General features: G+C 42.9%; 48 protein-coding genes and 4 pseudogenes (1 of these 52 running past the window's edge). 19 read left to right on the forward strand and 33 right to left on the reverse strand.

The annotated features are described in order from the left end of the window. The 5 genes from LEP1GSC194_RS23465 to queG all read right to left on the reverse strand — a co-directional run. On the reverse strand, window positions 1-100 hold a 100-nt coding region (locus LEP1GSC194_RS23465), incomplete at its 3' end, for an IS3 family transposase (RefSeq protein ID WP_332306701.1). A 544-nt stretch (window positions 101-644) separates the two neighbouring features. Further along, window positions 645-1,304: a hypothetical protein gene (locus LEP1GSC194_RS20875; RefSeq protein WP_020774309.1), complete on the reverse strand. Its 660-nt coding sequence runs from the start codon at window positions 1,302-1,304 to the stop codon at window positions 645-647. Between the two features lies 1 nt (window position 1,305). Next, entirely contained in the window at window positions 1,306-1,770 is a 465-nt protein-coding gene (locus tag LEP1GSC194_RS14360) for a hypothetical protein (RefSeq protein ID WP_020774362.1), read from the reverse strand. Window positions 1,771-1,886: 116 nt separating this feature from the next. Next, window positions 1,887-5,462, reverse strand: a complete 3,576-nt coding sequence (locus tag LEP1GSC194_RS14365) for an AAA family ATPase (RefSeq protein ID WP_036043150.1) — start codon at window positions 5,460-5,462, stop codon at window positions 1,887-1,889. A gap of 992 nt (window positions 5,463-6,454) precedes the next feature. Further along, window positions 6,455-7,387: a tRNA epoxyqueuosine(34) reductase QueG gene (gene queG / locus LEP1GSC194_RS14375; RefSeq protein ID WP_020774328.1), complete on the reverse strand. Its 933-nt coding sequence runs from the start codon at window positions 7,385-7,387 to the stop codon at window positions 6,455-6,457. 20 nt (window positions 7,388-7,407) lie between these two features. Between queG and LEP1GSC194_RS14380 the strand changes: the two genes are divergently transcribed. After that, the gene (locus LEP1GSC194_RS14380; protein WP_017807939.1) at window positions 7,408-7,884 is read left to right on the forward strand and encodes an LIC_11502 family protein; all 477 of its coding nucleotides are present in this window, start codon (window positions 7,408-7,410) and stop codon (window positions 7,882-7,884) included. Window positions 7,885-8,068: 184 nt separating this feature from the next. On the opposite strand, the gene LEP1GSC194_RS14385 is transcribed toward LEP1GSC194_RS14380, so the two are convergent. From LEP1GSC194_RS14385 to LEP1GSC194_RS14400, 4 genes are all read right to left on the reverse strand, one after another. Next, window positions 8,069-8,986 carry a DUF350 domain-containing protein gene (locus LEP1GSC194_RS14385; RefSeq protein WP_020774349.1) on the reverse strand — a complete coding sequence of 306 codons (918 nt, stop codon included), beginning with the start codon at window positions 8,984-8,986 and terminating at the stop codon, window positions 8,069-8,071. Window positions 8,987-8,995: 9 nt separating this feature from the next. After that, window positions 8,996-9,754, reverse strand: coding sequence for a type I methionyl aminopeptidase (gene map / locus LEP1GSC194_RS14390; protein ID WP_020774318.1), 759 nt, complete (start codon window positions 9,752-9,754; stop codon window positions 8,996-8,998). A 6-nt stretch (window positions 9,755-9,760) separates the two neighbouring features. Continuing rightward, the gene (locus LEP1GSC194_RS14395; protein ID WP_003008197.1) at window positions 9,761-9,955 is read right to left on the reverse strand and encodes a hypothetical protein; all 195 of its coding nucleotides are present in this window, start codon (window positions 9,953-9,955) and stop codon (window positions 9,761-9,763) included. A 286-nt stretch (window positions 9,956-10,241) separates the two neighbouring features. Beyond that, entirely contained in the window at window positions 10,242-13,670 is a 3,429-nt protein-coding gene (locus LEP1GSC194_RS14400; protein ID WP_020774331.1) for a SpiroCoCo family coiled-coil protein, read from the reverse strand. A gap of 150 nt (window positions 13,671-13,820) precedes the next feature. Between LEP1GSC194_RS14400 and LEP1GSC194_RS14405 the strand changes: the two are divergent. From LEP1GSC194_RS14405 to lmtA, 7 genes and pseudogenes are all read left to right on the forward strand, one after another. Continuing rightward, window positions 13,821-14,599: pseudogene (locus LEP1GSC194_RS14405) on the forward strand (class I SAM-dependent DNA methyltransferase). Window positions 14,600-14,657: 58 nt separating this feature from the next. After that, the gene (locus tag LEP1GSC194_RS14410) at window positions 14,658-14,954 is read left to right on the forward strand and encodes an STAS domain-containing protein (protein WP_020774393.1); all 297 of its coding nucleotides are present in this window, start codon (window positions 14,658-14,660) and stop codon (window positions 14,952-14,954) included. Window positions 14,955-15,013: 59 nt separating this feature from the next. After that, window positions 15,014-15,931 (forward strand): ABC transporter ATP-binding protein, encoded by a 918-nt coding sequence (locus tag LEP1GSC194_RS14415; protein WP_020774263.1) that lies wholly within the window; start codon window positions 15,014-15,016, stop codon window positions 15,929-15,931. Further along, window positions 15,928-16,683 (forward strand): ABC transporter permease, encoded by a 756-nt coding sequence (locus LEP1GSC194_RS14420; protein WP_020774308.1) that lies wholly within the window; start codon window positions 15,928-15,930, stop codon window positions 16,681-16,683. Before LEP1GSC194_RS14415 ends, LEP1GSC194_RS14420 begins: the two co-directional genes overlap by 4 nt. Then, window positions 16,680-18,377, forward strand: coding sequence for a GldG family protein (locus LEP1GSC194_RS14425; protein ID WP_036043151.1), 1,698 nt, complete (start codon window positions 16,680-16,682; stop codon window positions 18,375-18,377). The genes LEP1GSC194_RS14420 and LEP1GSC194_RS14425 overlap by 4 nt, the downstream gene beginning before the upstream one ends. Continuing rightward, window positions 18,374-19,387 (forward strand): DUF4340 domain-containing protein, encoded by a 1,014-nt coding sequence (locus LEP1GSC194_RS14430; RefSeq protein ID WP_020774301.1) that lies wholly within the window; start codon window positions 18,374-18,376, stop codon window positions 19,385-19,387. Before LEP1GSC194_RS14425 ends, LEP1GSC194_RS14430 begins: the two co-directional genes overlap by 4 nt. A 383-nt stretch (window positions 19,388-19,770) precedes the next feature. Further along, entirely contained in the window at window positions 19,771-20,523 is a 753-nt protein-coding gene (lmtA, locus tag LEP1GSC194_RS14435; RefSeq protein ID WP_020774340.1) for a lipid A Kdo2 1-phosphate O-methyltransferase, read from the forward strand. Between the two features lie 151 nt (window positions 20,524-20,674). On the opposite strand, the gene LEP1GSC194_RS14440 is transcribed toward lmtA, so the two are convergent. Next, complete coding sequence (locus tag LEP1GSC194_RS14440; RefSeq protein WP_020774280.1) at window positions 20,675-21,433, reverse strand: LIC_11490 family protein; 759 nt, start codon at window positions 21,431-21,433, stop codon at window positions 20,675-20,677. A 95-nt stretch (window positions 21,434-21,528) separates the two neighbouring features. Between LEP1GSC194_RS14440 and LEP1GSC194_RS14445 the strand changes: the two genes are divergently transcribed. The 3 genes from LEP1GSC194_RS14445 to LEP1GSC194_RS14455 all read left to right on the forward strand — a co-directional run bounded on the left by LEP1GSC194_RS14445 (window position 21,529) and on the right by LEP1GSC194_RS14455 (window position 23,966). Continuing rightward, complete coding sequence (locus LEP1GSC194_RS14445) at window positions 21,529-22,764, forward strand: hypothetical protein (protein ID WP_020774316.1); 1,236 nt, start codon at window positions 21,529-21,531, stop codon at window positions 22,762-22,764. Further along, complete coding sequence (locus LEP1GSC194_RS14450; RefSeq protein ID WP_020774267.1) at window positions 22,764-23,228, forward strand: chemotaxis protein CheX; 465 nt, start codon at window positions 22,764-22,766, stop codon at window positions 23,226-23,228. The genes LEP1GSC194_RS14445 and LEP1GSC194_RS14450 overlap by 1 nt, the downstream gene beginning before the upstream one ends. A gap of 180 nt (window positions 23,229-23,408) precedes the next feature. Continuing rightward, a complete protein-coding gene (locus LEP1GSC194_RS14455; RefSeq protein WP_020774289.1) occupies window positions 23,409-23,966 on the forward strand; it encodes a hypothetical protein in 558 nt (185 codons plus the stop codon). A 9-nt stretch (window positions 23,967-23,975) separates the two neighbouring features. Here the strand turns inward: LEP1GSC194_RS14455 and LEP1GSC194_RS14460 are convergent, their stop codons facing one another. Beyond that, a complete protein-coding gene (locus LEP1GSC194_RS14460; RefSeq protein WP_020774299.1) occupies window positions 23,976-25,013 on the reverse strand; it encodes a tetratricopeptide repeat protein in 1,038 nt (345 codons plus the stop codon). Next, the gene (locus LEP1GSC194_RS14465) at window positions 25,010-25,618 is read right to left on the reverse strand and encodes an LIC_11485 family protein (protein ID WP_020774277.1); all 609 of its coding nucleotides are present in this window, start codon (window positions 25,616-25,618) and stop codon (window positions 25,010-25,012) included. Before LEP1GSC194_RS14465 ends, LEP1GSC194_RS14460 begins: the two co-directional genes overlap by 4 nt. Window positions 25,619-26,020: 402 nt before the next feature. Between LEP1GSC194_RS14465 and LEP1GSC194_RS14470 the strand changes: the two genes are divergently transcribed. Continuing rightward, a complete protein-coding gene (locus tag LEP1GSC194_RS14470; RefSeq protein WP_020774338.1) occupies window positions 26,021-27,715 on the forward strand; it encodes a DUF342 domain-containing protein in 1,695 nt (564 codons plus the stop codon). Window positions 27,716-27,902: 187 nt separating this feature from the next. Here the strand turns inward: LEP1GSC194_RS14470 and LEP1GSC194_RS14475 are convergent, their stop codons facing one another. From LEP1GSC194_RS14475 to xerD, 4 genes are all read right to left on the reverse strand, one after another. Next, the gene (locus LEP1GSC194_RS14475) at window positions 27,903-28,229 is read right to left on the reverse strand and encodes a TfoX/Sxy family protein (RefSeq protein ID WP_017807621.1); all 327 of its coding nucleotides are present in this window, start codon (window positions 28,227-28,229) and stop codon (window positions 27,903-27,905) included. 81 nt (window positions 28,230-28,310) lie between these two features. Beyond that, on the reverse strand, window positions 28,311-28,721 hold the full coding sequence (locus tag LEP1GSC194_RS14480; protein WP_017807622.1) for an LA_2478/LA_2722/LA_4182 family protein: 411 nt from the start codon (window positions 28,719-28,721) through the stop codon (window positions 28,311-28,313). Beyond that, window positions 28,718-29,146, reverse strand: a complete 429-nt coding sequence (locus tag LEP1GSC194_RS14485) for an ATP-binding protein (protein WP_020774341.1) — start codon at window positions 29,144-29,146, stop codon at window positions 28,718-28,720. The genes LEP1GSC194_RS14480 and LEP1GSC194_RS14485 overlap by 4 nt, the downstream gene beginning before the upstream one ends. Window positions 29,147-29,312: 166 nt before the next feature. Further along, a complete protein-coding gene (gene xerD / locus LEP1GSC194_RS14490) occupies window positions 29,313-30,209 on the reverse strand; it encodes a site-specific tyrosine recombinase XerD (protein WP_020774261.1) in 897 nt (298 codons plus the stop codon). Window positions 30,210-30,306: 97 nt separating this feature from the next. Here xerD and LEP1GSC194_RS14495 point away from each other — a divergent pair. Together LEP1GSC194_RS14495 and LEP1GSC194_RS14500 are read left to right on the forward strand one after the other, a co-directional pair. Next, a pseudogene (locus LEP1GSC194_RS14495) lies at window positions 30,307-30,919 on the forward strand (tetratricopeptide repeat protein); the annotation flags it as partial. 11 nt (window positions 30,920-30,930) lie between these two features. After that, window positions 30,931-31,953, forward strand: coding sequence for an LA_2486 family SGNH/GDSL-type esterase (locus LEP1GSC194_RS14500; RefSeq protein ID WP_020774287.1), 1,023 nt, complete (start codon window positions 30,931-30,933; stop codon window positions 31,951-31,953). A 95-nt stretch (window positions 31,954-32,048) separates the two neighbouring features. Here the strand turns inward: LEP1GSC194_RS14500 and LEP1GSC194_RS14505 are convergent, their stop codons facing one another. Continuing rightward, complete coding sequence (locus tag LEP1GSC194_RS14505; protein WP_020774326.1) at window positions 32,049-33,485, reverse strand: MBOAT family O-acyltransferase; 1,437 nt, start codon at window positions 33,483-33,485, stop codon at window positions 32,049-32,051. Then, window positions 33,475-34,815: an LA_2490 family SGNH/GDSL-type esterase gene (locus LEP1GSC194_RS14510; RefSeq protein WP_020774396.1), complete on the reverse strand. Its 1,341-nt coding sequence runs from the start codon at window positions 34,813-34,815 to the stop codon at window positions 33,475-33,477. The genes LEP1GSC194_RS14505 and LEP1GSC194_RS14510 overlap by 11 nt, the downstream gene beginning before the upstream one ends. A gap of 279 nt (window positions 34,816-35,094) precedes the next feature. Here LEP1GSC194_RS14510 and trxB point away from each other — a divergent pair, with 279 nt between their 5' ends. Beyond that, on the forward strand, window positions 35,095-36,042 hold the full coding sequence (gene trxB, locus LEP1GSC194_RS14515; protein ID WP_021064801.1) for a thioredoxin-disulfide reductase: 948 nt from the start codon (window positions 35,095-35,097) through the stop codon (window positions 36,040-36,042). Between the two features lie 333 nt (window positions 36,043-36,375). On the opposite strand, the gene LEP1GSC194_RS23160 is transcribed toward trxB, so the two are convergent. From LEP1GSC194_RS23160 to LEP1GSC194_RS14530, 4 genes and pseudogenes are all read right to left on the reverse strand, one after another. Next, window positions 36,376-36,879, reverse strand: coding sequence for an Rpn family recombination-promoting nuclease/putative transposase (locus LEP1GSC194_RS23160; protein ID WP_231384536.1), 504 nt, complete (start codon window positions 36,877-36,879; stop codon window positions 36,376-36,378). Between the two features lie 32 nt (window positions 36,880-36,911). Then, window positions 36,912-37,085 (reverse strand): annotated as a pseudogene (locus tag LEP1GSC194_RS23650) (Rpn family recombination-promoting nuclease/putative transposase); the annotation flags it as partial. A gap of 180 nt (window positions 37,086-37,265) precedes the next feature. Next, on the reverse strand, window positions 37,266-38,003 hold the full coding sequence (locus tag LEP1GSC194_RS14525; protein ID WP_020774283.1) for a hypothetical protein: 738 nt from the start codon (window positions 38,001-38,003) through the stop codon (window positions 37,266-37,268). A 46-nt stretch (window positions 38,004-38,049) separates the two neighbouring features. Beyond that, window positions 38,050-38,958, reverse strand: a complete 909-nt coding sequence (locus LEP1GSC194_RS14530; protein ID WP_036043152.1) for a carbohydrate-binding protein — start codon at window positions 38,956-38,958, stop codon at window positions 38,050-38,052. A 153-nt stretch (window positions 38,959-39,111) separates the two neighbouring features. Between LEP1GSC194_RS14530 and LEP1GSC194_RS14535 the strand changes: the two genes are divergently transcribed. Next, the gene (locus LEP1GSC194_RS14535) at window positions 39,112-42,747 is read left to right on the forward strand and encodes a tetratricopeptide repeat protein (protein ID WP_020774306.1); all 3,636 of its coding nucleotides are present in this window, start codon (window positions 39,112-39,114) and stop codon (window positions 42,745-42,747) included. Between the two features lie 386 nt (window positions 42,748-43,133). On the opposite strand, the gene LEP1GSC194_RS14540 is transcribed toward LEP1GSC194_RS14535, so the two are convergent. After that, entirely contained in the window at window positions 43,134-43,670 is a 537-nt protein-coding gene (locus LEP1GSC194_RS14540) for a hypothetical protein (RefSeq protein ID WP_017808908.1), read from the reverse strand. A 193-nt stretch (window positions 43,671-43,863) separates the two neighbouring features. Here LEP1GSC194_RS14540 and serA point away from each other — a divergent pair, with 193 nt between their 5' ends. The 3 genes from serA to LEP1GSC194_RS14555 all read left to right on the forward strand — a co-directional run bounded on the left by serA (window position 43,864) and on the right by LEP1GSC194_RS14555 (window position 46,437). Further along, window positions 43,864-45,087, forward strand: a complete 1,224-nt coding sequence (gene serA, locus LEP1GSC194_RS14545) for a phosphoglycerate dehydrogenase (RefSeq protein WP_020774383.1) — start codon at window positions 43,864-43,866, stop codon at window positions 45,085-45,087. A 134-nt stretch (window positions 45,088-45,221) separates the two neighbouring features. Further along, window positions 45,222-45,527, forward strand: a complete 306-nt coding sequence (locus LEP1GSC194_RS14550) for a hypothetical protein (protein ID WP_020774295.1) — start codon at window positions 45,222-45,224, stop codon at window positions 45,525-45,527. Between the two features lie 481 nt (window positions 45,528-46,008). Continuing rightward, window positions 46,009-46,437, forward strand: coding sequence for a PaaI family thioesterase (locus LEP1GSC194_RS14555; protein WP_020774354.1), 429 nt, complete (start codon window positions 46,009-46,011; stop codon window positions 46,435-46,437). A gap of 345 nt (window positions 46,438-46,782) precedes the next feature. Here LEP1GSC194_RS14555 and LEP1GSC194_RS14560 read toward each other — a convergent pair whose 3' ends face one another. From LEP1GSC194_RS14560 to LEP1GSC194_RS14600, 10 genes and pseudogenes are all read right to left on the reverse strand, one after another. Beyond that, window positions 46,783-46,998, reverse strand: coding sequence for a hypothetical protein (locus tag LEP1GSC194_RS14560; RefSeq protein ID WP_020774370.1), 216 nt, complete (start codon window positions 46,996-46,998; stop codon window positions 46,783-46,785). 184 nt (window positions 46,999-47,182) lie between these two features. Then, window positions 47,183-47,527, reverse strand: a complete 345-nt coding sequence (locus tag LEP1GSC194_RS14565; RefSeq protein WP_020774336.1) for an LIC_10461 domain-containing protein — start codon at window positions 47,525-47,527, stop codon at window positions 47,183-47,185. Window positions 47,528-47,534: 7 nt separating this feature from the next. Next, window positions 47,535-47,930, reverse strand: a complete 396-nt coding sequence (locus tag LEP1GSC194_RS14570) for a Bor/Iss family lipoprotein (protein ID WP_020774274.1) — start codon at window positions 47,928-47,930, stop codon at window positions 47,535-47,537. Further along, window positions 47,911-48,435 carry an LIC_10463 family lipoprotein gene (locus LEP1GSC194_RS14575; protein ID WP_020774355.1) on the reverse strand — a complete coding sequence of 175 codons (525 nt, stop codon included), beginning with the start codon at window positions 48,433-48,435 and terminating at the stop codon, window positions 47,911-47,913. The genes LEP1GSC194_RS14570 and LEP1GSC194_RS14575 overlap by 20 nt, the downstream gene beginning before the upstream one ends. A gap of 19 nt (window positions 48,436-48,454) precedes the next feature. Further along, a complete protein-coding gene (locus tag LEP1GSC194_RS14580; protein WP_020774259.1) occupies window positions 48,455-53,383 on the reverse strand; it encodes a beta strand repeat-containing protein in 4,929 nt (1,642 codons plus the stop codon). Window positions 53,384-53,936: 553 nt separating this feature from the next. Beyond that, window positions 53,937-54,128 (reverse strand): annotated as a pseudogene (locus LEP1GSC194_RS23655) (LIC11996 family lipoprotein); the annotation flags it as partial. A 9-nt stretch (window positions 54,129-54,137) separates the two neighbouring features. After that, on the reverse strand, window positions 54,138-55,001 hold the full coding sequence (locus LEP1GSC194_RS14585; protein WP_020774390.1) for an LA_0442/LA_0875 N-terminal domain-containing protein: 864 nt from the start codon (window positions 54,999-55,001) through the stop codon (window positions 54,138-54,140). 204 nt (window positions 55,002-55,205) lie between these two features. Then, window positions 55,206-56,087: an alpha/beta fold hydrolase gene (locus tag LEP1GSC194_RS14590; RefSeq protein ID WP_020774391.1), complete on the reverse strand. Its 882-nt coding sequence runs from the start codon at window positions 56,085-56,087 to the stop codon at window positions 55,206-55,208. A gap of 1 nt (window position 56,088) precedes the next feature. Further along, window positions 56,089-56,553 carry a DUF309 domain-containing protein gene (locus LEP1GSC194_RS14595; RefSeq protein WP_020774320.1) on the reverse strand — a complete coding sequence of 155 codons (465 nt, stop codon included), beginning with the start codon at window positions 56,551-56,553 and terminating at the stop codon, window positions 56,089-56,091. After that, a protein-coding gene (locus LEP1GSC194_RS14600) for an aldo/keto reductase (protein ID WP_020774388.1) crosses the window boundary here: on the reverse strand, window positions 56,543-57,671 show its 3' portion. The gene runs 407 nt beyond the window's last position; only the last 1,129 of its 1,536 coding nucleotides appear in the window; its start codon lies off the right edge, out of view — the gene reads right to left on this strand; the stop codon is at window positions 56,543-56,545. Before LEP1GSC194_RS14600 ends, LEP1GSC194_RS14595 begins: the two co-directional genes overlap by 11 nt.

The raw sequence follows: 57,671 nt of genomic DNA on the forward strand, positions 1-57,671 counted from the left end.
TTCTGTAAACTCGATTCTTAGATATAACAAGACCTTCCGAACGTAAGTCTTGATGAATTCGCAGATACCCGGATCGATTCTCATGTTCCTCAAATAGAATCCGAACCTTTCGTCCAACTTTTGATTGGACTTTACCCTCTCGCTATCTTCTCGTTTCAAACATTCATAGTAACCGCTCTTTGATACATTCAGAATCTTGCATGTCTTCTTTACAGGGGAATGATTCTTTTTTATATATGTATATTTCATTTCCTTGGTTTCAAGAAGATGGCCACGGACTTTTTTAAGATCTCCCTCTCCTCCTTTACTTCCATCAGTTCTTTCCTTAAACGTTCATTCTCTGCTCGAAGTTCATCTTGGAACGGGCCGTCATCCGTTAGATACTTTTTCTTTCAATTAATCAGAGTATTTACAGATACTCCTAAATCTTTTGAGATCTGGGTCATTGATTTCCTGGATTTTATCAGGAGTTCAACCGTGTTCTTCTTGAATTCTTCGTCATATCGTGTTTTACGAGCCATGCTTTTATCCTTTTTCGTTTGCACGACCGCGTCCACTAATTCGGGGGAAGTCCAGCATTAGAAGGAAACGTTTTCGGATCTCCTTCTAAATGTCGACTCTGAGATAAAGAATTGATTCTCTTTTTACGGCTTTACGGTGATTGTATATGTATTAAATCCACCCACCGGCGCTACGTTGAAATAAGCCAATTTGTCTCCAGGAAAAAATACGGCATACGTGATTCCTCCACCTCCGTCTTTGATGCCTCGAATTTGAACGACCGAAGGAACCGGAATCGAAAAGACGGCAGGACTATTTAAGATCACAATGGGAGCACCGAGAGGCTTTCCATTTACGATAATTTCAACCTCGTCCCCGTCCTCCGCTGCGAAATCCCAAACGAGCATTCTGGAATCTCCTCCATCGGAAGACTTTGAAAGTTCCAGAGTGAAATCCATTGGAACCAAGGCGGAGTCTGCGTCGTTTCCTGCTATCTTAGATCCTGTAGCTATATTTTCCATTATCTGGTTTGCGGGGATTTTTAGGTTTGTCTCCGGTAAAAATGAGGAGAAGAAAATCGCCGAGGTCAAAGCAACTCCCGTTAAAACGAGAATTGTGTTTCTAAATCTTTTTAAAAACGGATCGTCCGAACTTTGAGTCTTCTTTTTGACTTCTACCGGATTGGTATTCAGATTTTTTTCCTGATTGGCGCTGGATTGTTGATTGCTTTCTTTTTCCGATGATTGAAGAGAAAGATCAATTTGTTTTTGTTCGTTCGCTTTTTTGTCTAAAGATTCCTTCATATTAATCTTCCTTTTGTGATGAATGAATTGGATATTTACTATACCAAAAAGATAAGCCGACGCGGACAGAGATGAGAAATATTGTGGTCAGAACGATTGCCGTCTTTTTACCGATCACGTTGAAATGTGCCCATCCGTTCATGATGGACAATCCGATTTCAGTCGCAGAAAACATAATAAACGCTATGCACATCAATGGAGCCAATACGGGGGCTCTTTCATACGGATAGCGAAGATATTTGACCCTCATTCCGAAATAAATGAGAGATCCGAAAAATACAAGAGCGATAAAGGATACTCCATAAGCCGGTACTTCCGTTTCTATAATTTTTCGGATATTTATAAGTTCTCCAATCGTTCCGAAGATAAAAATCAATAGTAACAATGCCATTCCGAGATTGAAGATGATAGAATAAAAAATATAAATTATACGTTGTAGTTTTTGAATGAAGTTGGTCGGTTCCATGCGCTTTGATTCCTTATCAGATGACAATTAGATCGAATTTGTAGAGGTGATTTGATCAAATAGAAACATACGCTTATTTTCTTGTTTGATCGTTTCGTTTGATTTTCTCATTTCTATTAGATTCCCTCCAGATCTTCGGGTTGAACCGTAGTAAGAATTTCCTTTGTCAGAACTTGTCCGCTCTGCTGCAAAGAGATCAAACGATTTGAGAAAGTTCGTTCCGTTTTTTCGACCGCATTTCGAACCCCTCTTGCATTTCCGAAATCTTTTTCGGAGATTTTCGATTTCAGAACTGCGATCAATTTTTGCTCGGCTCCCGTCGACAGAACATAACCCTTACTTTTTAACATGGATTTCCCGATCGCGATCAGTTCTTCGAGAGAATAATCCGGAAACGTAATGAGATTCGGAAAACGGGATCTGAGTCCTTCGTTTGTATTCAGAAAATTCTCCATATCCGCGCTGTAACCTGCAAGAATGATGATTAGATTTTCGCGATGATCTTCCATCGCTTTAACGATGGTGTCGATCGCCTCTCTACCAAAATCGTTTTGACCGCCTCTTGCCAAAGCATAAGCTTCGTCAATGAACAACACTCCGCCTAGGGCTTGTCGTATTTTCTCGCTTGTTTTGATTGCGGTTTGACCAACGTATCCCGCTACAAGACCTGCACGATCCGTTTCGACAACCGTGGATCCGGGAATCACACCGATTTCATTCAATCGTTTCGCCAAAATTCTCGCGATGGTAGTCTTTCCAGTTCCGGGATTTCCAAGAAACACCATGTGGAGACTTTGTCTTCCGCCGGATGTGATTCCCATATTGCCGCGTAATTTCGCGATTTCGACTTGAGCGGAAATTTCTCGAACGAATGTTTTGACATTGTCCAGGCCGATGATTGCGTTCAATTGGGAAAGCGCGTCTTTACCGTCGGATGGTTTTTCAATTTCAAAATCGATCAACGTGAGGGTGTTTAATTCTTTCTTGTCCTGTTCGGATAAGGATTTTGAATTTTTGTTTTCCTTTGCCCAGGAATTCATGATTCTTTCGGATTGTCTTCGTCTGGCAGAATCTACCAAATTGTCGACGAGTCTTCCGTTGCCCGATTCGTTTTTACCGGCCACTTGCCGTTCGGCGAAAAATTTCGGCAATCTTTGAATGACCTCGCCCTCAATTGCAAAACCTTTCTTTTTTGCATTGATCTCCGTAATCAAAACCATCTCTTCCGGCGAATAATCGGAAAATTCGATATTGATCGGAATTCGAGAACGTAACCCCGGATTCACCTTGATTAGGTTTTCCATTTCTTGGGTGTAACCGGCAAGGATAACGACTAAGTTATCCTTATGATTCTCCATCTCTCGAATCAAAGTATCTACCGCTTCTTTTCCGAAACCTCCGTTTGAATCCTCCGCAAGTTGATAAGCCTCGTCGATAAAAAGAACTCCTCCAATCGCGTCCTGAACCACTTTGGCAGTTTGACCCGCGGTTTGTCCCACGTATTCGGCGACTAAATCCTTACGAGTTACTTCGACTAAATGCCCTTTTTTTAATACTCCGATTTCCTTTAACATCTGCGCCAAAAGTCGCGCGACTGTCGTTTTTCCAGTTCCGGGATTTCCCGAAAAAACCATATTGAGTCTCTGACCGGAATCCCCGCCAAGTCCTGCGTCTTTTCGTATCTTCTCCAATCGCACTTGATTTTCCAAGGACCGAACAAAGGTTTTAATTTTTTCCAATCCGACGATGCCGGCAAATGCCGCCTCAAGATTGAATGTTTCTTTTTTACCGATTCCAAAGTCTTCCGGAAGTAGAGTTTTATAATCTTCAGCGGTGGCGGAAGAAATTTTCGAGAGTCGATCGCCTTGGCGTTTTCTAGCTTCATCAAATAAATTTCGAACCAATCTTCCGTTTCCGGAATCGTTTCGCCCCGGTATCTGCTTCATTTCAAAAAGTTCGAGAAGTCCTCGATCCGATTCGGATGGAATTGCAAAATCTTTTCCGCATTGAAGTTTGAGAATGGAAAGCATTTCCGCGGGAGTATAGTCCGGAAATTCGATCACATTCGGGATTCTTGATCTCATTCCAGGATTCGCATCCATGAATTGACTCATCTCGTTTGTATATCCCGCGACTACGACGGCAAGATCGGTCCGATTGTCTTCCATTGCCTTGAGCAATGTGTCTAACGCTTCTTTGCCGAAAGAATCGTGTTTATCCTGAATCAAAGCGTAAGCTTCGTCGATAAAAAGGATTCCTCCCATGGCTTCTTTTACCTTCGCCATCGTCTGTGGAGCAGTATGACCCACATAACCCGCTACAAGATCTTGACGAGCGCATTCAACCGTATGCCCTTCTTTTAAAAGTCCCATCGCTTTGTAGAGTCGTCCAATCAATCTTGCTACGGTTGTTTTTCCGGTTCCGGGATTTCCTGTAAAAGAAAGATGAAGAGTAAGAGGTCCTACACTTTGACCGTGCGCTTCCCGTTCGCGTCTTTGCGAAGTCAGGCTGACCAAACGATTGATCTCTTTTTTGACCGATTCCAAGCCGACCAACTTGTTCAATTCGGCAAGAACATCCTCAACGGTTTCGACCTGAGTGGAATAGGTCGGTTTTAAAAGCCATTCCTGTGCGTCGTTTCGAGCAAACGGTTGTCCGTCTTTGATGAACAACGAAATTGCGCTTCCCCTTGCCAATGTATCTGTCGCGACGAGGGATTGAATTTTTTCCTGAAAGGATTGTTTTACCCATTCTTCAATGGATTCCCCTCCTCGATTTCCTTTTTCCAAGTAAGAGACCATTTCGTTTACAAAAGTAGGTTCATAATTAGTCTGAATCTGTATTGCAACCCGCAGGTCCATTCGTGCTTCTTCCAATTTGGTTTGAAATATCTTTTGCAAAGAGGTTTCGCTCAACGGAGAAGAAATCGCAAAAGAACGCAGGTGTTTTCGAAATGCCGCCGGAATAAAATCGATCATGGATTGCGGAATCGATTCGTAGGGCCCTTTTTCTTTCGGGCCTTTGTCTAAATACAGTACCACGTAATAGTTTTCGGCTTGGATTTTGACGCCTTGATCCGTGCGGAAAAAACCGTTCTCCAGTAATTCTACAAGATGTTCTTGAATTTGAGAATGCGCCCGTTCCCAGTTTGAAAAACAGACGATTCCCTTTTCCTTTGAAAAAGCATTCGAAATATCTAAAATAAAATGCGTATGAATATTTCTTTCCGAATATTTTGCCAGATCGAGTTCGATAGGACTTTCGCTGGAAATCAGTTTCGCTTTCCATAAAAAATAAGCGACCTGTGCCAAAGCCTTCTTTTTTCCCGTACCCGGAGGACCGGCGACAAGAATCGTATTCCATGTTTTTCCCTGTCTTTCGCTCGGATTGAGATATGGAAGTTTAAAAGCGCCTGTGAGTGCCTGTGCGAATTTTTCCTGTTCTAAAATAGTGGCAGTGATTCCATAATATACGGTCGAGAATTTTTCATCTAGAGGACTTTGGTTCTGATGATTTCGAGAGGACAACGAAGAATTAGAATTAGAGGAGGAAGCGGATTGAGGAGTCCCACTTCCATACAAAGTTTGTGGGGAAACGGTTTCTTTTCTTTTTACGATAAAACCGTGCTCTTTAACAAAATCGTACATCTGGATTTCCGGAAATAAGATTCGCAAAATCTTGGATAGAGTCATTCAAACCGCTCCTGGACTGACTTCGATAAAATTTAGAATGATCTGAAAAATCGGAACGGTTGAACAGGAAATTCCATTCGAATCGAAATCGTTCCGCATATTTAGTGATCCAAATTTTCCTAAAATTAGGACACCGTTGACCGCATAAGGAGGAGAGCAAGATTTTTATTGTAGAGGGAATAAAATGAGAAATGACGTGCTTCTTTAGAAAGATCGGGATGGGAATCAAATTCAATGTCGAATCCAAAAAAAATAAAACAGAAAAGCGTAAGTGAAAATGAATATTCGAAAGTTGAAAAGATTTGTCATATTCCGGGAAGATCAAGAAACGGAAGCCGCTGATGAAATTAAGATCTCTGGGATTTTTTACGAAATTCTCTTCGTTTTAAATCATACTTTTATAATTCGAAAGGATTCTTTGTGGAAAATGTTTTTTAAAGAAAAATTTCAGTGTTCTATTTTGATTTATTTTCCACCGGAAACAGAATTTTCAAAACTCGAACCGAAGTTCGTTTCGATTCGAGTTTGCACGATTGGATCCGAATTTGGGTTTGTTTTCGTTTCAGGATAGAATAAGAATGTCGTTTTTACTCGAACGACTTCTTTTTAAATTGAGTTCTGCAAACGGAAAGCGATGATGGCCCTTCTTCGTTTTAAAAATCTAAAATTTTTCCCCTTCTTCCAAATCAAAGAGATTTCAAGTTTTGAATGAGAAGATTGATTTTTTTCTATTCAAAATGAATAAAGTCTCTTTATTTCAAAGATAAATATTACATTTTTTAGATTTTATTTTTTACCTTCTTTAATGTGAGTTCGGTATAACAAATGCGAAAGCGATTGAAGCGGAATCAACAAATTGAAATGACGAAAAATTTCGTTTTTAGAGCAATCTATCAATTTGTTGATTGGAGCATTATGTTTCGACCCGTAGGGAGAAACATTGAGTTCAAGCGCGGTCCGGCCTTCTCAAGGCCGGATTCGTCCAAACTTTCTTAAGAGCTCACCTTCTTTACGTTTCTTTGATACATTCTAAAACTCATCCTGGATATGGCGGAGTCGGAAAAGGTTTCTTTGAATTCCTGTTCGTTCAGAGTTAAAAGCGAATCCGGATTCTCCTTAAAATAAGATCGAACTTTAAATTCTTCCAACTCGGTTCTAATTCCTTTCTTAAACGCTTTTACCCGGTTCCAAGGACACACGTCCTGACAAATATCACAACCTGCAATCCAACCTTTCGTATCGGAAATCGTATCGGAAGAATCCTCCAGCGTATGATGAGATATACATTTTCCCGCGTCGATTTGATAAGGTTTTAAAGCGCCGGTAGGACACGCGTCGATACAAGCCGTGCAGGTGCCGCAACGATCCTTGATTTCTATATGCGCGATATGAATCGGCAAGTCCGTGAGAATCACAGTGATAAAAAAGAAAGACCCAAAATCCGGATGAATGAGATTCGTGTTCTTCGCCTTCCATCCTAGACCCGCAAGACGAGCGAGAACCTTTTCGGGCAGGGGAAGAGAATCCACCCCTTGACGAAATCGGTGATTCGGATATTTTCGCTTTAATTCTTGAATGAGAGGTTTTGCAAGCCGACGCAAAACACGATGGTAGTCTTCACCGATCGCATATCTGGAAAACCGAAACGGCATTCCTTTGCTGACCTCGTCGTATTCCGGATCGTTGTAGATAACACCAAGTGCAATGACGGAAAGCGGATCAAATCCTAGATTCTTAAAATCCAAACGGAGATCCATGTTTTTAGGATACCATTCCATCTTTCCGTGTTTTCCTTCCTTCACCCAGGAAAGAATATTCTCTCTGTCTTCGTTCGGAATTTTGGCTTCGCAAATTCCGTAAAGATCAAAACCGCAGTTTTCAATCAACGTTTTGAATTCGGAAATTATTTCTTTACTTTCGATCATAAACTTGATATAAGTCGGTTATGCAAAAAGAATTATCCGAAAAGACCGAGCTTCCTACAAAAGAGATCGAATTATTTCCCAATCATTCCGATTCCATCGTCTATTCGGATATTGTCACGGCCGTTCGTCTCGCTCTACCGGCTAAAGATAAGGATCTTTCCCAAATTGGAAAGAATCTTACAGTTTCAAAATTTTCCGAACGAGAAAATAAAAGCCTTAAAACAAACCGTAAACTTTCCAAACAAATCGTATTCGCATCGGTCGTAGGCGCTTTGAAAGGTTTTGGGGAAAGAGATTTGAAACCGTTTCATATCAATCACAGACATATTTTTACCGAACTCGGTTCCGAGGTTCTAAAAACCCTGGAAGTTCCGGATTCAATCGATTTTATCTCGAATGAAGATAAAATCCAAATCCTGAAAAACGCATTCGATTACGGAATCCGGAAAGTGTATCACTTGGAATGGAAACTTTATACTTCCAGAGAACTTTATTGAGATTCTCTATCCTACATAATAGAAAGCCTTAAAGCTTATCCCAAAACCTCGAGGGAAATTTGCAGGAGCATACGTACTAGGGGTCAGTGGATAGGAAATCAGGGATCAGGGTTAAAATTTTTCGGATTTTGGGACAAACTCTTAAATTTTTGCATAAATCCACGTTAGATGCAAAAGTGAATTTTTATACCGCGTAAAATAAGATTCCCGCAAAGCTGACGAGTACGACCGCTTCCAAAATTCCCACACCTACGTTTTGATCTCGGCTGATCTCTTCCTTCAAAGTACTGCCCGGCAAAATGACCGCGTCCGTAAGAAGTCTTACTGCAGGAATTACGATCAATCCGAGTAAAAAATCCAAAAACACATGAAAGAGCGCGTGCTCCATGGAGACGGGATCTTTATGAAGAGCTCTCGCAATGATGATTCCAAGAGCGACTAACGCACCGCTATAGGAGATTCCGGCGGCCAGATTCTCCTTTTCCTTCAATTCCACATCCAAGGAATAAGGTACGATCTTTCGATACGCAAATGTGAATAAAATGAGAGCGACCTGACCGATGGTAAAAAATAAAATTCCGAGAAAGGTTCCGTCTAAAAGTTTTTGAACGGGTTCCAAAAGACCTAAATCCTTCCAAATCGAAAACGCAAGCGCCGAACCGTCTCCGCTGAGAGAAGCCGCAATGATCACCGAAGAAGCGATGCTGCTTCCGAATACCACGGCGCCTACGGCGACATTTTTTCCCGAATACACGAGTTCGTTAAAGTCCAAACTCCGAAAGATCACCTTATCGTTGATATAGTAGGAAAGATTTAAGAGGAGAATTCCGAGAATCCCATAATATAAAACTTGAAAACAATCGGATACAAAATCCGTTCCCGGAGAGGATAGAATCACGAGCAGGATCAAAGTAAGTCCGAAATAATAACCGGCCAAACCGGAAGAAACCGCAGTGTTGTTGTTGACTATGATTTCCCGATCGAGATCGCCGGGTTCGATCCAATCCTTGATTTTTTTACCGATATAAAAGAGAACAAAACTGATTAAAAAAAATACAGCGTCTCTACCCAAAGTGCTCAGATAACCGAGTATCGTTTCCATCGCACCCAATTAATCGGATACGGTTAAAATTTCATAGCCTTTTTCGGTAACGAGAATCGTATGCTCGAACTGTGCCGACCACTTCCCGTCCTTCGTCGTCACGGTCCAGTGATCTTCTCTCGAAAAATTCACCTGCCACGTCCCCAAATTTACCATCGGTTCGATCGTAAAGATCATTCCCGGTTCCAGTTTGGCGAGTTTTCGGTTCTGGCGAAAATGAGGAATCTGCGGATCTTCGTGAAAGCCCCTTCCGATTCCGTGCCCCATCAGATCTCTTACGATTCCGTATCCTTTCGGCGTTAGAAAATCATCGATTGCGTTTGCGATATCGTGCACACGATTGCCGGGTTTTACTTGTTCGATTCCGACGTACATCGCTCTCTCGGTATCTTTGACGAGAATCTCCACTTCGGAGATCGTCTTTCCGCCTACGATAAAAGTACGGGAAGAATCTCCGTGATAACCGTCCAAAAGAGGAGTCACATCGATATTGACGATATCTCCCTCTTTCAAAACCTCCGTCGCTTTCGGAATGCCGTGACAGACAACGTGGTTTACGGAAGTACAGATCGATTTGGGAAACCCTTTATAACCGAGCGGAGCGGATTTGGCTCCGTGCTTTTTCGTAAACTCCTCGCAGAGGTCGTTCAACTGAAGAGTGGAAACACCCGGCTGAACGTAAGCGGAAATATAATCCAAAAGCTTAGCGGCCAGCTTCCCAGCCGCTCTCATTTTTTCGATTTCGCTCTTGTTTTTGATGAAGATCAAATCGAATTAGAAATCAGTCGGGCGAACGGTACTTCTTTTGTTGGATTCAGTACGTTTCACCGCGTCATCGATCAGTTGATGAATTTTCTCATTCAGCCCGTCGATCGCGTCTCCGGAAGTCATAAATCCTTTAGACTTAATGTAAGCCTTTACTTTGCTTGTTACGATCAGGGTTTCCTTTTCGACATTCTTTCCAGCCATTGAGTTCTTCCTCTCTGTCTTAGTTTTCTTCTTTTGTGCCATCTTCAATATTGCTCCGGTTCACGGCCGTCCAGTTTGTTTTTGTCCGTTTTCGGTTTCAGTTTGCATTCTTTTTAGAAACCCGGAAAAAGAACAATCTTTTAGAACTTTCCCCTTTGCGACCTTACCTTAGTTTTAAAAAAAATGATACCCATAACTTTAAAAGATCCGGTCTTATACAAAACTCGAGTACGATTTAAAATAAAATGAGACATAGAGCTCAAGTTAAGAATCGTCAAGAAATATTTCATTTCTTTTTAAGAGACTCGCTTTGTAGAATCGTATTCACAAGACCCGTCTCTAAATTTAATTTTTCCGCAATCGTTTCCGCGGGCCATTGAAAGTTATGATACAAATTTAAAACGGTAGCCTTCTTTCTTTGGATCAGGTGATCCTTAGAGGAATCCTTCGATTTACCGGATTGAGGATTTCCTTCCGTAACCGCGCCTACCGCGTCCAAAAAGCCGGAGAGTTTTTCAAACTTATCGTCGGCTTCGCTTAAAAGTCCTTCCAGATCTTCCTTAACGACGATGGCTCCCGTCTTCAAGTCTTCCATACGATGTTGTAAGGTGGAAATTTGTTTATGTCTTTCCGATAGATCCACCATCAGATCTTCGATCTTTTCAAACTTGGCTTCCACGGAGCGAATTTCTTCCTTTTTACGGAACAAGGACTCGATTCGATCGTCGGTCTTCCGAACGGTTTCGGCGATTTCCTTTTCCCTCGCTTCCAAAATTTCAACGTCGTTTTGAAGAGAATAAAGTTTGTTGGTAAGACCTTTCGCCGCTTCTTTATGAGCGTCCGTTTCATCGAAAAGACCTTTGACTTCTTCCCGAACGGATTCTAAGGTTTCCAGTCTCGAAGTAAGATCACCGAACGTTTCTTCCATCTCGAGGGCTTTTTCACCCGCTTCGAGAAGTCTCGTAAAAGTATCTTCCCAATCGGAAGATTTTCTTTGCAATTCTTCAAACTCGGCGCGAAGATCATCCGAAGATTCTTTGATGGAAGTAAGAGAATTGAGTCTGAATTTTAAATCTTCCGTTTCGTGCAGAAGAGAATGTTTTAAGTTTTGCAGTTCGTCCAACTTTTCTCCGAGTTCGCTTAACAACGGAGTTTGTTCGTCGGCTCTGGAAAGAAGTCCTTCCATCGTTTGAATATAAGAATCGGTTCTATCCACGATCTCGCTCGCTTTGTGAAAGAGTTCGGTTTTTTCTCCGAGCTCCTCCATCTTATCGGTGATCTCCTCAACGGAAGAACGCAGATTCTCGGACTCTTCCCGGATTTCCGAGATAAGATTTTGTTTTGCGTTACGAATTTCTTCTAAGTCTCGTTTCAGATCCAGTTGAAGTTCTTTGTATTCGTCCATCGAACCTCTGAATTCTTCCTTGCCGCCGCGTAAGAATTCTTCCGCGGCTGCTTCCATTTCGCGCAATTGATTTTGAAGTTGTTTTTGAAATCCCTTCATCTGATCGTCGTTGTCTTTACGGGAAACCTTGAGAGATTCTTCCAGGTTTTTTTTCACGTCCAGGATGTATTTACTGATTCTCTCTTCGAGTTGGCCGAGTTGTAACTGACCCTTGTCCATAAGGGATGTAAGTTGTTTGGAAATTTTCGAGTCGATCGTATCGTTTAAGCGGCTGATTTTCTCTTCCTGTTTTTCAAAAAAAACTTCCGCCGAGTCGCGCAGACGGTCTAACACGCGTTCGGCGTCCCTTCCGGCGTTTTCGAGATTGGATTCCACGTTGTTTCGGATTTTTTCCGCGTGAATTTCGAGGACCTTCTCGTTCTTTTTGACGATCTGTTCCATCTTATCGATGGTTCCGGAAAATTCTTCCCGAAGACTTTGTAGAATTCCGTTTCCTTCTTCTTTGATACTCCGCAGGGATTCTCCGAGTCGATCGGAAACGACCTCCCCTTCTTTTTGGAAATTGGATTTATAACGGGAAACGAATTCTTCGATTCTATCTTTTTGAATGTTATATTCGTTTTTGAAATCTTCGAGAAGTCCCTTTCCTTCTACGTGGACGTCCCCGAGTTTTTCCTGAAGACGCCCCATCTGGTCCTGAGCGTTCAATCGGATATTACCCAACTCTTCTTCCCAATAACGGGAAAGATTCTCGAATCTCTGATCGATTTTGCGGACTTCTTCGTCCACGGTTCCGGAAAGCAGATCTATCTTTTCTTCCACCTGAGACAAAAGATCGCCCGCGCTGGATTCCATAGCGGATTGAAGATCTCCCAGATAAGAATCCACGTCCTTGATCCGACCCGAAATTTGTTTATCCAGAGTGGAGATGGACTGCCTGACCGATTCCAAATCCTGCGCGATCAAAGTCGATCTTTCGGAATGAAGTTTAGAAAGTTCTAAATCAAATTCGTCTTTGAGAGAAACGATCCCGTGAACGGTTTTTTCCTTTGCGTCCTCTCTTGCGGCATCCAGAGTCGCGTGGAATTCCTTGAAACCCAAGGAAATATCTTTTTTCAAAATATCGGCGTCATTACGGAGGTTACCGCTGATACGGTTGAACTCTTCCTCGAAAGTATCGATCTGACGAAGCAATTCCGATTTACGAGCGTCCGCTTGACGCAGAAGTTTGTTTTCCGCTTCCAGATACTTTTCCTGGAAGAATTGGATGGATTCGTTGATCGATTCCGCCTGACGTCTCGTTTCGTTGAGAATTTCGTCTCGACGAGTCATCGTCTCCAAACTCATACCTTCGATTTCTCTGCGAATTCCATCCACTTCGAGTTTGACTCCGTTGATAAACGCTTCTTTGGAATGAGTCACTTGTTCTAGGATTCGATCCAGTTTTTCTTGAACGGATTTTTCGGAGAGTCGCGCCATTTCCTCGAGTTTACGATCCGCCGCTTCCGATTTTTCTTCGATGCGGGAATCCAAACGTTCGAGTTTATCGTTTACGGTTAAAAATACGGTTTGCAGTTTTTCGGATCTAAGATCCAGATCCTCTTCCCGATTGCGAATCGTTTCAAAAAGAGAGGTCACTTCGGAGCGAAGTTGTTCGATTTTTCCCACGGATTCCCGCATTAAAGAATTGGAATGTGCTTCCAAATTTTCTCTGTAGTTTCCGGCGATCGAGTTCAAACCCTGATCGATTTTATCGTTTTTAATTTCTAAAAGTTCTTCGAGTTCCACGATTTTGGAAGCGAGAGATTGTAAGAGTTCGTCCGAACGAAGGTTGACCTTATCGGAAAAAACTTCGAGGATCGCCTCGGCTTCGGATCTTAAATCCAGAATTTTCTGGTCTAAAAGTTGGATTTCCCTCTTACCGGATTCCATACGAAGAAGTCCCTGTTGAATCGCATTGGATTCTTCCCGAATCTCCGAAGAAAGTTGAACGACTTCCTTCAGATCGCGTGCGACTCCATCCAAAAAGTCGCGGTTGGTTTTGATGGATTCGAGCAATTGTCTGGATTCGTCGTTGAGGGCGTGAACGTCGTTTGCAAGTTTACGGGTTTGTTTGAGACTGATTTCCAAATCAATTCCCGCGTCTTTTACCAACCCGATCTTTTCGAGCGCGATGGCGCTCAACTCTTCTTGAATTTTTCCGGTAAAACGTTTGATCTGGCTGAGTTTATAGTTGGATTTATCCAGCCTTCGAAGTAGGATTGTAATTCCCACGCTGGCTATAAACGGTAGGAGTAATTCTATTCCCATTGAATTTTATTTACCATAGACATAAGAAAAACCGGCTCCAAAAGAAATTCATCTTTGGAATCGGGCGTAAAATTTCCGGAAACATTATGTCTCATCAAATTACGATTGACTATTCGAAAGATCGTAAAAAGAGCAAGAAAAAATTAAATTATGCTTAAAAAAAAGCCCTATTCCGACTTTTCGACGGTTTATGACGCAGTGATGCGGGACGTTCAGTACGAACGTTGGGCGGAATTTATTCTCTCTTCTTACGCGACTCACTCGGAAATAATTTTCCCGAAAACCGTTTTGGATCTGGGTTGCGGAACCTGTCGACTTTGGGAAGAATTTCCAAAAAACATTACATTTACCGGAATCGATTCCAGTGCAGAAATGCTTGAAATTGCCGGAAAAAAAGCGATTTCCGGAGAATGGATTCATTCCGATTTAGTCGATTTGAATCTGAACGGGCGAAAATTCGACCTCATCCTTTCCACACACGACACATTCAACTACTTAAGCGGCGAATCGGATTTGAAAAAAGTTTTTTCCAAAATTCGAGCACATTTAAAACCGGAAGGACTTTTCTTTTTCGATCTGAGCAGCCTTTATAATTTTCAGAATCATTTCGACGGACAGACCTTCGTAGAACGGGTTAAAGGTTATAGGATCGAATGGAAAAATCGATTCTTAGAGGATTCGAACACTTTGGAATCTACTCTTACCTTCTCTCCTAAAGGATCCAAAGAAAAGTTTTCGGAAATTCATAAACATAAATATTTCCCAAGAAATACGGTTCACGATCTACTTTTCAAATGCGGACTCATACTTTTGGAAGAAGGTTCCGATTATAAAGACTGGGTTTTGAAAGAAGACGCTTCTCTCGTAAATTATCTCTGCCGTTTACGGAAATGAATTTACGAAATCGAAAACGTCGATCAGAGTTTTAGGATGTTAAATTCTTCCGTCGAGACCCGAGTAAAAGTCGAAAGATACTAGGAAATCCGTATGTCAAAATTCAAAGTGGAAGGAAAGTCCGGAAAGATAACGATCGATACTCCGGTTGTCGACGGTTATGATAAAATTTTCGACGAAGTGACTCAGGACGCTTCCAATGGCGTCGTAACCGATGTGGAATTTTTTTTAGATCCCGTTAAAAAAATAACATCGAGCGGAATCGCAAAACTCCTGACCGTCAAAAATCGGTTGGATAACTACGGCGTAAAAATGAAAATCAAAAACTTAAATCCGGATCTTTTGGAAATTCTCAAAAAATTCAAAGTGGACGGTAAACTCGGTCTCTAAAGTTTTCGAAAAACGATTGCCTCTTTCTACGAGTTCCGGGGACTCTCTCAGGAATCCCAATGGGAACGATTTCAGTTAGTCAAATTTCAAAATCTTTTGCGGGAAGGACCGCAGTCTCCGGTCTTAGTTTCGAAATTCCGAAAGGAAGAATTACGGGCCTGCTCGGACGTAACGGCGCCGGTAAAACCACCACTCTAAAACTTTTAACGGGTTCTTTACATCCGAACGAAGGAACCATTTCGTACGACGGTCTTGATTTTTTGGAAAACAAAATCCGGATTCAAAAAAAGATCGGTTACCTTTCCGAGTCTTCTCCGATTTACTGGAATCTTACGGTTTTCGAATATCTTTCTTTTTTAGGAAAGGCGAAAGCGATCCCCGCAAAAATTCTGAAAGAAAGAATCGATTTCGTTTCTTCCTTGTTGAAATTAGAGGCGGTGATTTTCAGCCCGATCGGTTTTCTTTCCAAAGGTTTCAGACAAAGAGCCGCTCTGGCCGGAACGCTTATTCAAGATCCTGAATATATCATTTTAGACGAGCCGAGTTCCGGTTTGGATCCGATTCAAATCTCCGAACTGAAGGAACTCGTTCATACATTAGGAAAAATGAAAACGATTCTTTTTTCATCGCACGTTTTGCGAGAAGTGGAGGAACTCTGCGATCACGTTCTCGTTTTATCCGAAGGAAAATTGATCGCCGACTCTTCCTTGATTTCCATTTCTCAGGGAGAAGGTTGTCTGGTTTTGGCGAAAACCGATTTAAACGTGTTTAAAAGTTTTTTTTCTCACACCGGCTACGAAATCGAAACCACCGGAAAAACCGAGGATTCTTTTTCGGAATTTAGAATCCGTTCTTTGAAAACACAGTCGGAAGAAATTTTTCAGATCTTGAAAGGAGCAGGGTTTCCGATTCGTTCTCTGACGCCGGAAAAAAATTCCTTAGAATCGATTTTCGAATCCTTCGACCGGACCCGATGAAACATTCAGAACATTTTCCAACATTCTTCCATAATGTTAAAACCGTGTTTCGGAAGGAATTTTCAGTTTACTTCAACTCGGCAGTCGGTACGATTTTCGCTTCGTTCTTTTTATTTTTAACCTCGTTCTTATTTTTCTTCGGACTGGGTGACGGTTCTTTTTGGGATTTTAAATCGGCGAGTATGGATGCGTATTTTCTCTGGATCCCGATTTTATACGTGATTTTTATCCCCGCACTTTCGATGCGTCTTTGGTCGGAGGAAGAACGTTCCGGAACTTTGGAAATTCTCTTCTCACTTCCTTTGAGGGATTCGGAGTTGGTGCTCGGAAAACTCCTGGCCGCCTGGAGCTTTTTAGGATTCGTTCTTTCGTTTACGTTTTTGATTCCGGGAACGATCTTTTATTTGGGAGATTTGGATCCGGGAATCGTCACCGCGGGTTATCTCGGAATTTTTCTTTTAGGCGGAGCCGATTTGGCCCTTGGAAGTTTCGTTTCGTCCCTTACGAAAGATCAGATCAGTTCCTATCTCCTCGGACTCGTCTTTTGCCTCGTCTTTTTTCTTTTGGGATACAAACCCTTTCTTCAATTTTTAGGAACGGATTTTGGAACCGCGATTTCCTTTCTTTCCCTTTCCAAACACTTCGAACCGTTTCGTCTCGGGATCTTGGACGGAAGAGAAATATTTTTTTATCTGAGCTTCATTCTTTTATTCGTATATGCAAACGTTCTTATATTGAGGTCGAAACGATGATCTCGGAAATAAGGACCTTTTTGACCCGGTTCAATTCCAATCCCTGGTTTTTGTTCTTTCAGATTTTTCTAATATTCCTTTTTTCAAACGGAATCGTATCCCGATTTGCGTGCAGAAAGGATCTTTCCGAATCGGGACGTTTTGAGATCGGTGAAAGCACGCGAAAGATCCTTCAAAATCTGCATTTACCCCTTTATATCGACGCGTATTATTCCTCCCGTGTTCCGGGAGAATACAAGGTGCGTCTGGATCTGACCAAGGAATTGTTGAGGGAAATCGCGGGCGTCTCGAACGTTACATTACGTTTTCATGATCCGGATCGATCTATGGAAGAAGAAAAGAAGGCGATCGAAGCCGGAATTAGTCCGCAAATCTTGGAAAAAACAGAACGAGGTTCCTCTCAAATCAAACAAGTCTATTTCGGTTTGACCTTGACCCTAGGAACCCGGAAAGAAACGCTTCCGGTCGCCTTTCATGCGGAAGAAATCGAATATAAGATTTTAACGACTCTGCGAAAGATGATCCGTAAACCCGGCGATACGGAAATCGGAATCCTTTCGCTTCCGGGGACTTTGTCCACAGCCGACACGGGTCCGGAAATCGGAAAAGATACGATCGGGATTTTTGCGAACCGGATCCTAAAAGAAGAATACGGCGTCCTTCCGGAAGTCCGCCTCGAAAAAGAGGACATTCAAGATTCCTTACATACTCTCCTCTGGATCGGAGGAGGCGCGTTATCCGAAACGGCCTCCTACAAACTCGACCAATTTTTAATGAGAGGCGGAAACCTAATTCTTCTTTTTAAATCCATGGACTTTCGTTTGGAATCTCCAAATCGGGAAGAAGGAATCGGAATGGACTCGATCAGCGCAGGAATCGCGAAGCCGACTCCGCAAATTGAGGAACAAAATCGAATTTTTGAATATTACGGTTTTCGAGTAAACACGGATCTTGTTCTGGACCCGAATCATTCCCTTTCGATCGGGTCCTGGATGGAAGTGGAACCGGGTGTGATCGGAAAATATCCCTATCCGGCGTGGATTTTAGCGGACCTATCCGATAAAATGTTAAGCGAAAAGAATGTTTTTACAAAACCCTTAAAAAATCTGCTTTTGCCCTGGGTTTCGAGTCTGACCCTTTTTCCGGATCTACAACCGAACGTAACGATGGAGCCGATCCTATGGTCCTCCGAAAACGCGGAGGTTCGTTCTTCCGTCGTGGCTCTCGGAGAAAAACGAATTTTTGCGACTCCGATTCGAAGCGGCGATAAAAAAATCGTTTTGGGCGCCGTGTTGGAAGGTAGTTTTCGATCCCGATTCCCCTTTGCTCCAAAAACATTCAAAAAATCGAATTCTTTTCTGAAACAAACCTCCGAAGGAAAAACCTCCCGAATTCTCGTGATCGGTTCCCCCTATCTCGTATCCGATCTTTTAGCCTATCCGGAAACGAGGAAAATCTATCAAGAATCGAATATTCCGTTTTTATTGAATGCTCTGGATATATCCGGCGGGGACACGGATCTCATACAGATCCGGGGGAAAAAGTCCGCCTTTTTAAAACTAAATCCGTTTTCCGAAAACGAAAAAATTACGTTCAGTTTTTTAAATCTTCTGGGAATCCCTTTGCTCTTAGGTCTTTATACGTTTTTCAGGATAAGGCGCAGAAATTCTCGACGAGCCGGAAACGCGGCATGAAGTTCGGGACAAAACTCGATACAACGTTCGATCGTTTCTTTCGAAAAGAAATCGCTTTTACCTTGGTTTTGACCAATCTGATTTTAGGTGCGATTTACTTTTTGCTCTCCGATCCTTTCGGATTCTTTCAAAAGACCTATCAAAACGCGGATCCGTTTTTTCCTTTTAAGAGAAACGAAATCGAAAGAATCCAAATCGGAAGAAAAGGTCACGAGGCGATTCTGGAATCAAAAAACGGAACCTGGTCCCTTCAAATTCGAGAAATAGAAGCCAGACCCGATTTGGAAAAAATCTCCTCCTTCTTAAATGCGATCTTAAAGATCAGAAAGTTCACGAAAATTTCATCCGACTCGAAAGAATTCGGTTTTAACGGAGAGGAATTGAAGTTGGAAATTCAAACCGAATCCGGCGAGATCGAGAAACTAGATATTGGCATTTCCGGAAAATCGGATAACGGAACCTTTGTCAGAAATCCGAACACAGGGGAAATTTGGTTGGTGGAGGAAAATTTGAACTCCCTTGCGGGACGCGGAAATGAAAACTTTTTCCTTTCGAGTCGTTTAATTCCGGATAACGTTTCCATACAAGAAATTCATACTATTCTAATTTACTATTCCGAAAATAAAAACGCTACGCTTAAAATCGAACAGATCGAACCGGGAAGTTGGAAACCGATTCCTGCGGATTCGCCTCTTTGTCCCGGCGAGGATTGTTCTCAGATCGTTCGGAAAATTCTTACGCTTAAGGGGGAGAGGATTTTAAAAAAACCGTTCGAAGAAAGAATTTTTACCCTAAATCGCAAGGATCGTTTTCAAGTTGAAGTTCGATTTCGTTTCGATCAAAATTCCTTTTTGAATTTGAAATGGATCGGAAACACTTCCGAAAAAGAACCCGTCTTTCAATCCGATTCCGATTCGATCTTTTTCGCGGTGGATTCCGATTTTTTACGCGGGTTCGAAGAAAGTTCGAACCGAAGAGAATTTTTCCGCGAGACCTACGATCCGTTGTGAATCCTTTGTAATATAAAGTGACTTCGGTATAACCGATGCGAAAACGATTGAAGCAAAATCAACAAATTGGAATGACGAAAACATTTCGCTTTTAGAGTAATCTATCGATTTTTTGATTAGAGTAGAAAGCGCGGTTTCCCAACTTCGTCGGGAGCCAACCTTTGGCTATCTAGCTCGCTATGGATCGCTCGACATGCCCAAACTTTCTTAAGCGAACTCACGTTAATGTATATTGTAAAGTCCTAAAGCCCATCAGCAAGTTATTTCGAGATACACTTTAGGCTTATGATCAAATCTACAACGAGATTCGAACCGATTCTCTATTGACAGTCTAAGGGCTTCCAATTTCCTTTCATAAGAAATCTAAAATTTAGGACAAAAGCATGGCTTTGATCGAAGAATTCGAATCTCAGGGGAATTTTCTATTTCGTTGGAGATCTTACATCCCCGGAATCATTTTGATTCTCTGCCTCGGACTTTTGCCCTTCTATCAGTTTCCGGGCGATTCTTATACCTACCATATTTACTATCAATCCTTCTGTTTTACGATCAGCCTTTTGGGACTTTTCGTCCGTAGTTACGTGATCGGTTACGCTCCAGCAAGAACTTCGGGAAGGAATACGAAAGAACAAGTGGCCGATCTGGTAAACCAAGAAGGAATTTATTCCGTCATCCGCCATCCTTTATATGTGGGAAATTTTTTGATGTATCTCGGCGCCGTTTTATTCTTAAAAAACTTCCTGATCGCGTCGGTTTTTATTCTTTTCTTTTGGGTATATTACGAAAGAATTATGTTCGCGGAAGAACAATTCTTACGTAAAAAATTCGGAGAGGCTTATCTTTCCTGGGCGAACAACGTTCCCGCATTTATTCCGAAGTTCGGCGGTTATAAAAAACCGGCGCTTTCTTTTTCGATCCGCAACGTAATCAAAAGAGAATACCCGAGCCTTTTCGGAATCCTTGTCATATTCAGCGTTTTCGATTTAGTTGCGGTTTATTTCAACGAACCTGTTAGCAATCTTTTGGAGGCGATTCGTCTTCCTCAAATTGTATTATTCGGTGGCGGTCTCGTTTTTTATATTCTGGTGAGAGTCCTCGTTAAAACGACAAAACTTCTTCACGTAGACGGTCGCTGAACGGATCCATATGGGAAAGTGATTAGGTTTTAGGACTTTACATCATACAATAAAACGCAAGTGTTTCAAGTGGCAAATGATTAGGTTTTATGATAGAAGCGGATCTCACAAGTTACTGAGAAATCTGATTTCTAAATTGAAATCGACTTTTTCAAGAAGAAAACGTTTGCGAAGAACTTTCCAGATATGATTTCAGATGACTTGTCTCTTTCGTAAAAAAAACCGGAACCGGATAATTTGGCTTGGAAGAAATCAAAACGATCCCCTCGTCAAAAAAAAGAATCTTTTCGATTTCGGAAAAAGCATATCTATAACTGCTGTTCAACGCTTCGAAAGAAAGAGAATCCCTACTCTCGATCAATTTGCCCGGACCGATTCGTTTTAAACTCTTCAACTTGTCGGGAGTCAATTCTTCCTTTTTGTTTGCGAGTTTTTCAAACGGCAGTTCTCGACTTTGATCCAAATATAAAATCCCGTCGATTTCAAAACGAATCTCTCTGACTTCTTCCTCTTTCTGTTTTTGTTCTTCCACAAAGGAAAATTTAGAAGATTCTTTCAAGGTTCCGGAAGGAGAGGACACTTCCATCTCGTCCGCTTCTTCCTCCACCAAAGAAACGTTTTCATATAAAGACTCGGACGGAGAAGATTGTGCGGCTTTGTTCTGTTGCGGGATTTTTCTTCCTTCCACGAACAGATTTTCCAGATGTTTTTGTTTTTCGATCTGTTCCAAACTCGGAACTCGTTTGGAAGCGGCGAGAATTTCCGCGCCTTTGATACTTTTATTTTCCGAATTTCCCTTTCGGGAATCTCCGAATCGCCCTCCGTCCGAAAAAGAGTTCGGGTTCAGAGAGACATAGATAAAACAAAGAAGTCCCACGAGGATGAGTGCGATTGCGATAAAGAGCATCATTTTATGTATCTGTCGATGGAGCTGGTTTCTGAAGCGTTTTTCTCACTTTTCTCCTTTACAGAAACACAAACCCTTTCAAGTTTACAGATACGATCATGGAATTAGAAAACGTTTCTCTCAAAGACAAAATCATTCGCGCAGTTGTTGCCTTCTTTCTTTTTATACTTGTGGGTGGTTTGATCATCACCTTTCTTCCGGGAGACGCCGAAAAAAGCTTTTTCGACGTGATCTCCGGCCGTTCCAATTTGAACGCCGGAAAAATCGGGGATTATTCCATCCCTATGGATTATTTTCAGGCCGCGAGAAGAGATTGTTTCTTTCAATACAGAAGTATCGCCCCTTCTCTTGCGGAAGATCCGTCCACACTTCAATCCTGTGCGTTTCAAACGATCCGCAGTTTGGTGGTAACCAAACAGATCGCGGATGTAACCGGATTTTCCGTTTCAGAAGCCGGAATCCGCGAGGAACTTTCCGACGAGGCGAGAAGAATCTACAAAGAATCGGTGAACGGAGCCGGTTATTCCGACGAGGACGTTCGTAAACCGGAAGCCATCTACAGACAAATCCTGAACTCGGCCCCGATGGAATATCGAATCGATCGTAAAAATGCGAGCGGACTTTATGATTCCCTCCTCAATGCGGATCTCAAAAAAACCGACGGAGAAATTGCGGTTCAAAAAGAATCCTCTTCCGCCAGATTTCGGCTTAGAATCGTCTCTTATACCGACGATCAACTTTCTAAACTTTCCGAAAAAGAAAGCCCCGTTTCCGAAGAAGTTCTACGTGCAAAATACGAGAACGAAAAGAAAGAAGGAAAACTACCGAAGAATACGGACGGAAAAGAAGTCACTTTTGAAGAAAGGAAAAACTTCTTAAAGAGTAAACTCCTCCTGGAACTCCGTTCCAAATCCCAGGAAGAATGGAAAGGAAGATTGAAAACCCTTCAGGAAGAATCGGACGGACTCCAAAAAATCGCCTCTTTGTTGGGAGTAAACGTTCAGGATTTCAACGACCAATCCCTTTTGAACCTCTGGGAACTGAAATCCGGAACCCAAAACATCCGACTTGGAAATAATACCCAGTTCCTTAAAGATTTGACAACCGTAAGTTTTGGGTCTAAAAAAGTCGGCGGTCCTTATAGAGAATCCGAAAAAAATGTTTTTGTAGAATTCGCTTCCTTGGAAATCGATTCGTCTAAAATCAATAATTCCCAGGGACCCGATTTGAGAGACAATCCGAACCTGATGAACGGGTTCGTTATGGAAATCAGTCAGGCACTCCAGGAAAAATATCCGATTGAACGAAGGATCGGTCAAAAGGTAGAAGAATAATGCAAATTCGGGCTGAATTGGTAAATCCCTTTCTCGAAGCAGCTACGATCGTTTTTAGAGACGTTCTGAAAACGGATTTGATCCGGGGAAAAATCGGAATCAAAGACAACCCGGAAACCAATCTCGAACTTTCCATCGTGATCGGCGTGATAGGAACCTTCAACGGCGAAGTGGTCTACGGTCTTAACTACGACGCCGCATATAAAATCGCCGGAGTTCTGATGCCGGGAATGAGCGAACAGGATATCAAAAACGAATACAAAGATATCCTGGGAGAAATCGCAAACATGACCACCGGAAATGCGATGAACATTTTCGCGAGTTCCGGTCAATCGATCGAAATCACCGCGCCTAACATCATCGATTCTAAAAACGAAACTTTAAAAATTCCTAGAAAACCATCTTTGGGAATCAGCCTGTTTTCCAGATTCGGAAAACTGGACGTAAACGTTTCTCTTACATAAAACGCGATCCATAGAGAGCGTTTTAGCCAACGAGCAACAAAGCGAGTGGCTCTCAACGAAGTTGAGAAATCAACGCGATCCATAGAGAGCGTTTTAGCCAACGAGCAACAAAGCGAGTGGCTCTCAACGAAGTTGAGAAATCAACGCGATCCATAGAGAAATCTTTTAAAAAGAACTGGAATGTTTTCAAAAAAGCTTTTATCCATATTTGTAATCTCTTTGGTTTGTTTAGGAACCTTCTTTTTAACACTTTTTGCGGCCGCAAAAAAATCCTTGGAAGTTTCGATCGTTATGCCCGGAAACGACAATGAAAAAAGATTCATGCTTTATGAATCGAGCGATAAAATAATCTTTCATGTATTGGTAAAAAACGTTTCCGATCAGGAAGTCCGCATTTGGAAGGATTGGAATAGCTGGGGTTATAACAATATTTCTTTCCAAATACAAACGAATCGGGAAAGTATAAGGATATACAAAACACAAGATCGGGTATGGAATAAGAACTTTCCGGATTATTGGAGTATCAAACCGAACGAATTCGTAATCTTGAATGTAAATTTCGACGTAAAAACCTGGCCGAAACTCCGCGAATTAAATCGATCCAATCCAAAAAACGATCAAGTTAAAATCAAATGTATCTATGAAGTAAAGGAAAACGTTGAAAGCAAAAAGTATAACGTCTGGACCGGTTCTATTGAGTCCCCTTTCGTTGAGGTATGGTTTTATCCCGATTTTTGAAAAGGCCGCTTAGTAATATCTGCGTTTCAAAATTCTTCTGAGTTCTTTTACAAAGGGAGAATTTTCGGAAGCTTCCGGATTCAGCCGATTTAAATACGTTTTGGCCCAATTCTCCGCTTCCTCGTATTTTCCCTGATCCCCGTAGATTCTCGCGATCAAAGTTACTGCCTTTTCCAACTGATCCTTTTGGGGATCGAGCTCCGGCTTTTTCCGCAAAAGTTTCACGAGTTGTAAAAGATATCTTTTCGCGGAATCTTTTCGATCCGTGGACGAAAGCATCTCTCCCAAAGAAAGAAGGGAAATCGATTGGAAGTTCTCGGGAGCCTCCGTGATGATTTTGAGATACTGCGTTTCCGCTTCCGAAGTTTTTCCGTTTCCTCGTAGAACGCGAGCGACCTCGAAAACGGCCTGCCACTTTTCATCTTCGGAATCGATCTGTTCCGTGATCGAATTGGTGTCGCTCGAATTTTCCGCGGTCAATCTTGCGTCTTCCAATCTGGATGCGTTCGCAGACTTTCCCTGTCCGGAAGATTGGTTGAATTCGTTTTTTGCGTTGTTTCTCTGATTTTCTCTCAGACGTAAAAGTCCTTTTTTATATCCGCTTTCGGACGGATCCTCTTTCTTTTTATCCTTCTTTTTTTTCAAACTTGTCTTTGACGTATTCGGAAGAATCGTTTTTGCGGGAAAAGAATCCTCGGACGGATTTTGTAAGGGTTGGGAAGTTTCGGATGAAGAAACGTTAGTCGTCTTTGATTCCTGGATCGGCAAGGACTCTTTGTTTGAAGATTCTTCGGAAGATAAATCCTGAGACAAAGAATCTTTCTTGGAAAACGCGGAAGCCTCCGTAGAAATGTCTTTCGATTCGGGCCCTTCCGTTTTTGTTTCGTTCGGTTTTACAATTTCGAAATTTTTTTTTCCGGATGAGTCGATCGTATTGTTCTCCGTTTCAGAAACACCCGATTCTTCCGGAAACGGAAGGGGCATGTCCGCAAACAAGGAACTCGTGATGACCAAGATCGGTACGATCTGAAAAATCGAAAGTTTCATCGAGGTTCGAGGGCGTTCTTACTTTTAGGCGGTTTCGCCAAACTCGGACGGTCTTGGTTGGATGAATTTCCATTTCCCCGTTCCGGAGAAATCATTCCCGGATCGTCCAGATTCCGATTTGCTTCGGGCGATCTTCCCCGATCTTCCGTCGGAAGTGCATCCGATTCGGTCGGAAGTTTCGGAGTTCCGACTCCTTCCCTTCTCCCATCCCTCAAAGGATCTTTTCCTTCGGGGATATTCGATTCCGGTAAAAGTCCGCTCTTGGGTTTTTCTCTCTCGTAACGATCGATTTCGAGTTGGGACGATTTTTCCGTTAGGGAAAGATCCGGGTCACCGTAACGAATCGATCTTCGTTTACGATTGTAATTTCGCTCTATGTCTTCCAAAAACAATGCCTTACGATCCAATTCTTTCGCTTGATCGTCGTAGGCCGCTCCTTCCTTTCCTCTTTGAATCCCGATAAGAACCGCCAGGCAAACTCCCAACACGGCCAAGGAGATTCCGGTATATAAAAGTGTCTTCTGAACCTGAGGCGGCAGATTACGGGATAGGCTGTCGATCGAGGAAAATCCGGACTGAAGTTTGTCTTTTACGTTGAGATCCATCGTTTTGTTTCCCATTGATCCACTCGGAACAATGTTTCTAATCTGTCTTTAATTTCGGTCGTTTTCCCAATTCTACCGACAAAGAGAAAATTCTCGATCGGTTTTTTTTGATCCCGGTTTTTCCCGTTCGGACGTTTCATTTGTAAAGTCCTAACCCCTAAAATCTAACCACTCGCCACTTGAAACGTGTGTTTTTGATCCTTCTTATTCCAAAAAACTTCTTAATTTGTGGGGTTGGTTATGGCTCTCTCTGGATCGTAACATACAATCGCTTTCGCATTTGTTATACCGAACCTACGTGAAACAAAGTACAACTCCGATGAAAAATCTTTCCAAACATTCAAGTTTTTTCGGGAGATTTCGATTGTAAAAGGGAGAATGATTTCTACACTGAAACCCCGAATGAGCGACTCCCTTAAGAATTTCACAGATTCTCTCTTAAAGGATCTGGAAGAAAACGAAAACGGTTTCTTTAAAATAGAAAACGAGGACGGACTTGCGTATCTTTCAGTTTTTCCCGCTGGTAAAAAAGGGAAGCCGGTCGATTCCAAAGAGATCCTCAGAAGAATCGAACTCTTTCAAATCACGGAAAGTTCATCCGCAACGATCAAGGATCTCGCTCTGAAATCCGACGGACTTTCGCATCTCATCGGAAAATGGCCCGGCAAACCGGAAAGCTCCCGTATTACAATCGAAATCTCCGAAGACCGTATGAAAGCCTATCTCATTTTTTATCCTCCCAAATACGGCGGTAGAATCCTAAACTCCGAACAAATTCAAGAATCGATTCTTCAAAAAGGAATTCAATTCGGAATTCGAAAAGAGACCGTCGATCGGTTTTCCGAGGAACCGGAATACGGAAAAAAAATTCTAATCGCGGAGGGTGTTCCTCCCGTTCCCGGAAAGAACGGAGACATACGGATTTTATTCATTCATCCTGCGGCCCCAAATTTGGAAGAGGACGAGTTCGGTAGAGTAGATTTTAAGAATATTCAAATTATACAAAGTGTAGCAAAGGACCAAAAACTTGCGGAAAAAATTTCTCCCCTCCCCGGCAAGGAAGGAAAAAACGTGTTGGGAGAAATTCTCCCTTATGATTCAGGAAAGGAAGCGGAATGGAAACTCGGAGCCAACGTTAGACTCTCTTTAGAAGGAACTTCGGTTCATTCTCTGATCGACGGAAGACCGATCCTGGACCGTCAAGGAACGATTCGAGTCGATGAAATCTGTCATTTGGAGAACGTGGATTTTTCCACGGGAAACGTTAATTTTCCGGGAACCATCATCGTCGAAGGTTCGATTGCGGACGGTTTTACCTTAGAAACCGAAGGTTCCATCATCGTTAAAAAATCCGTTGGAAAAGTTTTTCTCAAAGCCGGAGGGGACGTCGTTTTATCCGGCGGATTTATGGGAAGGAACGGAGGCCTCATCGAATCCGGAGCCGACATCTACACGCGTTTTGTGGAACAAGGAAGACTGATCGCAAAAAACACGATCTTTATAGAAGAAGCCTCGATGCACTCGGAACTTGTCGCCGGAGAATCCGTGGTAATTCACGGAGGCAGGGGAGAATTGATCGGCGGAAGTTGTGTCGCCGGCAAATCCGTCATCTGCACCAAGTTAGGCGCAATCGCCGAAACCAAAACATCCGTCTCGGTCGGAATTCGTCCCGAACTTTTAGAGGACCTAGAAAAGTTACGATCCGAAGTTCAAAAAAATCAAGAGATTTTAAAAAAGGTGGAACTGAGTCTCGTAAAGTTGAACGAAGATTCCCAGAGAAGACAACTCACGGCGGAAGAAAAGGAAAGTCTACCGAAACTCTCCGCGATCAAACAGAAATATTCAGGAATTTTAAACAACCTTTTAGGACAGGAACAATCCGTAATTATGGGATTTGAACCGGACAAGGACTCTTATGTGGAAGTGGAACAGGAAATTTTTCCGGGAGTCGATATCTACCCGGGCAAGGGTAAAAACTTTAAAGTTCGTCTTAAAGAAATTCCCGGTCCTTCTTTCGTATTTTTAGGAAACGACGGAAATCCCCAAATCACAAAAACACGGCCCAAACGTCTCGGGATTTTACAGGAAGAAAACTAAAAACTAAGATTTTGGTAAAACGCCTACATAACGCGCCCTCAATTGATTCATTGGATACTATTCGTATGCGGTTCAACCCGCACCGCTTCCAATGGCGAGTAACGTACCCTTCGAAAGTTTTAAGGTTCGGCTTGAGTACTGTATCAATCGTGAAATTTTGTTCGGTTCTTTTCAACGTATCATCATTTTACTTTTTTTTCGGCTTCGGTTTTGGCTTGGGAAGTTCCTCAGCCGTAATTCTGATCAAAGTACTGATCCATTCTTTGTTTTCCAATGAATCTGAAATCAGAAAACTCGGCTTTGCACCCGGATAGGCCGGCGCTTCCTCTACGTTTCCGATCCATTTCCTGCCGCCTTCGGTGGGTTTTATAAAAAGACGATTATCGCAAATCAGAGCTACAATTTTGTCGTCACAATAAATCGCATATTCCCCGAACATCTTTTTGGATACGATTTGCCCTGCGCTTTTTATTTGATCTACGATAAAATCTACAAAACTTGGATCCGATGACATTTTTGTTCTCCTATTCTCGCGAAAACTATCCGAATCAAAATTGAAGAATATAAGTTATATTCGAAAAACGGATTGTAAGTTTCACTCGTCTTTCGGAGACTGAAACAATTCCTGACAGGAAGGAATCCCCCCGCCCTCCATTTCCTCGCAAGGAACTTTGAGAAGATCTTCCATGCAGACTTTCACTTTGGCGATCTGCGCATCCGTAACTTTTTCATATTCGTCCGGAAGAATGTTCTGATCCTTCTGTTCTTCCATACATTGATCCACGGAATACGCGGCGTTCTCCGAAGTTTTTTCCGAGGCGGGCAAGGTTTCCAGATAACGACTCGCACATTCGGCCGTTTTTGTACAAAGGCGAGTGAAATAATCCTTACTGAGTTTTTGAACCTCTTCCTTGGAAACGGAAGGTCCCTTTCTACAGGTAAAAACAAAAACAATCGAAAAAACTAATATAAAAAAACAGAATATAGATCGCTGCAACGAGTTCATTTTAGTTTAGTGAGAATCAGTCTGTTTCCTTCCGGCAGGGATTGATCCAGATAAAAATGATCCGTGAGTTTTTTCACGAGATAAAGACCGATTCCTTCCTCCCGATAATCATTCGGCTCATATCCTCTGATTTCGGAAAGATTTTTCTGACTTCCGAAATCGCGAATTCTAATTTCCATACGATTATCAAAGAGGGTGGTTTCTATGAAAATCGGTAAATTTTTTTTGCCACCGTAAGAATGTTTGATGACGTTAAGAAGACATTCTCCTACTGCAAGTTTTAGATCGGCGGAATCGCCTGCCGTAAATCCGTTCTCGAACGCCAGATTATAGATCAGATTTCGGACGATGGACAGATAACGTGGATGGGAAGGGATCTGTAATCGAAACAGGTTTTCTAAACTTTTCTTTTTTCCGGAATCCATTTCGACTTTAATTCAATTTTTGTAATATAGAAAATCATACTTTTTGCAAGTAATAACTCTCCCTAATATCTAACCGCCGAAATTTCTGTCGTGTCTTCGATCGTTCCGATCCAACGATCCTTTCGGCTTGAAAGATCAAACGCAATTTCGACCGCTACAATTCGACTCAACCTCTCGGATGAAATTTTTTATGAACTTCTTTCAGGGTTTTATTCGCCATGTGGGTATAAATCTGAGTCGTGGAAATATCGATGTGGCCCAAAAGTTCCTGAACCGATTTCAAATCCGCGTGATTTTCCAATAAGTGAGTCGCAAAAGAGTGTCTGAGAGTATGAGGGGTTACTTTTTTAGCGATGGTCGTTCTTTTGATATAGTGATTGAGAAGTCTCCAAACCGACTTGCGATTGATATAAGAACCTTTTTTGGAAACGAATAGATACTCGCAACTTCTCGTTTTGAGAATAAAAGGACGGCTCTGTTTCAGATAACGATTCATGATATCCAAGGACTTTTCGCCGAACGGAACCAGTCTTTGACGACCTCCCTTCCCTTCCACGGTTAGCGTCATTCCTTCCAGATCCATGTCGCTTAATCTTAAATTGCATGCTTCCGAAATTCTAAGTCCGGAAGAATAGAGTAATTCGAAAATACATTTATCTCTGAGTTCGTAGAGATTATCTTCCCGTATGGTTGAGAACAATTCCTCGATTTCATCTTGAGTCAGATAATCCGGAATGCTCCGCATCACTTCCGGAGTTTCTATCTTTTCAGTCGGGTTGGTATCGAGTTTTTTTTCGTCCTTTAAAAACTTGTAAAACTGTCGGATCGCGACTACTTCTCTCGCGATCGTTTTCGAACTGATCTTTCGATCCTTTTCCTCGTTCAAAAACCGCATGATATCATTCGCCTGAACTTTTAGGAAGTCGATATGTTCCTTTTCCAGAAAGTTCTTGAACTTGTTCAAATCGTAACCGTAAGAATAAATCGAGTTATCGCTTAATCCCTTTTCTACGGAAAGATATTCCTGGAAATTTTGAAGTAGGTTGTTATGTGAAGATGTCACTGTTTTTAGTCCCGTCTGAAATGTTTAACAAGTACTAAATCCTTCGGACATTTCCCCTCAGGAGAATTAAACTTTTTTATGTTGCCTAAAGGGTTTATTGGAAAATTCTAATCGAAACCTCGGACAAAATACCGCCTAGGTATTCTTTTTTTCTAATGATGAGAGTAAAAACTTCTGTATTTATGAGACTAAATATCCGATATGTTTTTTTCTCTTTTTTTATTTTGTTCTTCTGCGTATTTTGTTCCTCCGACGAAGAAATGATCTGGGACGCGAGAGATTCTCTTTCCAAGGGAAATACGGCGGAAGCGATGCGTCTTTACGAATCGGTTTTGAAAAAAAATCCCACTCATTTGGAAGCGAATCGTACTCTCGGAATGATTCTCGCCGATAGCGGGCTCGCCCTCAATTCCGCGGCGTTTTACCTGGAACGAGCCGAATCTTCTCTTCCCGGCGATTCCTTCCTTTTACTCTATCTCCTTGAAATTCATTTACAAGAAAAAGACAGGGACAAAACGAAACGAATCCTGGAAAAATTCTCCAAAGCGAAAGACAAGGAAATGGAAAGTTATGCGGTTTTTCTAAAAGACTGCCTTCTTGAAAAAAAGAAAAACGGATCGGAATTCAATCGATTCAAAACGAGTATGATTCCTTCCCTGTTGCCCCCCGCAAGACGGCTGTTTTTAAAATGCGAACTTTCCCTCTACGCCAATCCTTCTTCATGAAATCGTATTTTAAAATCATTCTTCTTTTTGTCGTTTGTTTTATGTTAGGCGAAATTCTGATGAGAATGTTTCCTCCGAACGGTCTCGTTTACAGACTGAGAGACAAACAAGTCCACTGTATCGAAGAAAGGGAAATTCCGGAAATCATGCTTTGTCCGGATTCCGACACGACCCTACCCCATCCAGCGGGATTTACTTTCCGAGTAAGGGTAGACGAACGCGCGGAAAGAATCGTCTCGGAGGAAAAAGCGGTCCCCGGAGCAAAACCCGAGGTTTGGTTGATGGGAGATTCGATCGCCTACGGTTTCGGACAAAACGATTCGGACACGATCGCTTGGAAATTACAAGAGGCTCTCAAACCTTTCGGATTCCAGGTTCGAAACCTAGGAGTGGATTCTCTCGGTACGGGTGGAGTTCAAAGAAAAATGGAAAGGACGATTTTTTGTAAGGATTTCTCGAAGAAGGATTGTATTTTACCAAAAGCGGTTTTTTGGATCTATCATCCTTCGGATCTGCAAGACGTTTACAGAGAATTCTATTTAAGAAATTCCGCATATGGCAGGTGGCTCTTTCGAAGTTCCGTATTTTTATCCAGATACAGCGCCCTTTATAATTATTTCAAAATTCAAAACGAAAACAGAAAGTCGGAAAAACTCCGCGAGAACGGTCCCGAAACGATTCCGGACACTCTTACCGATTATCCGGACGATCATCCTTCTTTCCAAGAAATGAGGATCTTCTTTGACGTTTGCAAAAAACTGAATATTCCCTTGACCATGGTTTTGTATCCGAACGGAACCCATTCCTTGTTGATGCCTCTTACTTATACTCCTTTGTTGGATCGAGTCGCCACAATCGCAAAACAAAAAGGAATTTCGGTTTTAGACGCAAGACCCGATTTTATACGGGAATACAATCAAAACAAAACGGACTTTTATCTCAAAAACGACGGCCATCCGAACGCAACTTCCGCGAAACTCATCGCAAAAAAAATCTTAGAAAGAATTTCCATCCCATAAATCTTATTTTTTGAATATTAGAGTTGTTGAAAAATTTCGTAGTTCAAATTAACAAAACTACTTTCTTAAGCCGTATTCTCGTTAAAGTACGAAGCTCAAAACTGAAAATAAAGAAACGGCTGACTCACGGTCACGCTATAGAGAATAAAACCGACGAGCAACATCATCCCCGCCAAAGGATAAACGATCCAAGGTTTACTTTGAAGGTTCTCCATCCAAGTCGGCCTTGTTTCCTGAAGATAATCCGCTCCGAATAAAACGATGACCGCGGACAAAACCGCAAAAGGAACCTGAAGAGTCTGACCGCTTTCCAGGGAAAAAGTCCGCTTCACCATCGCAAACGCAAGTTCCAAACTCGTATCGTACCCGTATTCAGGAGACGGTTTGGCTCGGAAAAAAAACATAGAGAAGGAAAAGATCAAAAACGAATACGTATATTTGATCCATTCCGGAACTTTATCCCAACCTCGTTTTAAGGTGGAAAAGGAAAAAACAAATCTTTCCAACACCATCACGAGTGCGTGACAAGCTCCCCAGAAAATAAAGTTCCAATCCGCTCCGTGCCAGATTCCGCTCACAAAGGTAGTAAAGAACACGTTGAAGTAAGCTCGGAAAACGCTCACTCTGTTTCCGCCTAAAGAAATATAGATATAATCTCTGAGCCAGGAGGAAAAGGAAATATGCCATCTTCTCCAGAGTTCGGTTATGGTTTGAGCGAGAAACGGCCTCGTAAAATTTTCCGGTATGGAATATCCCAAAATTCTTCCGGTTCCGATCGCAACGTCCGAATATCCGGAAAAATCGCAATAAATCTGAAAAGAAAATAAAAACGCGGCTACGACCAAGGAAAGAGAATCGTAAACTCCCGGATTGGCGAACACAGGATCGATCGCCAGAGAAATCGGATCGGCGACGAAGGTCTTTTTAAAAAGTCCCCAAACAAGTTGTCTGATTCCGGGCAGAAGGTTTTCTTTTTTATAAGTATAATTCTCCAAAAATTGATGGAGCATATCCTGGGCACGGATGATCGGCCCCGCGACAAGCTGCGGAAAAAACGAAAGAAAAAGTCCGAACTGGAATAGGCTTTTCGCTCGAGGTACGGTTCCGCGGTATACGTCCACCGCATAGGAAATAGCCTGCAGGGTAAAAAAGGAAATTCCCATCGGAAGGATTGCACCCGTTGTAGAAAGGTAGGCAGGATCGCAAGGTTTCGAATCCGTAAATACGTTCCAAGCATGAATGGAAAAATCCATATATTTGAACACGTAAAGCAGCGCTAAATTTCCCCAAACCGCTACATTCAAAAATAATAATTTTATAGATTTGGAATGTGCGGCTTCCATCCCTTTGACCGCGTAATAGGTCAAAACGATCGAATAGATCAAAAGAAGAACGAAAGGAATTTTGAATATGGCGTAAAAATACAAACTTACGACCAAAAGCCAAAATCGCTGAAATTTAGCCGGAAGCCAAAAATAGAGTAAAATTACGAGAGGGGCAAAGATGAAATATTGAACCGAATTAAAGAGCATTTTTTTCCAATTCCTTAAGCTGCTTTTCCAAAGCCCGTTTTGCCCATCGGTTTCCGAACACGGTCAAATGCCCGTCTTCCGGTATGAAATAATCCCGAATCCCCGAAAACTTTTTTCCTCCCTGAGTTTCGATGGTTTCCCCGCACATCTCCCCGGTTTCTCTTCTGAGTTTGAGTACGGGAACTTTCTTATTTTCAAAGTAAGCCGCGGCACGTAACGCGTAGTTTTCCAAAGGATGATAGAGGCCTCGGTTTCTACAAAAGATTTCTTCCACCTGGATCGGCATCAGAATTACGATCAATCGAATTCCGTTCGATCGAGTGTATTCCACCATTTCGTCGTACGCTTGTTGTGTGATTTTCGGAAGAGGCTCGAGAGAACCGAGGGAAGGCTCTTTATCCTGACAGGAAAAATAATCCGGAATCGGTTCGGGACAATATCGGCTTTTATATTCTTCTCGGCTCATGATATCCGGATTAGGCGCCTCAACTACATTCCGTTTTTCGAATGTTTTTTGCACGTCTGGATCGCATTTATTTTCCGGAGTTCTAAAGAAGGAATCCTTCATATACTTTGCGGGAGTTTGTTCGACGGTCGATTCGGAGGAAAGTCCCGTGGAATTCCATTCCGATCTCATACGAAACGCCGCGAACGCAACCTGGACCTTCAATTGTTCCAATGCCAGTTTCAAAGCCTGAAGCGTATAAGAAGCGCGGGAAAGTTCGAATTGAATCCTAAAATTTCGGTTAAAGCTCGGGTCCTGATTTCGAATCTCGTCCACCTCGTCGTCCGAAAGCATCCCTTTGGCCCTGAGTTCGTCCGGAATCGTAAAGTCGTTTCCGGAAACGAAAAAAAGGACTTCCTTCAAGTTCTTTAACTTGGGAGCCATGTCTTTCAGTCTTCGAACCGCACCCAAGGAACCGTAGGCGTCCACCGCCAGATTCATCGTCTGTCTCGCTCCGCCTTTCAACTCGATCCCGTTCAATTGATGACAAAATGTGTCTTCGTCGGAAACTCCGAATCCCATTACAAGGCTGTCTCCCAAACAAGCAAGCTGAGGTTTTTGGGGATCGGGCTCTTCCAAACCTCTCATTCCGAGGGAATTGGTTCTAAATCTTCCTTCCCATTTTCCCGCAAAATGTCGAATGTAAATGTCCTGGTTGGGAGCCAAGTCCACGTAGTAAACCGGATTGTATCTGTGAAGAATCTTCTGATCTCTATAAAATTGAAGAGAAGGAGATTTAAGGACGTTGAGAAGAATTTCCGTTCCTAAAAAAACGAGGATGAAAAATGCAAGGATGAACCCTGCCCGGGAGAAAAATCCTTTCATGGATAGAGGAGAGATTGGAATACAAGGCTTACCTGGCAAGCGAATTCTCCCTTTTCTCCTTCAGGTCAAAAGTCCTCTCACTCCATCTTAGCGATTCGGCGTTCCGCCCGGTGCTCGAATTTATGTTCAAATTATTCAAGCAAATATATTTGCAGGTAACGTTCTGGAAAAACAAATCAGAGAAAAACTTTCAAAATTCTCCCTGAAAAAAAGGATCTACTTTACAACCGAAGAGTCTAAAAATAGATCAAGTTTAGAATCATTCTAATTCGAGGAAACATGGCCCATAAAATTGTCATTATAGGATCCGGACCGGCCGGACATACGGCAGCGATCTACGCGGCGAGAGCAAACTTAAACCCGGTGATGTACGAAGGGTTTATGGCGGGTGGAATCGCCGCTGGCGGACAACTTACGACCACTACCGAAGTCGAAAATTTCCCTGGGTTTCCGGACGGAATTGACGGAACCCAATTGACCCAACTTTTCCGGGAGCAATCCGTCAAATACGGAACCAAGATCATAACCCAAACGATCACAAAGGTGAATTTTTCCTCCAGACCGTTTCAACTCTGGTCGGACGACGAACTTATAGAAGCCGAAGCGGTTATCATCGCGACCGGAGCAACGGCAAAAAGAATGAACGTAATCGGTGAAGATTCTTATTGGCAAAGAGGAATTTCCGCTTGTGCGGTTTGTGACGGAGCCCTTCCGATTTATAGAAACAAAGAACTCGCCGTCGTAGGCGGAGGGGATTCGGCAGTGGAAGAGGCTTCTCACCTCACTAAGTTCGCATCGAAAGTATATCTCGTCCACAGAAGAGATTCCCTTCGAGCATCCAAAATCATGCAAAAGAGAGCGGCTACTCATCCTAAGATCGAAATCATTTGGAACTCTCAAGTCAAGGAAGCCAAAGGAGACGGAAAAAATCTCACCGCCCTGACTCTGGAAGACACCTTGAGCGGCCAAAAAAAGGAACTTTCAGTCGGGGGACTTTTTTACGCGATCGGTCACAAACCCAATACGGATATTTTTGAAGGAATTTTGGACCTGGACGAAAGCGGTTATATCAAAACGATTCCCGGTTCTACAAAAACGAGCATCGAGGGAGTTTTTGCCGCGGGAGACGTTCAAGACAAAATTTATCGTCAAGCGGTCTCCGCCGCCGGGTCCGGTTGTATGGCGGCGCTCGATGCGGAACGCTGGCTCGAATCGAGAGAAGAATAGAGTTGTTGAAAAATTAATTCTGCATTTGTTTCTGTTTCATTGAAATGGACGATTGAAGCAGTTTTATTAATCCACGACTATTGAAATTTTCAACAACTCTAATAATAAAAGGTTCTCGGGGGCCTTCATTCACGCTCACCTTCATGTAAAAGTCGCTTAATATGAAAAATACTTTATATATATTTTGTAAACTATATTAACAAACATTAATAGGCTAACACATATTAAAAGTTCAAGTTGGAGTTTTGCGGTATCAGCAATCTTGTGTAAATGACGTTAGAAAGAAGCTCAACGGCAAACACGCGTTAGTTTTCATTGAGGGCTATCACTGGATTAGGTAATCCCGCGATCTTTGAGATCCTTTTCACTGAGCCCAGTGATTCGGAGAATCACTTCCAACTTGAGCCCTTCCGAAAACATATTACGCGCCGTTTCGATTTTACCTTCGATCTTGCCCTCTTCTCTCAGTTTTTCAGCGGTAGTCATACTCAAATCCTCGTATTTCTCTAATTTAGATCTGTTTAGAACCTTGGAAATTTCCTGCGGTTGAATTTCTCGGACGTTATAGATATATAAAAACAGTTTTTTGAGAATTTCAACCCTTTTCGATTCGTTCTGAAGACTCCCAAGCAGCTCCAACAATTCGCCTAAATGTCCTAAAAACTCGTCGTCCCCTTCCCAAATTCTTTGAATCACTCCTAAAATCACGCGTAAGGTCACGCTTTCCAACTTGTCCAAATCAGTTTTAGAAAGATCCAATAGATCCAGTTTGAAATCGGGAATGTATTCCCCCAAAGCCAAACTCTCCTCAGATAAACGTTGGTAAAACCGCCCGATTTTAGAGGGATCTTAAAAAGAAGATCCGTTTGTTCCTCTTTGAGTTTTTCCGAGATAAAATTAGAGGATGAAAGTTCTAATTTAGATAGATCTAATACGTTTTTTACCTTAGGAGACAGCTTATAGTCTAAAAAAGAAATCGCCTCCGTTGTTTCTTGAAGCATCTCCCGGACAAATCGGTCGTGTGGATTAGTAATCTCGGACATGATCGTTTAAAAATTTAATTCTCCTTTTTATAATTTCTACCGTTAGGAAAACCGGAAAAAACTGGGAAAGAGAAAACTTTCGAGTTCGTTAGACAAGGACGTATAACGCGGATCTTATTAGGAAGTTTATTCGCACGCCGATCTAACCGCCGATAAAACGAGTTTTTAAAGTGAAAATTCTTACGGCTTATCGACCAAGATCCCTCTTGCGTTTCGAATATCATAAATATAGAATGTGATTTCGGGAAGTTTCGCGTTAACCGCTTTTTTCTTTTTGGATTCTTCCTTTTCCTCTTCCAAAGAAACGATCATCACCAATCTTTCCTTACCGGTAGAAGGAAGAATTTTTTCCAAAGAGTATTTTCTAGGAAGGACACCCACTAGAGTCGCGGTTCCGGGTTTATACACAAAAACCTGTCTGCGGTCTTTTTGATTTAAAAATCCGTCCTTATTGGTATCTTCCGTCATTCCGATCAGGATGAGATTTTTTCCCGTGGAAATTCCCGGAGCTAGAACCGAAGCCAATTCCGATTCTTCGGCCGTTTCTCCTACTTCCTTGTCCGTACCCGTAAAATAATCCCAGATGTAAACGTTTCGATGGAACAACTTGCGGGGATTTCCGGATGCTAAATCGATTACGGTAAGGTTTCTAGCGTGATTCAGGTTTTTTCTGTGACCGGCGACCGTTTCTCTGGAAAGTTCAAACGGATAAAAGAGATAACGTTCCCAAAGAACCACGGAATGATCGAGCAAATCCCCGCTTCGATCCGCGGGAGTCGGAGGTTCTTCTTTGGAAGAACCGGGCTCGACTAACTCCACACCTCTGTCTAAAATGAACCAGCTTTTGGAAAGAGTGAAGACCAAAATCCCGAGGACGATGATCCCGAACGCGTAAACTCCCAGCCGGATTTTTTCCATGAGTAGAAAAAAGCTCGGGAAAAGACCAGGTCAATGAAAAAAAGGGCTATTTCGCCTCTAAGGCGTACGAACGTTCCGGGATCGTCAGATAAGAGGAAATCTCACCCGTATCTTCCCGAAGCCTCGTGTTCTGATTGAAGGTATCTAAAATGATCTTTCCGTCTCGAACAAAGTTATAGAGATAATTTCCGGGTTTCATTTTTTTGATGAGAGTAAAAACGTCCTTATCCTTTTTTAAGACGTCTTCTTCCGGATCCCAGTGATTGAAATCCCCGACGAGAGCGACGGTCTCCGCCTCGGGCGCATAAATTCTAAACTCGACGGTTCTGTATTCCAATTCCTCATAGGGAGAATCTTCCAAAATCCGAGTGGTTACTAGTTTGTCCTGTCTGGAGGATATAGCGATCAATCTGGAAACCAAGGCACCGTCTCCGTCTTCCACCGAATCGGAGTTAGACGGATCGTGCGTAAATAAACCGTCCACTCTGAACTTGTATTCCAGTATTTTGAGTTCTTCTCGAATCGTGTCCCTACTCTCCGGATCGAATACCGTATAAAAAACTCCGTGATCGTTTTTCTTCAGCGGAATACATCTCCAAAGAGAAAAGTTTCCGCAAACGGAAACGCCCTCGTTTTCGATTCCTTCAAAGGTGAATAAAATCCCCCGGTTGAGAAGTTTTCCCGTTTCCAAAGACAAGGAAGAATCGATGTAACGAATGTATCTAGGAGCAACCGCCTTTTTTAATTTTTCCATCTGCCAATAGTAGTAGATTTTTTCCTTTTCTACGGGTTCTAAAAAATCTTCGTAGTCTTCCGATGAAAAGGATCCGATCCAATTCCCCGCGTCATCGGCGCCGATGGCCACGCTGATCGTTAAAAGTAATGTTAATAAAATTTTAGTGATTGGGATCGATCTCATTCTGGATACAAGTTCGATCAGTTTTCGAAAAAGCATGAGGCAAATCCGAAATCGTTCCCGCAGAAATCGAATCGAGTCCGATACAGGACATAAAATTTTTTTTCGATTCGGATCGGGTTTACTCGGTTTTGAAATGAGTTTTTTCCTTGGAGAATTTACGAGCCTACCGATATAATTTAGCAGGATATCATGGCCGAGGCGAATTCTACCCCACTGAGCGAAGCTGAATTAGAGCAAATTCGTTCTATTTTAGAGCCTTTATCCAAAAACCCGGACATTTCGGAAGAACTCAATCCGATGCTTTCCGTATTTCGTCAGAAGATGGGATACGGAACTCAAAAGCCTTCTCAAAACGACGAAGAGGAAGAAGAAACACAGCCCCAAGAACCGAACGAGGACACGGACGAAGAAGAAGATTTTGAGGATGAAGCGCCTAAAAGTTCGAAAAGACCTCCTACCAAAGTTTTTGAAGACGATGATATCGATTTAGACGAACTCCTAGCGGAGCCTACACAAACTCCGGCAGATGATTTTTCATTGGAAGAAGAACCGGCGCCCCCGACCGCCGATTCCGGTGAGGCGGATCCATTTGCGGATTTCGGTATGGAATCCGAACCTTCTCCTACGGTTTCGGAAGAAACGGACGCATTGGGAGATTTCGGACTTTCCGAAGAACAACCGGCAACAACGGACGATTTCTCTTTTGAAGAAGAAACCGCAACGAACTCCGCGGATCCATTTGCCGATTTAGGGGCTCCTTCCTCCGAGGATCCTTTCGCGGGAATGGGAGAAACAACGGAAGCGGATCCGTTCGGTGGAAGTGATTTTGGAGCGGAATCTATGGATGACTTTTCATCCACTCCGTCTTCCGAAACAGACTCGTTTGACACGTTTACTTCTACTCCGGAAACTTCTGCGGACGACTCCGATCCGTTTGCAGGAATGGGTGTAACGGAAAAACCCGTCGGAGAAGACGATTTCGGTCTTTCCGATTCACAAACCTCTGGGGGCGAAGATTCCTTTGATGATTTTATGTCCTCGGAGCCGACCGGCGGAGACGATTTTTTCAGTTCTCCCGCGGACTCAGGACCCGCACCAACCGAATCCGATCCGTTTGCGGACTTCGGCGATTTAGGTTCTCCCGCGGGCCAGGATCCTTTTTCGGATCTTTCCCCTTCCGCCACGGTTTCCGAAGATCCTTTCGCGGACTTTACTCCTTCCGAAGACACGTTATCCGACATACCGGGCGACGCAGATCCCTCTTTTGATTCTTTCAGTCCCGACTTGGATGCGGGCGGAGAAGATTTTGATTCCGGAAGTTTAGAAGCGGACTTACAAGGACTTGCGACCGAAGAAAAACAGGAAATCGACAAGGGACTCAAAGACGAAGAACTCGCAATCATCCAAAAGGAAATTCTCAGATACCCGCCTTCGCTTCGTCGTGCGGTGATCGACGCGATCGTTCAAGATCGACTTACCCCCAGAGATCAAAAAGGACTTTTAGAACTAATCAAGATCGAAAGTTCTCCGGAAGAAATCGCAGACTTTCTCTCTGGAGTTCTCGGAGAAACCGTTTCCATTTCCCAAAGAATGAGCGGTTTTTCCAAAGACGGAATTCCGATCATTTCGACGGACCCTCTTTATACAAAAGAGGGACTGCAAAGACAAAAAAAGGCGGTCCGAAGGACAATCATTACAATCGCCGCTACGCTCTTTTTTGTAGTCGGCGGAACCTTATTCTATAGAAACTTTATCATCCCGAATCAAGCGGCTCAGTATTACGATCAAGGTCTTACTTTGGTTCGTGAAGCGGGAGCTTATCCGAAAAACAGCGAGGTTCGGAAGAAAAAATTTCTCGAAGCGGAAGAATCCTTTGCCAGAGGAGAAAACATTCTCCCGAATCATCTCAAATATTTGAATCTATACGGCGTGGAATATACACGAATCGAAGAATACGATCGCGCCTTTGAAAAATTATTCGGTAAGGTCAGTCCCGATTTCGGCGCGGGTGGAGAAGAACCCGCCTCCAACTCTTGGGACAAACGCGAAAAGGTTCCCATCATCGCTCTCGCCAAAGGTCAAGTCTGGGACAACGGTAAACTTCCGATCGCGGGAAAAATCGGAAACGAAAATCGTATGATTCTTATCGCTCAAGACAGGATCCAAAGAAAGATTATCAAAGCCGGCGCTTATATCGTGATGCGTTTGGAAAAACAAACACACGATAATCCGACATATAAGAATCTGGGAAGATTTCATTCTTCCATCATGCCTTCCTTTACGGAATCCTCTCTGGGAGGTGGAAAGTATAAAAACGATCAACTTGCGATCAACTTTTTTAAACAAGTCTTTACCGACGGGAACGAACCTTACGAGGAGGAATCCACCGCGGGAATCGCAAAGATCTATTACAATCGAAGGGAATTCGGTAAGGCCGCGTCTTTTTACAATAAGATCGTCGAGATCGATCCTTCCAGTCCGGTAGGAGAAGGCGGTCTACTCTCCACGTATATCGAAATGTGGAAGGAAGACGGAAATCCTCAGTTCGTGATCAATCACCATAGACAGATCAAAAACAATCTGGATATAGAAAAAAAACTTTCTCTTCACGTCCTTTCCAAACTCGCTTCGTTTTACACGGACTTGAATAAAAAAGAATTAAGAATTCGTTATAATATCAATCCGATGAATCAGGTTTCCGGAATGGAAGTTAACGACAACGCCCTTCAAATTCTGGATCTCATCTATCATAAAACGGAAGAAGATCCGGTAACCGGAACTAAAATCAAAGGTTCCAATTACGCCGAAGGATACTATCAAAGGGGAAGATACTTTGCTTCGATCAAGGAATCGATCCAAGCCAGAAGATTTTTTGAAAAGGCGGCCGCTTTAGATCCGGCGCATTTTCTTGCTTCCGTGGAACTCGCCGAAAACGCGATCCGTCTGGCAAATTTTTCCGAAGCGGATAAATTGTTAAACGAATCTCTCAAACGTTTTGAAAACTACAAACAAAGTTACGGAGCGAGAGACGAAGACGAAACCCTGATCCAAGGAAACGTCGGCCGTATTTACTTTGATAAGGCAAGAATCCAGTATTTATCCGCGGCGGGAATTCACGAAAAAGATAAAATCACCGAATTTCCGGGCCGTAAGATTTATCCGTTCCGAGCAAGAGCCGCTATGAATACGGCCGCTAAAACAAGGTCCATGGAACTCAAAAATTCCCTGGAAGGATTTTCCAAAGCGGAATCGGTTCAAGCCGACGAAAACGAATTCACTTTGATCCGTAGATGGAGAACCCCTCTTCCCGCCGGAATTCAAAGAGAACTTCGTTATTTCAAAGGTTGGGTGGATTATATGAGCGGGGACTTTGCCGCTTCCTTAAACGAATGGTCCGGCTTTGAAGACGAGGACGAATACGATCATCCCACGTTACTGATGGGTAAAGCGAACGCCTTTTTTTATACGGGTCAGTATAAGGCGAGTCTCGGAAACTATCTCAAAGTTCAAGACGATATGGAAGAAAAACTTTTGAATATGGGACTTCCGAAACCGGACGATCCGTATCACCAGGAAGTCTACCAGACGTTAATCGCCGCAACCAATAATATAGGCGCGGTTTATGAAAAACAAGGTAATACGTCCGAAGCTCTGAAACACTACTGGAAAGCGATCGAAACCGCAAGAAAGATCAATGAGGTTTCCGAAATTGCGATGTCCAACAAGGACCTTATGTTTAAAAAAGAAGCGATCGGCCAAGATCCTCTTTTGGAAGACTGGCTCTCTCCCACCTTGGACAGCGTTAAGAAATTGGCGCGTGAGTAATTTTTTCAACACGACATCGGTCTATTTCCATAGTTTTCTACTTTTGTCGTTCCGACGTACTTGCAAAAAGTATAACTTATTACTGGAATCCGTTTTTTAAAGGACTTAAGGGATTTAGAAAATTCCGGATCTTGTATATAATATTTTATCAATAGAGTCGTTGAAAAAATAATTCCCACTCCGCTTCATTGAAATGGACAATTGAAGCTGTTTTATTAATCCGAACAATGAAACTTTTCAACAACTCTTAATAAACGAAAAAAATTTCAAACTCGGACTGCGCGATCGTTTCCGATTCCATAAAAACACTCGGTTAGCAAGATAGACTCGAGCTTAATTAGAGCGAAAACATTATGAAATCGATAAACCATTTCGGAATCAAAACATTAAGGATTTAGAATATTCAGTTTCGATTGAGCGCCCAACTTTTCACGAAGCGATTTCAATAGGAATTGAAACTTTGCGACTTCTCCGGAGGAAAGAAGCTGGTTCGTTGTTTTTTCCCTGGAAGAGAAACTGAACGTGATTTCCTTTGTTTGGGCGATCTTATCGGCGACATCCATTGGAATCGAAGAAGTAATTCTAACCGACTCCGAATAATCGGTTCCCATTTTACGAAGATTGACCCAAGTCCCGTCGAGTTTTAAGGAAACTCCGATCGGAAAGCTGACCTCGAAAGAACTGAGATAATAATCCAAAAAGATCGTCTTTTCCGAATTTACATTTTTAAAAACGCCTCTGAAATTCAGGGACTTTGTATCTCCCAAGGAACAATAAAGATGAAACCCCGTACAAAGAGGATCCGAATGGAATGATATCTGTTCGAGAGCCGGTTCGGGAGTTTGACGAATCGTCTCGCCGGAACAACCGTTTTCCGTAAACAGGTTGAAACAAAGAAGAAGAATGAAAAATAAGATCTTCAAAAGGTTCCCCCGAGAATTTTTCCCCAGTTTCTCCACCTACCGGAGATTTGAAAGAAAATTCCATATCAATCCCAATCCGTCTTTATGTTGATAACCGCAAGACGCGGTAAAAGTTAAGATTCTCGCTGGAGGGAAAGTCAAAGCAAAAATTCAATTTTCAGAGAACCACACTCTTGAAACCTTGGTAGGTACTATGATTTCATTTCCAAAAGATAAGATCAATGTTCTTCTTCTCGAAAACGTCCACCAAGACGCGTTTGATATGTTCAAGAAAGACGGTTTTAATGTCCGTCTTCTCCCCGCCGCTTTTTCGGAAAAAGAACTTTTGAATGAAATCGAAAATGTCCACGTTCTGGGAATTCGAAGTAAAACCAATGTGACTCCGATCGTTTTAGAAAAAGCCAAAAGACTTCTTACAATCGGATGTTTTTGTATCGGGACCAATCAGGTGGATCTTTCCGGAGCGGAAAAAAAAGGGATTCCGGTATTCAACGCTCCCTATTCCAACACTCGTTCCGTAGCGGAACTTGTGATCTCCGAAATCATCATGCTCGCCAGAAGAGTTCCCGATCATATCCGAAACACTCATTCCGGAATTTGGAATAAAATTTCCAAAAATTGTTTCGAGGTTCGAGGTAAGACAATCGGTATCGTAGGTTACGGTCATATCGGAAGTCAAGTTTCCGTTCTCGCGGAAGCGATGGGAATGAAGGTGGTCTACTTCGACGTTCAGGCGGTTCTTCCACTTGGAAACGCGACTCCCGTCGAAAGCTATCAGGAACTTTTGAAAAATTCGGATTTCATTTCCTTTCACGTTCCGGAAACTCCTCAGACGACGAATCTTTACGGAAAGAATGAAATCGAAATCACAAAAAAAGGCGCGTACATGATCAATCTTTCCAGAGGTAAGGTCGTGGATCTGGAAGCGCTTGCGGAAGGAATTAAGGCGGGTCATATCGCCGGAGCTGGAATCGACGTATTTCCGGAAGAACCCGAATCGAACAACGATCCTTTCCTAACTCCGATGCAAAACCTGCCTAACGTGATTTTGACTCCTCATATCGGAGGAAGTACGGAAGAAGCCCAGAGAAACATCGGCTCCGAAGTCGCGAGTAAACTTTTGAAATTCGTAAACAACGGTTCCACGACTTTTTCGGTGAATTTTCCGAACTTGGAAATCACTCCGTTGCCTACGGGTCAGTATAGAATTTTGAACGTTCATAGGAACCAACCGGGGTTCTTGAAGGACATCAACTCTATGGTCTCCGCAATCGGCGCAAATATCAGCTCCCAGCACTTGGGAACCAGCGCTGAAATCGGTTATCTGTCGATGGTAATCGATAAATCGGTAGGAGACGAACTGAAGGAAAAAATCGAGAAACATCCGTTTTCGATTAAAACTCGGATTCTTTACTGAACAAATTGCCTTTCCACAAAACAATTCGCTATAACCAAAACATAATAGAAATGTAATGTAAAAAACATCCCGCCTCGAAAGAAATTTTCGAATTTTGCTTGATCGAATCGATTTCATCTCCATAGGATTGTGCCATGCACTATAACAGAATTCCAAACACAGTCACCGTATATCTGAGTAAACTGGCCGATCAAAGCATTCGGCTGGCTGAGAATATTCTGAAAGGTCTGCTTCATAGAACCGATTCTCCCATTGAACCGGGTACGGTTTTGGAGCTCAAACTCGGAACCATCAGTCTTTCCGGAGGAATTCAAATTCCGGTCAAAGTGATTCGTTGCGAAAAAATTTCGGATTCGGAGTACGATCTTTACATGAATTATACGGAAAGAGATTTCAACAAGGTTCAGGAAATTGAGGATTTGATTCGAGATCTTTCTTAACGAACATTTCAAGAATATTGAATGTTCTTTTCTTAAAAGCGGAAGTTTTTCTTTTCGCCCCAAAAACCGCCGGAACCGAAACATTTCGGATCGTCGCGTTCTAAAACGATTTCCCCATTTTATAAAAGTAAACCCCAACGCACGTTTCAAGTGGCAAGGGGTTAGATTTTAGTGGATAGAACTTTAAAAAGTTTCTCCGGTTCAATCTCAACTATACTATACTCAAAAAATTTAAATTTACCGTTCAATAAAAATTGTGCGAGCTCCAACGTTTCAAGTGATTAGATTTTAAGGATTAAGACTTTACACAATAAAATGCAAGCGTTTCAAGTGACGAGTGGTCAGGTTTTAGGGGTTAGGATTTTACAAGGTCATTCTAACTCCTTGAAAAGTGCCCGTTTCTACAATCTTCGTTTATCGCCTTAGGTTGACAACGGACTGCGTATAAAAAATCTGAAATTATATGAATCCATTTTCCTCAATGCCGGAAGTCAATACAAAAGAATTTGCCGAGTATTTTCAAGAGCAAGACCGGTTCTCTTACAAAATCGGGTACAACGTCCTTTCGGTAAGTCCGGGAAAAAGCGAATACGAAATTGCAGTCGACGATTCCTTTTTCAATCCGGTTGGAATCGTTCATGGAGGCGCGCTTTTCTCCGCGATGGACAGTTCCGCGGGCGCCGCTATGGCCGCTTGGATTCGGTCTTCCGATTTAAAATATAAATTTGCCGCGACTGCTACGGCGGAAATCAAATACCGCAAAAGTGTTACGAAAGGAAAACTAAGAATCAAGACCGAAATCACGGAACAAAAACGTTCCATTGTTAAAGTTTCCTCTCAAGCCTTCGACGAAGAAGAAAACTTGGTCGCCGAACTTTTCTCTACCTGGGTCGTTAAATTAGAAAATTAAAATATTCGAAAATGGAAGTTTCTTCCGTTCAATTTTCATTCGTTCCCAATGCGAATATCTTTCGCTTTATTATAAACTATAAATATAAAGCGAGTTCGATGTAACCGATGCGAAAGCGATTATTATGTTGCGATCCGTAGAGAGACACTTTAGAGCTTGTCCCAAAACCTGAAAATGTGGGAACTCCTACGTTTTTAAACGATGGGAAAATCGTACAAAAAAGCCTAATAAACCGCCAAGCAGACAGAATCTGTGGGAACTCCAGCAGATTTCCTTTGCTTAAGTTTCCTATTCGCTCAAACTTTCTCCACGAATTCACGTTCGCTTATTTCAATCTTACGTTCGTTAGGCGACAAAAAATTCCGCACGACTGATGCTTGCAAGTTCGACGGCGCCGGTAAGATTCTTTGCAGGAAAATAGACGATCCGTTCGCCTACCATTTTACGATTGCGATCCAATTCCACACGAGAACCGTCTTTAAGATGCAGGACGATATCGATCCCGCGATAGTTAATGTATCTTTCTAACTGACTCTTAAACTTTGCACCCTGTTCTTGCATGAAAACATCCTTTAAAATTGTTGAAAGAATGTTCCGGAAGTACGGATGAAAGTACAAGCTTTTTTTTCGCAGATGAGGCGTTTTTTTTCAATGTGCGGGTGGTGAGGAAGAAACTCTATTTCGCTCTCTAAGGGTCGCTCGACATGCCCAAACTTTCTTATATCGAATTCATCTGAACCATAACTCAACTTCGTCCGGAAACGGCGGCGGGTTTTTCCTTGGAACAATAGATCTGAACGGTTCTTACCGTATACAATCCGCCGATGGTCCAGTGAATCAAATGATCGAGAATCCCTCTTTGTATTTTCAATTGCGGTTTTCCGTTCGTACAAAGATTTAATAAGGGAGGTTCAAATGCAGGGAACAAGCCCAGAATCCAATTGCCCTGTTTAAACTCTTGCTCCAATTCCGGAACTGAGGAAACGGGCTCGAGCTTGTTTCCCGGCATTACCTGTAAGGTAGTCCGATAACACGTAAATAAAAAACAGGCGATGGAAAGAAGAATCGCATATCTTAATTTTCTAAACATAACTTCCTCATGAAGAATAACAAGTCAAGATCAGCGTTCTGGGTGTATAAATCCCCAAAGTAAGCTGTTCATACAAACCGTTTAAAAACGTACTGTATTGATACGCTTCATACACTCCGGCAGGACAATACGTAAGTCCGTCGATCGTGTAGTTCGCCGGTTTTAATCCCCAAAAATAAAAATTCTGTGCGATCGTGAATTGTTGTTTAGGCAAAGACTGATTTTTGGTTCGTTGTTCCAAAGCCGTCTTACATTCTTTTTTCTGTTCGGAAATTTTACAAGGTTCGGGTTTTTCCTGAGCAAATCGAACTCGGACGTGTTGACAGTTCCAGAATACAATCGATAAAAACACGGTCAAAAACAACTTTATCACGGGTTTTGTCTTAAAGTTCAAAATCTGCATAACCCTTACCGTAAATTCCGGAGAATAAATTGAAATCGGATCCCCAGCTCGTCGGCCCTTCCTCGAAAACGGAAAGTATATACTTTCCTTTTTCCAAGGATGGAATTTCCAAACGACAGGAGCGTAAATTTTCCGAAACGGACGGGATACAATCGGTCGTGGAACGAATCCGAAAATTCTTTTTCGTCAGCCGAATTCTTACATTGGATCCGACCGAATCGATTTGAAAAACTCCCTGTACGTTTTCGGCTTGTTTTAGAATAAAAGAATATTCTTTCAAACCTCCGTTCAACTGTCCGTGTTTCACGGACTGCAAACGAATCATTCCGTTTCGATCGTTCCGGATAAAGGAAAGTTTTTCCTGTTCTTCCTCCTTACATCCGGCCAATACACCGCAAAAAATCCAAAGAACGATTCCGACTGCACGGATTCCAAGCTCCGCCCTTGGGACAAAAAAACGCGCCGATCTTTTACTTTCAAAAAACCTTATAGGATCGAATTTCATTTTCTTATACCGATCCCCGTCAGTTGTTCTGTTGTCTGAAAATTCTCATCGGAACCCCACCCTTACCGGTGCTCACATAGATGTATTTCGTTCCATTGATTGTATTGGCGGAAGTTCCGGAAAAGATCTGGGTATTATTGGCTGCATCCCCGAGACCGTTTCCTCCGATTTGTTCCCAATCCGTAGAATTTGCACCCGGATTGGTGACACCCGCTTTGGTTCTCCAGATCTGAACTCCTGCCCCGTTGTCAAAACCCACGTAGAGATGGCTTCCGTTGGTCACGAGCATTGTTGCACTGTGATTATTTCCATCGCCGAAGTTAGTAAAACCATTGTTGTCATCCCCTACAACGGACCATTCGTTCGCTTCGCAAGTTGTAGGATTGACAGCATCGGTCCCACCGTTGGTAGGATCGCATTTCCAGAGCTGGGGTCTACGGTTGCCGAATCCTGCCGTTGTGCAACCCGCTATGTTGGATACGGCACCTTTGAATCCGGCCACAGCTTGTGCCGTATTACAAAGGGTCCTGGTTACATAAAGATTACCGTTGAACTCCGCAAATTGAGCGAACGCCTTATCTGAAGGAATCAGATCGTAGGTACTGACCAATTCAAGAGAATACCAATTGGCGGCAGCTCCGTTATGCCACTTTGCATCGGCTCTCGGACCGATCTCGGTCCATTCCGCGCAGAGATTGTTGCCCGCACAAGCAATAGGATTTCCGTTGTTGGAGCGGATGATCGTTCCATTGTGTCCAATGGCGTGATTTCCTCCGTTGGCTGCGTATATTCTATTATTGAATACGAATAAGGAATCCACCCCGACGAGTTTGGCCCAATTTGGACTCGCATTATCTCCTCCGGTGCTCCCCCCTCCGAAATTAGGCATGTAGTTGAGCCTAAGATTCGTCCCATTGAGAGTCAAACCCGCCTCGCAATCGGAACCGACGTCGCAATGACCGTTGATTGTGTTGGGAACGTTGTCTGCGGTGTTGAAGGAAATTTTTCCAAAGTCCGGAGAATTGGATCCGCCGGATGAGTTTTTCTTTGCAAACCCTCCGTAGATCCGATCGTTCATAATGGACAATGCGGAAGTTCCGGCAGCCACGGTTCCGGTAATACTTCCGGTATCAATGTATTTAAAGTCGAGCCCCGCATCCGTATCCGATGTGTAATAGATGTAGTTGAAGTTTTCCGCGGATCTGGCTCCCGCGATCAAAAGATGCGGTGTTCCTCCTAACGTGCCCGCGGTAAAAACTCCCCTACCGTCTTCGTTGTCCGGTCCACAACCGGTGGCCTGATGCGCCGTGTTGGGATTACAAAGCGTATGCCCCATAGTCACATATCTCGGCACCGGAATTCCTCCGTCCCGAGTTACTGCCGTATTACGAAAACCGCTACCTAAATCCTGCATAAAGGAAAAAGATACAGACTCGGGAACAGTGCCGTCGTAATTGAAACGTACGGCTTGATTCCCTCCCCCGTTGGGACCGATGTAGATCTTGTTATTGTAATTGGTGATATACCCGAAGCTGGAGGCGTCACCGAACGGATCTACTGCGATCGGGCCGTCTACGAAATTGACGGGAGCGGTTCCACATCCGATAAAAATCGTTCTATCTTTCGGAGACGTCTGAAGATTCTCCGTCGTAAGATCCGCGTTCTGGTGTTGCACTGCACCCCAAGCCGTATTGTTAAAACCGTCTCCGTCTACGTTATTCGCCGCGAGGATCGTGTATTGACCTCCGGACTGATCCAACAAATGCGTTAGACACACTTTGGTAGGATCGGCCGGAGCGCCGCCGCAAACGGTACCGTCCAAAATTTTAGCGTTGGTAATATTACCTACCGCGGAAACTCCGACGATCTTGTAACGTTTTGCACATTCCACGGAAGTCGTGCATTCCGCTCCACCCACTCCCGTTCCGGCAAGGAGCGTTTTGGAAAATGCAACCGTCACTTCCTTCAAGCCGCTACAAATTGCGGAAGAAACCTTGATCTTTTCTTGTCCGATAAAGTCCGCGTTATTCGGACAACCGAAAGAATTCGGAGTGGTAGCCAAGTCCTGAATTCCAGCTTTATTTACGAGCAACGTATAAGGGGCTCCCGAAACCTGATCGTTGTTTAGAGTAATCGTAAAGACACTTCCATTTCCTACGATACTCGTTAGGTTGAATGTTCCAGTTTGATTGTTACCAGTAAAATCGGAGTTATTCGCGCAAGAAGCCGTTGGACTCAAACCTCCCGAATTCGCAATCTTGTAGTTGTTTGTATTCGTCGCCTGAGCCGTGTTCACCGGTTCCGAGAATGTGACTCGAACGGTTCTCGCAGTCAGTGAGATTACGGAGAGAACGGTTGGTGGCGTCAGGTCTATCGTGTTGACCGTAAGATTCGTAGCTCCAAACAATGCGCCTAACGTGGCTTTGATCGAAGAATTCCCGGCGGCAACGCCGGTCGCTAAACCTACCGAACCCGTTGCATTGGAAACCGTAGCGGAAGGGACGTTCGAACTGCTCCAGGTCACGGCCGTGGTCAAGTCTTGCGTGGAAGCATCCGTATAAGTTCCGGTTGCAAAAAACTGTTTCGTAGTTGTCGTGTCGATCGTCGGGCTCGTCGGCGAAACCGAAATCGAAACGAGACTCGCCGCTGTGACGGTTAACGTGGAAGTTCCGGAAACGGTTCCGTCCGTAGCGGTGATCGTGGTAGCCCCCACGTTATCTGTGTTAGCCAATCCTTGAGATCCGACTGCATTCGAAATCGTCGCAAATCCCGTCGCGGACGAGGACCAGGTAATCGAGTCTGTGATCACCTGAACGGATCCGTCCGAATACGTACCCGTAGCCGTAAACTGTTGCGTCAAACCTTTCGGAACTCCGGGATTTGCAGGAGTAACGGAAATGGAAACGAGACTCGCAGAAGTCACGGTAAAGGTAACGGCGCTGCTCGAAATTCCACCTAAAGCGGCCTGAATAGAACTGGTTCCCGTTTCCAAAGCGTTCGCTTTTCCTTTCGTTCCGACGGCGTTACTGATACTTGCGGTGATAGAATCCGAAGAAGTCCAGGTTACGGAGTTGGTAAGATCGGCGGTGGAACTATCCGAATAATTTCCTGTGGCAAGGAATTGTTGGGTAAGACCTTTTCCTTTGGAAGGAGCTCCCGGAGTTACGGAAATGGAAACGAGCACGGCGGCGGTCACGGTTAAAGTCGAGGCCGGACTCGTAATCGAGTTGTAAGTCGCCTTGATATTTGTGGTTCCGATTGATAGAGAAGTAGCCAGTCCTTCGCTTCCGGTCGCATTGGAAACGGTGGCCACGCCGTTTGCCGAAGAAGTCCACGTCGCCACAAGCGAAAGGTCCTGGGTGGAATTGTCCGAATACGTTCCCGTCGCGGAGAATTGTTTTGTATATCCGTTGGCGATCGAAGGATTTGTAGGAGTCACTTGAATCGAACTCAGGACAGCGGGTGTTACGGTTAACGTTGTAGAATTGAAAATTCCGCTCGTATGGGTTGCCTTGATCGAAGTCGTTCCGGTTGTAAGGGCATTCGCTCTTCCTTCGATTCCGGGACCGTTGGAAACGCTCGCCTTCGAAACTGCGGAAGAAGACCATACAACAACCGCTGTGAGATCCTGTGTGGAATTATCCGAATAGGTTCCCGTAGCCGTAAACTGTTGCGTCAAACCTTTCGGTAAGGAAGGATTTGCGGGAGTAACGGAAATGGAAACCAGGCTTGCGTTCGTCGCAGTCATCGTAACAGAACCGGAAATCCCGCCGATATCCGCGGTAATCGTAACAGCCCCCGGAGAAACGGAAGTGGAATTCCCTTCCGTTCCCGGAGCGTTTGAAATCGAAACCAGCGTATTGTCGGAAGAAGTCCAATTGACTTGAGAAGTGATATCCAAAGTTGAATTATCCGTAAACAAACCCGTTGCCGTAAACTGTTGGCTCAAACCTTTCGGCAAAGAAAGATTGGATGGTGTGATAGAAATAGAAGTCAGTTGAGCGGCGGTGACGGTAAAGGATTGTGTATTGCTCGTAATGGCTCCGTTCGAAGCCGAAATCGTGGAATTGCCCACGGATTGGGAAGATACAAGGCCGGAAGAGTTGATCGTTGCAACGGCGTTTTGCGAAGAATTCCAAGAAACACTTGCGGTGATGTCGGCTTGGCTGAGATCCGAAAAAATTCCAGTGGCCGTAAATTGCCGATTCCCGCCTAAAGGAACCGAAGGATTGACCGGAGTGATTTGGATGGATACGAGCGAAACGGCGGCGGTTGTCACGACTACGGAAGTAGCTTTTCCACCGAAAGAAGCGACTAAAGTGGTGGTGGAACTGAAACTGACGCCCGTTAGTCCCCTACCGTTCGCAGAAAGAGCCGCAGCATTTGGATTCGTAGAAGTATAATTGGCGCTCGTATCTAAAGTCAAATCCTGAGTCGTATTGTCGGAAAAAACTCCTATGAGCGTATAATCTCTGTTAAAGCCTACTGGTAAATTTCCGGAATCGACGGAACTCAGTTGTAGAGAAACTAAAACGGCGTTTGTGACTCGGACGGACGCGGAGGCTTCCTGACCTTGATACTTTGCGGTAATATCGGCGGTTCCTATCCCTACTCCCTTTCCGGCGGCGTTCTGGCAATCCAAGATTGTGCTATTGGAACAAAGAATCGTAGAAGATGATGTGATTTCGGAATGAGTGCCGTCCTCAAAAATCGCAGTTACCTGGATTTGAGTGCTGGTGCCTTTGGCAATGGCAGACTCGGAGGTAGCGATTTCGATTCTTTTCAACGCTGCAGGTTGTGAATTTCCTAGAAAAGAAAGCCCGAAAAGTCCGTTGTCTCCCTTCTTTTTACCGGCGGCAAGCCCAAGCGCACCCGTCAATATGGGCCAAGCCGTACAGCCCTGTAGGAATAAAAATAAAGAAACAATGGAAAGAATTTTTTTGAACATAACAATAATCCCTATTTTTTTTTACTCACTTTTTGCATGAAAATCGTAAAAACTCTCTTTTCGTTTGCCAATCAAACGAATTGAATTGATGAGAAGCTTATTTCAGAAAGGCAACAATTTCAGGTCACGTTACAACTTGGGTTAAATAAACGTTCAAAATGAAAATCTGAACGAAAGTGTTCAAAAATAATTCAATGGAGAAAGATCAAAATTTTATAGAATGACAAACTTAAAGGCAATTTTATGAAACTCAAATGAAACGTTTGCCTAACTCGACTTTTTTAAGCACAAGATATTTAAAAAATATTTATTTTCAATTTTCATTTCAATTTCGGAATGTAATCCTAAGTGCTTAAAAAATAAACGAAATCAAAGTTTCACACTTGGAAAAATCTTAACTATTTTAGAAAAACAGAATATTCTAGATAGAAGTCGAAATTTAGATATAAAATTCGCAGGAATTAATCTCAAAGAGATATCGCTTTCGTTCGGCAAACCGAACGCAGTGACGGTTCCGGGTTGTCCGAGAAGAACCGAAATTTCTTCGAACCTAAGAAATATACGTGTTCGAATTCGTTTTATGAAAAGCGGAATATCGATTGAACATAAAATTCGTATAACCGTTGGAGGAAGGAAAGTAATACCCGAATTAAACTCAAAATTCCCACGGATCGAAAAGACTTTCCTCGAACTTATAACAATTCAGAAGCACCAATAACATTAGAATAGAATAATACCGTCTTATAAAAATTCCCTAAAAAAACCAATTGTATCGAACTTCCGCTCTCCAACCGAGCGAGCCGGATCCGGAATTGAAAACGTTGGATTCTCTCATGGAATCCAATTGGATTCCTTTTTGGAGAATCGCACCCGTAGGAGTAACTGCAATCTCCTCTTTCTCCCAGATGATACCCGTAAAATAAGAATTTGCCAATTGGATCAAATAAATCAGAACGGTTCCGGTCGCCACCTTTTCATAGTCGTCAATTGATTTCTTATATTCGGAACGTTTCCCGCTCACGATCCATTGTCTCAGCGCAGGAATTTGATCGGAAGGTAATAATTGTACAGCCGCGGAGACGTTTTCGTATTCCGATTTTGTATTTTTCACATTCTTTGCGGCGGTCATTGTAAGAAATAAACTTCCCCAAAAAAGAGCACCGTAGGCGATCCCCGTTTTTTTTCGATCCGCTTTGTAATGTCCCCAACCGGGAAGGACGGCCGATCTCCAAACAAGACTCCAACGGTTTTTTTGTCCCAAACCCTTGCCTTCCGATTGGGTAAAAATCGACTTTTCCTGGATTTGTTTTTTTTCCTCAGCCGTTTTGGCCTCTCGAATTTTTGTCTCTTCTTCCTGACGAATACGTTTTGCTTCCTCTTCGTTTATATCTTTGTAAATCACTTTGAGAATGCCTTTTTTAGAAAACGTCTGAACGCTTCCGTCCTCCAAACGAACCGTAATGTTATTTTCGTTCTGGCCGGTGACGTCTCCTTTGACGGAAGTTCCGTTTTTTAGAAGGATCGTCTGAGCGCTCCAAAGAGGCAGGGAAAGGAAAATAAAAGAGATAAAAATCAATCGGAGTGGGAAAGTGGTTCTATTTTTCAAAAAAAAATCCATCGGAATTTTACAAAAGAATTCTTAGGATTTCCGCTTAAAAACGAGGGGAATTCTTTCCCGAAGACGTTAACGGATCGCAATTCCTGTTATCAATAATTTTTTGTATTCGGCTCGGTATAATGTTGTCTATGATATTCTTACTAATTTGCAAATCGTTTTAGGCGTTTTTATCGGATTCATTCGATTCTCCTTGCCTTAAACATTTTATGTTTTTGAAATAAATCCGTGTTTGGAATAGAATTCGTTTAACAATCTTTCCAATTCTTCGGGCCGGTCGTGGTGCATGTTGTGTCCCGCGTTTTCCATCTCGATATATTCAAGATGTTTAAAATGAGAAAGAATCTCTTCCCGATTTTCCGGTACCAAATGGGTTTCTTTTCCGTAAACGATCAGAGTCGGAGAAGAAATACATTCCCAGAGATGACGGGTTAAGTACGGAGAAAAAACAAAGGGAAAACCCCTCTTATACAACGGATCGTTTTTCCATTGATAACCGGAATCCGTTCTTTTGGAAAGATAAGTCGCCAAATCCCGCACCTTTTCCAAATCCAAACGGGGATATACGGGCTTTAGGCGGAGAGTCAGTTCGTCGACACTCGAAAAACTTTTATTCTTTTTTTCCTTGGTTCCGACCTCGTTGTTCTCGAGCGTATCCAACCAAGCCTTCAGACGTTTTCTTTCAAACTCGGGAGATTGAATCGACATGAATCCTTCCAGACAAACCACACTCTGAATCCTTTCCGGATAAAGTCCCGCAAAACGAGCCCCGATTCCTCCTCCCATCGAATGTCCTAGGATATGAAATTTTTCCGGAAGAAATTTGGAGATAAACGTCTTCACGTCCACAAGCGTTTGGATAAAGTGATAGTTTCCTTCCCGAAGCCAATCGGAATCTCCGTGACCTCTATAATCAAATCGATATATATTGAAATGTTTAGATAAGAACGGGAACTGATAGAGAAACGTATCCGAAGCGTCCTGAAATCCGTGAAAGAGAAGAATACCATTCTCCATTCCGTTTTTATGAATCTTGTAGGAAAGATTGTACCCGCCGGATTGAAAAAAACCGCTTTCAATTTCGCTCATATTATCCCCTAAATAATTCCCGCCAGTCTTTCGGAATGCGAGGAATTCTGAAAGCAGAAACTCTCTCGGGATGAAGTTCGTCCCCGTCGTAAAGGGCTAAAATTCCGTCCAGATCGGCAAGCAGATCTAACGTTACTTTTTTCCCAAATCCGTTTAACGCTGAAGAATGTAGTAACAATTCCAATTTTTCCTTCGCCTTTTCAGCCTGCATCCGGGAACCGCGTCCGTTCGGCTTTACGTAAATCTTGTGTAAGGAAACCGAGAGTTGGATCAATCCCTGAAGGAAGATTTTTCTGGGTCCGAAATCCTTCTTCCACTGAAACTCCAAAACCTCGTGCGCTTCGAAATATTTCCCTTCATGGAAAAGTCTTTCTGCATTGGAATAAGCGAAGTCGATCGTAAGTTCGGGATCGTTCGTCGAAGTGATGTGTTCGAAAAGCGCGATAATTTCCGGATCAAACTTCAAAACGTTTCCAATCCTGAGCTTGAATTCGAGTCAAAGGAGCCGCAAAGGAAAGAATCGCGTCTTGTACATATTTTTCCCTTCTCATTCCGAGTAGAACCGTTCCTTCCCAAAGCGCGGAATGCAGCAAGTGAAGCGCGATTCCCGAAAGATTCCATCCTTGATACTGCGGATAATACTTTAGAATTTTCTCATAGAGTTCGCTTCGGTTCCGAATGTTTTTTTGAAACACGTATCGTTCCAAAATCGGAAGGGCTTTGTTTAAGAATTCGATATATTCGGATTGTTTTTCCACGCCGCCCACTTTTTCGACTTGCGAGATAAGTTGTTGTATGATCGGAACCGCCGTTCTTTCCAAAAATAAATTCAGGTGATCCTGATTTTGAAACGAATCCAAGTACGGTTCCGTAACCGTTCGAAAAGTATGTTTGATCGAATCGAGAGGAAGGATCGCAAGCAAATGTTCCTCTCTTTCATAAATCGTATTCAATTCCTCTCTGAGAAGTTTGATTACTTCTTCGTTTTGTTTGGAAGGATCGTAGACAAGTCTTTGGATGTTTCCCGTGTTTGAAATCGCATTCAGAGGTCGATTGATCAAGGGTAAAAGTTTGTTTTCATGGATGAGTTCAACGAGAGTCTTTCCTTGAAACTTAGGTTCGAGAAATCCTCTTTCCAAAAGGTTTCCGGGAAATTGAACAACCGCAAAACCGGATTCTTTTAAGTCCAGTTCGTTTTGAATTTCTTTTGCGATTTGTAGTATTTTGATAAGCGAAGTCGCCGTATATTTTTCCGGATTTTCCGGAAACGTATTGGATGAAATTCCGTAGTAGAGAATCTTTTTTTCTTTTCTTTTTTGTTCCAAAAATCGGAAAGCGGTCTTAATTCTTTCGTAATATTGTTCGGTCGCTTTTTCTTGGGAAACGTTATGCTTCTCTCGGTCCATCAAAAAGTATTCCGGGTTGTGCAAAAGAAATACATCCACCGAATCCAAACCCAATCGTTTGAGAGAACGCTCCAATTGATCTTCTAAAAATTCCGGATGAATGCAGTGATAACATCCTTCGGAATAATACGTGATCTCCGGAAATTCTTTGTTGGCTTTTTCTAGTTCGGAAACGATT

The sequence above is a fragment of the Leptospira alstonii serovar Sichuan str. 79601 genome (genome assembly GCF_000347175.1).
In the GTDB taxonomy this organism is placed as follows: Bacteria; Spirochaetota; Leptospiria; order Leptospirales; family Leptospiraceae; genus Leptospira; species Leptospira alstonii.

Bases quoted from the DNA above. Each gene is read 5' to 3' on its own strand.
- LEP1GSC194_RS20875 (WP_020774309.1), bottom strand. From the start codon at position 1,304: ATGAAGGAATCTTTAGACAAAAAAGCGAACGAACAAAAACAAATTGAT.
- LEP1GSC194_RS14360 (WP_020774362.1), bottom strand. From the start codon at position 1,770: ATGGAACCGACCAACTTCATTCAAAAACTACAACGTATAATTTATATT.
- LEP1GSC194_RS14365 (WP_036043150.1), bottom strand. From the start codon at position 5,462: ATGACTCTATCCAAGATTTTGCGAATCTTATTTCCGGAAATCCAGATG.
- queG (WP_020774328.1), bottom strand. From the start codon at position 7,387: ATGATCGAAAGTAAAGAAATAATTTCCGAATTCAAAACGTTGATTGAA.
- LEP1GSC194_RS14380 (WP_017807939.1), top strand. From the start codon at position 7,408: ATGCAAAAAGAATTATCCGAAAAGACCGAGCTTCCTACAAAAGAGATC.
- LEP1GSC194_RS14385 (WP_020774349.1), bottom strand. From the start codon at position 8,986: ATGGAAACGATACTCGGTTATCTGAGCACTTTGGGTAGAGACGCTGTA.
- LEP1GSC194_RS14395 (WP_003008197.1), bottom strand. From the start codon at position 9,955: ATGGCTGGAAAGAATGTCGAAAAGGAAACCCTGATCGTAACAAGCAAA.
- LEP1GSC194_RS14400 (WP_020774331.1), bottom strand. From the start codon at position 13,670: ATGGGAATAGAATTACTCCTACCGTTTATAGCCAGCGTGGGAATTACA.
- LEP1GSC194_RS14410 (WP_020774393.1), top strand. From the start codon at position 14,658: ATGTCAAAATTCAAAGTGGAAGGAAAGTCCGGAAAGATAACGATCGAT.
- LEP1GSC194_RS14415 (WP_020774263.1), top strand. From the start codon at position 15,014: ATGGGAACGATTTCAGTTAGTCAAATTTCAAAATCTTTTGCGGGAAGG.
- LEP1GSC194_RS14420 (WP_020774308.1), top strand. From the start codon at position 15,928: ATGAAACATTCAGAACATTTTCCAACATTCTTCCATAATGTTAAAACC.
- LEP1GSC194_RS14425 (WP_036043151.1), top strand. From the start codon at position 16,680: ATGATCTCGGAAATAAGGACCTTTTTGACCCGGTTCAATTCCAATCCC.
- LEP1GSC194_RS14430 (WP_020774301.1), top strand. From the start codon at position 18,374: ATGAAGTTCGGGACAAAACTCGATACAACGTTCGATCGTTTCTTTCGA.
- lmtA (WP_020774340.1), top strand. From the start codon at position 19,771: ATGGCTTTGATCGAAGAATTCGAATCTCAGGGGAATTTTCTATTTCGT.
- LEP1GSC194_RS14440 (WP_020774280.1), bottom strand. From the start codon at position 21,433: ATGATGCTCTTTATCGCAATCGCACTCATCCTCGTGGGACTTCTTTGT.
- LEP1GSC194_RS14445 (WP_020774316.1), top strand. From the start codon at position 21,529: ATGGAATTAGAAAACGTTTCTCTCAAAGACAAAATCATTCGCGCAGTT.
- LEP1GSC194_RS14450 (WP_020774267.1), top strand. From the start codon at position 22,764: ATGCAAATTCGGGCTGAATTGGTAAATCCCTTTCTCGAAGCAGCTACG.
- LEP1GSC194_RS14455 (WP_020774289.1), top strand. From the start codon at position 23,409: ATGTTTTCAAAAAAGCTTTTATCCATATTTGTAATCTCTTTGGTTTGT.
- LEP1GSC194_RS14460 (WP_020774299.1), bottom strand. From the start codon at position 25,013: ATGAAACTTTCGATTTTTCAGATCGTACCGATCTTGGTCATCACGAGT.
- LEP1GSC194_RS14465 (WP_020774277.1), bottom strand. From the start codon at position 25,618: ATGGATCTCAACGTAAAAGACAAACTTCAGTCCGGATTTTCCTCGATC.
- LEP1GSC194_RS14470 (WP_020774338.1), top strand. From the start codon at position 26,021: ATGAGCGACTCCCTTAAGAATTTCACAGATTCTCTCTTAAAGGATCTG.
- LEP1GSC194_RS14475 (WP_017807621.1), bottom strand. From the start codon at position 28,229: ATGTCATCGGATCCAAGTTTTGTAGATTTTATCGTAGATCAAATAAAA.
- LEP1GSC194_RS14480 (WP_017807622.1), bottom strand. From the start codon at position 28,721: ATGAACTCGTTGCAGCGATCTATATTCTGTTTTTTTATATTAGTTTTT.
- LEP1GSC194_RS14485 (WP_020774341.1), bottom strand. From the start codon at position 29,146: ATGGATTCCGGAAAAAAGAAAAGTTTAGAAAACCTGTTTCGATTACAG.
- LEP1GSC194_RS14500 (WP_020774287.1), top strand. From the start codon at position 30,931: ATGAAATCGTATTTTAAAATCATTCTTCTTTTTGTCGTTTGTTTTATG.
- LEP1GSC194_RS14505 (WP_020774326.1), bottom strand. From the start codon at position 33,485: ATGCTCTTTAATTCGGTTCAATATTTCATCTTTGCCCCTCTCGTAATT.
- LEP1GSC194_RS14510 (WP_020774396.1), bottom strand. From the start codon at position 34,815: ATGAAAGGATTTTTCTCCCGGGCAGGGTTCATCCTTGCATTTTTCATC.
- trxB (WP_021064801.1), top strand. From the start codon at position 35,095: ATGGCCCATAAAATTGTCATTATAGGATCCGGACCGGCCGGACATACG.
- LEP1GSC194_RS14525 (WP_020774283.1), bottom strand. From the start codon at position 38,003: ATGGAAAAAATCCGGCTGGGAGTTTACGCGTTCGGGATCATCGTCCTC.
- LEP1GSC194_RS14530 (WP_036043152.1), bottom strand. From the start codon at position 38,958: ATGCTTTTTCGAAAACTGATCGAACTTGTATCCAGAATGAGATCGATC.
- LEP1GSC194_RS14535 (WP_020774306.1), top strand. From the start codon at position 39,112: ATGGCCGAGGCGAATTCTACCCCACTGAGCGAAGCTGAATTAGAGCAA.
- serA (WP_020774383.1), top strand. From the start codon at position 43,864: ATGATTTCATTTCCAAAAGATAAGATCAATGTTCTTCTTCTCGAAAAC.
- LEP1GSC194_RS14550 (WP_020774295.1), top strand. From the start codon at position 45,222: ATGCACTATAACAGAATTCCAAACACAGTCACCGTATATCTGAGTAAA.
- LEP1GSC194_RS14555 (WP_020774354.1), top strand. From the start codon at position 46,009: ATGCCGGAAGTCAATACAAAAGAATTTGCCGAGTATTTTCAAGAGCAA.
- LEP1GSC194_RS14560 (WP_020774370.1), bottom strand. From the start codon at position 46,998: ATGCAAGAACAGGGTGCAAAGTTTAAGAGTCAGTTAGAAAGATACATT.
- LEP1GSC194_RS14565 (WP_020774336.1), bottom strand. From the start codon at position 47,527: ATGTTTAGAAAATTAAGATATGCGATTCTTCTTTCCATCGCCTGTTTT.
- LEP1GSC194_RS14570 (WP_020774274.1), bottom strand. From the start codon at position 47,930: ATGCAGATTTTGAACTTTAAGACAAAACCCGTGATAAAGTTGTTTTTG.
- LEP1GSC194_RS14575 (WP_020774355.1), bottom strand. From the start codon at position 48,435: ATGAAATTCGATCCTATAAGGTTTTTTGAAAGTAAAAGATCGGCGCGT.
- LEP1GSC194_RS14580 (WP_020774259.1), bottom strand. From the start codon at position 53,383: ATGTTCAAAAAAATTCTTTCCATTGTTTCTTTATTTTTATTCCTACAG.
- LEP1GSC194_RS14585 (WP_020774390.1), bottom strand. From the start codon at position 55,001: ATGGATTTTTTTTTGAAAAATAGAACCACTTTCCCACTCCGATTGATT.
- LEP1GSC194_RS14590 (WP_020774391.1), bottom strand. From the start codon at position 56,087: ATGAGCGAAATTGAAAGCGGTTTTTTTCAATCCGGCGGGTACAATCTT.